Source organism: Mucilaginibacter aquaedulcis (assembly GCF_030409325.1).
GTDB lineage: Bacteria > Bacteroidota > Bacteroidia > Sphingobacteriales > Sphingobacteriaceae > Mucilaginibacter > Mucilaginibacter aquaedulcis.
This window is the reverse complement of the sequence record NZ_JAUFPR010000002.1, coordinates 1,499,463-1,557,133: the sequence shown is the minus strand read 5'-3', so window position 1 is coordinate 1,557,133 and position 57,671 is coordinate 1,499,463. Positions and strand designations below refer to the sequence as shown.

General features: G+C 42.8%; 43 protein-coding genes (1 of these 43 only partly in view). 30 read left to right on the top strand and 13 right to left on the bottom strand.

The annotated features are described in order from the left end of the window. Positions 1-235 precede the first annotated feature (235 nt). From QWZ01_RS10835 to QWZ01_RS10755, 17 genes are all read left to right on the top strand, one after another. Positions 236-1,366 carry an efflux RND transporter periplasmic adaptor subunit gene (locus QWZ01_RS10835; protein WP_290323338.1) on the top strand — a complete coding sequence of 377 codons (1,131 nt, stop codon included), beginning with the start codon at positions 236-238 and terminating at the stop codon, positions 1,364-1,366. Between the two features lie 11 nt (positions 1,367-1,377). Next, positions 1,378-4,575, top strand: a complete 3,198-nt coding sequence (locus QWZ01_RS10830) for an efflux RND transporter permease subunit (RefSeq protein WP_290323337.1) — start codon at positions 1,378-1,380, stop codon at positions 4,573-4,575. After that, complete coding sequence (locus QWZ01_RS10825) at positions 4,572-5,990, top strand: efflux transporter outer membrane subunit (protein ID WP_290323336.1); 1,419 nt, start codon at positions 4,572-4,574, stop codon at positions 5,988-5,990. Before QWZ01_RS10830 ends, QWZ01_RS10825 begins: the two co-directional genes overlap by 4 nt. Positions 5,991-6,263: 273 nt before the next feature. Then, complete coding sequence (locus tag QWZ01_RS10820; RefSeq protein WP_290323334.1) at positions 6,264-6,563, top strand: hypothetical protein; 300 nt, start codon at positions 6,264-6,266, stop codon at positions 6,561-6,563. Between the two features lie 49 nt (positions 6,564-6,612). Continuing rightward, a complete protein-coding gene (locus QWZ01_RS10815) occupies positions 6,613-7,209 on the top strand; it encodes a TetR/AcrR family transcriptional regulator (RefSeq protein ID WP_290323333.1) in 597 nt (198 codons plus the stop codon). Between the two features lie 253 nt (positions 7,210-7,462). Further along, positions 7,463-9,400 (top strand): sigma 54-interacting transcriptional regulator, encoded by a 1,938-nt coding sequence (locus tag QWZ01_RS10810; RefSeq protein WP_290323332.1) that lies wholly within the window; start codon positions 7,463-7,465, stop codon positions 9,398-9,400. 83 nt (positions 9,401-9,483) lie between these two features. Next, on the top strand, positions 9,484-11,796 hold the full coding sequence (locus QWZ01_RS10805) for a tetratricopeptide repeat-containing sensor histidine kinase (RefSeq protein WP_290323331.1): 2,313 nt from the start codon (positions 9,484-9,486) through the stop codon (positions 11,794-11,796). Between the two features lie 433 nt (positions 11,797-12,229). Then, the gene (locus tag QWZ01_RS10800) at positions 12,230-12,520 is read left to right on the top strand and encodes a hypothetical protein (protein WP_290323330.1); all 291 of its coding nucleotides are present in this window, start codon (positions 12,230-12,232) and stop codon (positions 12,518-12,520) included. Between the two features lie 55 nt (positions 12,521-12,575). Then, on the top strand, positions 12,576-13,181 hold the full coding sequence (locus tag QWZ01_RS10795; protein WP_290323329.1) for a TetR/AcrR family transcriptional regulator: 606 nt from the start codon (positions 12,576-12,578) through the stop codon (positions 13,179-13,181). Between the two features lie 74 nt (positions 13,182-13,255). Continuing rightward, positions 13,256-15,187, top strand: coding sequence for a sigma 54-interacting response regulator (locus QWZ01_RS10790; RefSeq protein WP_290323328.1), 1,932 nt, complete (start codon positions 13,256-13,258; stop codon positions 15,185-15,187). Between the two features lie 63 nt (positions 15,188-15,250). Beyond that, positions 15,251-17,719: a tetratricopeptide repeat-containing sensor histidine kinase gene (locus QWZ01_RS10785; RefSeq protein ID WP_290323327.1), complete on the top strand. Its 2,469-nt coding sequence runs from the start codon at positions 15,251-15,253 to the stop codon at positions 17,717-17,719. 262 nt (positions 17,720-17,981) lie between these two features. Further along, positions 17,982-18,500: a hypothetical protein gene (locus tag QWZ01_RS10780; protein WP_290323326.1), complete on the top strand. Its 519-nt coding sequence runs from the start codon at positions 17,982-17,984 to the stop codon at positions 18,498-18,500. A 165-nt stretch (positions 18,501-18,665) separates the two neighbouring features. Then, positions 18,666-19,406 carry an SDR family oxidoreductase gene (locus QWZ01_RS10775; RefSeq protein ID WP_290323325.1) on the top strand — a complete coding sequence of 247 codons (741 nt, stop codon included), beginning with the start codon at positions 18,666-18,668 and terminating at the stop codon, positions 19,404-19,406. 10 nt (positions 19,407-19,416) lie between these two features. Continuing rightward, positions 19,417-19,917, top strand: coding sequence for a DinB family protein (locus QWZ01_RS10770; protein WP_290323324.1), 501 nt, complete (start codon positions 19,417-19,419; stop codon positions 19,915-19,917). A 197-nt stretch (positions 19,918-20,114) separates the two neighbouring features. Beyond that, complete coding sequence (locus tag QWZ01_RS10765; RefSeq protein ID WP_290323323.1) at positions 20,115-20,915, top strand: alpha/beta fold hydrolase; 801 nt, start codon at positions 20,115-20,117, stop codon at positions 20,913-20,915. A 100-nt stretch (positions 20,916-21,015) separates the two neighbouring features. After that, positions 21,016-21,603: a Crp/Fnr family transcriptional regulator gene (locus tag QWZ01_RS10760; RefSeq protein ID WP_290323322.1), complete on the top strand. Its 588-nt coding sequence runs from the start codon at positions 21,016-21,018 to the stop codon at positions 21,601-21,603. A 680-nt stretch (positions 21,604-22,283) separates the two neighbouring features. Then, positions 22,284-22,703 (top strand): OsmC family protein, encoded by a 420-nt coding sequence (locus QWZ01_RS10755; RefSeq protein WP_290323321.1) that lies wholly within the window; start codon positions 22,284-22,286, stop codon positions 22,701-22,703. A gap of 127 nt (positions 22,704-22,830) precedes the next feature. Here QWZ01_RS10755 and QWZ01_RS10750 read toward each other — a convergent pair whose 3' ends face one another. The 6 genes from QWZ01_RS10750 to QWZ01_RS10725 form a co-directional block, all read right to left on the bottom strand. Beyond that, the gene (locus QWZ01_RS10750; RefSeq protein WP_290323320.1) at positions 22,831-23,220 is read right to left on the bottom strand and encodes a nuclear transport factor 2 family protein; all 390 of its coding nucleotides are present in this window, start codon (positions 23,218-23,220) and stop codon (positions 22,831-22,833) included. Positions 23,221-23,264: 44 nt separating this feature from the next. Beyond that, a complete protein-coding gene (locus QWZ01_RS10745; RefSeq protein WP_290323319.1) occupies positions 23,265-23,636 on the bottom strand; it encodes a hypothetical protein in 372 nt (123 codons plus the stop codon). A 218-nt stretch (positions 23,637-23,854) separates the two neighbouring features. Then, the gene (locus QWZ01_RS10740) at positions 23,855-24,733 is read right to left on the bottom strand and encodes an NmrA family NAD(P)-binding protein (RefSeq protein ID WP_290323318.1); all 879 of its coding nucleotides are present in this window, start codon (positions 24,731-24,733) and stop codon (positions 23,855-23,857) included. Between the two features lie 102 nt (positions 24,734-24,835). Beyond that, positions 24,836-25,702: an NmrA family NAD(P)-binding protein gene (locus tag QWZ01_RS10735; protein ID WP_290323317.1), complete on the bottom strand. Its 867-nt coding sequence runs from the start codon at positions 25,700-25,702 to the stop codon at positions 24,836-24,838. Between the two features lie 270 nt (positions 25,703-25,972). Next, on the bottom strand, positions 25,973-26,365 hold the full coding sequence (locus QWZ01_RS10730) for a hypothetical protein (protein WP_290323316.1): 393 nt from the start codon (positions 26,363-26,365) through the stop codon (positions 25,973-25,975). Between the two features lie 105 nt (positions 26,366-26,470). Next, the gene (locus QWZ01_RS10725; protein WP_290323315.1) at positions 26,471-26,857 is read right to left on the bottom strand and encodes a hypothetical protein; all 387 of its coding nucleotides are present in this window, start codon (positions 26,855-26,857) and stop codon (positions 26,471-26,473) included. A gap of 355 nt (positions 26,858-27,212) precedes the next feature. On the opposite strand from QWZ01_RS10725, the gene QWZ01_RS10720 reads away from it, so the two are divergent. Next, entirely contained in the window at positions 27,213-27,629 is a 417-nt protein-coding gene (locus tag QWZ01_RS10720; RefSeq protein WP_290323314.1) for a winged helix-turn-helix transcriptional regulator, read from the top strand. A gap of 42 nt (positions 27,630-27,671) precedes the next feature. Here the strand turns inward: QWZ01_RS10720 and QWZ01_RS10715 are convergent, their stop codons facing one another. Continuing rightward, positions 27,672-28,145 (bottom strand): DUF302 domain-containing protein, encoded by a 474-nt coding sequence (locus tag QWZ01_RS10715; RefSeq protein ID WP_290323313.1) that lies wholly within the window; start codon positions 28,143-28,145, stop codon positions 27,672-27,674. 205 nt (positions 28,146-28,350) lie between these two features. Beyond that, on the bottom strand, positions 28,351-28,887 hold the full coding sequence (locus QWZ01_RS10710) for a carboxymuconolactone decarboxylase family protein (protein WP_290323312.1): 537 nt from the start codon (positions 28,885-28,887) through the stop codon (positions 28,351-28,353). 453 nt (positions 28,888-29,340) lie between these two features. On the opposite strand from QWZ01_RS10710, the gene QWZ01_RS10705 reads away from it, so the two are divergent. From QWZ01_RS10705 to QWZ01_RS10650, 12 genes are all read left to right on the top strand, one after another. Beyond that, positions 29,341-29,928, top strand: coding sequence for an RNA polymerase sigma-70 factor (locus QWZ01_RS10705; RefSeq protein WP_290323311.1), 588 nt, complete (start codon positions 29,341-29,343; stop codon positions 29,926-29,928). A 157-nt stretch (positions 29,929-30,085) separates the two neighbouring features. Beyond that, positions 30,086-31,240 carry a FecR family protein gene (locus QWZ01_RS10700; protein ID WP_290323310.1) on the top strand — a complete coding sequence of 385 codons (1,155 nt, stop codon included), beginning with the start codon at positions 30,086-30,088 and terminating at the stop codon, positions 31,238-31,240. Between the two features lie 310 nt (positions 31,241-31,550). Further along, entirely contained in the window at positions 31,551-35,177 is a 3,627-nt protein-coding gene (locus QWZ01_RS10695; protein ID WP_290323309.1) for a SusC/RagA family TonB-linked outer membrane protein, read from the top strand. Positions 35,178-35,188: 11 nt separating this feature from the next. Beyond that, positions 35,189-36,700, top strand: coding sequence for a RagB/SusD family nutrient uptake outer membrane protein (locus tag QWZ01_RS10690; protein ID WP_290323308.1), 1,512 nt, complete (start codon positions 35,189-35,191; stop codon positions 36,698-36,700). Positions 36,701-36,721: 21 nt separating this feature from the next. Next, positions 36,722-37,609: a hypothetical protein gene (locus QWZ01_RS10685; RefSeq protein ID WP_290323307.1), complete on the top strand. Its 888-nt coding sequence runs from the start codon at positions 36,722-36,724 to the stop codon at positions 37,607-37,609. A 106-nt stretch (positions 37,610-37,715) separates the two neighbouring features. Next, positions 37,716-38,585, top strand: coding sequence for an ABC transporter ATP-binding protein (locus QWZ01_RS10680; RefSeq protein ID WP_353959394.1), 870 nt, complete (start codon positions 37,716-37,718; stop codon positions 38,583-38,585). Positions 38,586-38,590: 5 nt separating this feature from the next. Further along, complete coding sequence (locus QWZ01_RS10675) at positions 38,591-40,885, top strand: Gldg family protein (RefSeq protein ID WP_290323306.1); 2,295 nt, start codon at positions 38,591-38,593, stop codon at positions 40,883-40,885. A 2-nt stretch (positions 40,886-40,887) separates the two neighbouring features. Continuing rightward, positions 40,888-42,231, top strand: coding sequence for a MutS-related protein (locus tag QWZ01_RS10670; RefSeq protein WP_290323305.1), 1,344 nt, complete (start codon positions 40,888-40,890; stop codon positions 42,229-42,231). After that, entirely contained in the window at positions 42,228-43,577 is a 1,350-nt protein-coding gene (locus QWZ01_RS10665; protein WP_290323304.1) for a MutS-related protein, read from the top strand. The genes QWZ01_RS10670 and QWZ01_RS10665 overlap by 4 nt, the downstream gene beginning before the upstream one ends. 37 nt (positions 43,578-43,614) lie before the next feature. Next, entirely contained in the window at positions 43,615-44,745 is a 1,131-nt protein-coding gene (locus QWZ01_RS10660) for a TlpA disulfide reductase family protein (protein ID WP_290323303.1), read from the top strand. Positions 44,746-44,762: 17 nt separating this feature from the next. Beyond that, on the top strand, positions 44,763-47,552 hold the full coding sequence (locus tag QWZ01_RS10655) for a M16 family metallopeptidase (protein WP_290323302.1): 2,790 nt from the start codon (positions 44,763-44,765) through the stop codon (positions 47,550-47,552). A gap of 239 nt (positions 47,553-47,791) precedes the next feature. Further along, positions 47,792-48,937, top strand: a complete 1,146-nt coding sequence (locus QWZ01_RS10650) for a TlpA disulfide reductase family protein (protein WP_290323301.1) — start codon at positions 47,792-47,794, stop codon at positions 48,935-48,937. 576 nt (positions 48,938-49,513) lie between these two features. Here QWZ01_RS10650 and QWZ01_RS10645 read toward each other — a convergent pair. The 5 genes from QWZ01_RS10645 to QWZ01_RS10625 form a co-directional block, all read right to left on the bottom strand. Continuing rightward, the gene (locus tag QWZ01_RS10645) at positions 49,514-50,299 is read right to left on the bottom strand and encodes a DUF4397 domain-containing protein (RefSeq protein WP_290323300.1); all 786 of its coding nucleotides are present in this window, start codon (positions 50,297-50,299) and stop codon (positions 49,514-49,516) included. Next, positions 50,277-52,757 carry a zinc-dependent metalloprotease gene (locus tag QWZ01_RS10640; RefSeq protein ID WP_290323299.1) on the bottom strand — a complete coding sequence of 827 codons (2,481 nt, stop codon included), beginning with the start codon at positions 52,755-52,757 and terminating at the stop codon, positions 50,277-50,279. Before QWZ01_RS10640 ends, QWZ01_RS10645 begins: the two co-directional genes overlap by 23 nt. A gap of 24 nt (positions 52,758-52,781) precedes the next feature. Beyond that, positions 52,782-53,228, bottom strand: a complete 447-nt coding sequence (locus QWZ01_RS10635) for a hypothetical protein (protein WP_290323298.1) — start codon at positions 53,226-53,228, stop codon at positions 52,782-52,784. Between the two features lie 181 nt (positions 53,229-53,409). Then, on the bottom strand, positions 53,410-54,744 hold the full coding sequence (locus QWZ01_RS10630; protein WP_290323297.1) for a RagB/SusD family nutrient uptake outer membrane protein: 1,335 nt from the start codon (positions 54,742-54,744) through the stop codon (positions 53,410-53,412). A 206-nt stretch (positions 54,745-54,950) separates the two neighbouring features. Next, positions 54,951-57,671, bottom strand: partial view of a SusC/RagA family TonB-linked outer membrane protein gene (locus tag QWZ01_RS10625; RefSeq protein WP_290323296.1) — the 3' portion only. It continues 687 nt past the right edge of the window; the window shows 2,721 of its 3,408 coding nt (coding positions 688-3,408); its start codon lies off the right edge, out of view; its stop codon occupies positions 54,951-54,953.

Below are 57,671 nucleotides of genomic sequence, written 5' to 3'. Positions count from 1 at the left end.
CAACCATGTTATTGAGATCATCCGCAATGCTCGGCAGTCCTTGCTACGGTCGCGCTCCTTCAGATCCTCAACATGTAACATCAACAACGAAACAGGCATATGTATGAGTTCGATTGTGGTTGAAATGTAAAGTAAAACAAAACCAGTTGCATTTTGAAAGTTCTTTGTTTTATATTTGTTCTCATAATGCAATTGATCACACAAACAAAATTTAAAAAACTTAAAAATTAAGATCATGAAAATTCAATATCTCTTCCTTTTGGCATTTCTTGCCAGTTGCTCGGCGAAACCTGCACCGGTCGCCAACGCGCCACAGGAGTTACCTGTTATTCAAATCAGTTCGGGTGATGCTACAACTTATGAAGATTATCCGGCGGCCGTTGAAGGGACTGTTAATGTAGAGATCCGTCCGCAAATAACAGGCATATTAAATCATATATTCGTTGACGACGGCGCATATGTAACTAAAGGTCAGCCAATATTTAAAATCGACGAAGCACCTTTTGTAGAGAAGCTTAATAATGCTAAAGCAAGTTTACACACTGCAGAGGGTGCCCTGAGTAACGCGCAACTGGAGATCGAAAAGCTTACCCCGCTGGTGTCTGGCAAAGTAATTTCAGACTTCCAGCTAAAAACGGCACAGTCAGTTCGCGAGGTTGCTCTTGGAAATGTTGAACAGGCCAAAGCTGACATAGCAACGGCTAAAATCAATCTGGGGTATACCCTGATCAAGGCGCCAGTAAGCGGTTTTATAGGCCGTTTATTGCGTAAAGAAGGAAGCATCGTTGGTCCGGCTGATCCTTCGCCGCTCACCGAACTTTCTGACGTGCATAATGTTCACGTGTTTTTTGCTTTGGGTGAATATGATTTTATCCGTTTTAAATCCCAATACGCGGGAAATACGCTGGCCGAAAAAATTCAGAAACTTCCGCCTGTTGACCTGATTCTCGCTGACGACAGTGCCTTTACCAATAAAGGAAAAATCGACCTGATCAATGGTCAGTTTGATAACAATACCGGCGCTATAACGGTTCGTGCCACATTCAAAAACGAAAACGGACTTCTTCGTTCCGGTAATACCGGCAAGATCAGGCTAGGGTTAAAATTAACCAACCAGATGGTTGTACCGCAATCGGCCACTCAGGAAATGCAGGACAAAGTTTTTGTGTTTTTAGTGGATAACAATAATAAAGTCAGCAAAAAAGTAATTACCATATCTGGTAAAGCCGGCAATAACTACCTGGTTAAAGACGGTTTGAAAGCGGGTGATCGCATCGTTTATAAAGGTTATGATCACTTACATGAAGGTGATGTTATTGCGCCTCAAAAGGCTGATCTATCAACATCTTTAGTTGCAAACAATTAATCCTATCAGCCATGTTAAAGAAATTTATCGAAAGACCGGTACTGGCTACAGTTATCTCGTCTTTGCTAGTCATACTAGGTGTGATGGGTATGTTAAGCCTTCCATTAGAAAGGTTTCCGGACATTGCCCCGCCGGCAGTTCAGGTTACGGCTATCTATCCTGGTGCAAATGCGGAAACCATTTTGCGCTCGGTTGCCCCTTCACTCGAAGAAGCCATTAACGGTGTTGACAACATGACCTATATCAGTTCTGTTGCCAGTAACGACGGGTCACTTGTTATATCCGTATTTTTCACCAAGGGCACTGATCCTGATCAGGCTGCCGTAAACGTACAGAATCGCGTATCTCAGGCTACAAGCCAGCTTCCACCAGAAGTGGTACAACGGGGTATCATTACGGCCAAACAGGAAAACAGCCTGATGATGGTGCAATCCATTTATAGCGATGATCCCCAAAAATATGATCAGCGCTTCATTGTGAATTATGCCAACATTAACGTTATCCCCGACTTAAAACGTATACAAGGTGTTGGAACAGCATTTATATTGGGAGGCAACAGGGAGTATGCTATGCGAATCTGGTTGAAACCAAGTCAGCTTGCTGCTTACAAAATATCTTCTGCGGAAGTGTTGGCAGCGATTAACGACCAGAATCTGGAAGCTGCACCCGGCAAATTCGGAGAGGGTAGTAAGGAATCCTTTGAATATGTTGTGAAATATGATGGCAAGCTGAACAGGCCGGTGGATTACGAAGATATTATTATCCGTGCTAACCCTGACGGTTCGTTTTTAAAATTGAAAGATGTTGCACGGGTAGAGCTCGGTTCCTATACCTACAATAGCGATAATAAGGTCAATCTGAATAATAGTCTGGACGGGAAACCGGGTATTACTATTGTTATCTTCCAATTGCCCGGTTCCAATGCGGATGAGATCCAAACGAAAGCGAAAGCGCTTTTCGAAAAAGCAGGACAAAACTATCCGAAGGGAATTTATAATTCTACTTTTTACACCACCAAGGATGCGCTTGATACCTCCATCGAACAGGTGAAGCATACGCTGCTGGAAGCGTTCGTGCTGGTATTCATCGTCGTTTTCCTTTTCCTGCAGGATTTCAGGTCGACCCTTATTCCTGCCATTGCGGTTCCGGTAGCCATTATCGGTACGTTCTTCTTTATGAACATTTTTGGGTTCACCATCAATTTACTGACCTTGTTTGCACTGGTACTCGCTATCGGTATCGTGGTGGATGATGCTATCGTCGTCGTTGAAGCTGTGCATGCGAAAATGGAGCATAAGAAGCTCGCCCCGGCGCCCGCAACGCTGGAAGCCATGCACGAAATTACCGGTGCCATTATTTCCATAACACTGATCATGGCTGCGGTATTCCTGCCGATAGGCCTAATGAAAGGAGCCACCGGCTTATTCTACAGGCAGTTTGCCTTTACACTGGCTATCGCCATCGTAATTTCAGCGGTAAATGCTTTAACGCTGAGCCCCGCTTTATGTGCGCTCATATTGAGAGATATACACAGCGGTGAAGGAAAACCGGCGCCGAGAAATTTTAAAGAACGCTTTTTCCTGTTCTTCAATACAACGTTTACCATGCTGACCGCTCGGTATGTGATCAGCCTGAAATTTTTGATCCGTCAGAAATGGCTAACAATGTGTGCGCTGATTATCATCGCCGTAACCACAGTCTTTATGATCAAAAGAACCCAGACTGGTTTTATTCCTACTGAAGATATCGGTTTTATCGGGGTTGCCGTAAGCATGCAGCCTGGTGCGTCTCTCGAAAGGATGAGGGCCATCGATGACGAAATCGTAGCAAAACTTACGGTTATGCCGCAGGTTCAGAAAGTAAATAACCTGGTTGGGTTTGACTTTTTGACATTCACGAACAGTCCATCCGCTTCTCAGATTTTTGCCATTCTGAAACCGGTTGATCAGCGCGGACCGGTAAAGACAATCGCCGAGATTAAAGCGCTCATACAACAGAAAATGTCTACGATTAAAGGTATGGACGCCTTCGCATTCGAGCTTCCTTCCATTCCGGGATATAGTAATGTGGACGGCTTGGACGTGGTACTTCAGGATCGGACAGGTGACGCCAAATTGGATAAATTTAGTGGTGTTTCAGACAATTTTATTGCTGAATTGATGAAGCACAAAGAAATCGGGCTCGCATTTACCACCTTCAAATCAAACTATCCACAGTATAACCTGGAGATCAATAAGCCAAAAGCAAAACAGCTTGGCGTAAGTATACGGGATATTCTGCAGTCTATGCAAACCTACTTTGGTAGCATTCAGGCATCGGATTTCAACCGCTTCGGGAAATATTATCGCGTAGTTGCACAAGCTGATGTTTCAGAGCGGACTGATCCTTCAAAAATTGACGGAATTTATGTCAAAAATGACAAAGGTGAAATGGTGCCCATCAACACGCTTGTTCATTTGAAAAGGGTATATGGACCAGAGACAGCGAAGCGATATAACCTGTTTAATTCAATTTCGGTAACTGTTATGCCTAACAAGGGATTCAGCTCTGGCGATGCCATCAAAGTTGTTGAAGAGGTATCAAAGAAAAGCCTGCCTGACGGATATACCCAGGAGTTCTCGGGCCTGACCAAAGAGCAGATCACTTCAGGTGGGCTTGCAGTAATTGTATTCAGCTTATGTCTGGTGTTTGTTTATTTCCTCTTAGCCGCTCAATATGAAAGTTATATTCTGCCGCTGGCGGTAATCCTTTCTATACCTAACGGCATCTTTGGCGTATTTATAGCCATCGGTCTTACAGGAATCGAAAATAACATCTATGTACAGGTCGCCATGATCATGCTGATTGGCTTGCTCTCCAAAAACGCCATCCTGATCGTGGAATTCGCTGTACAACGGAGAAGGGCTGGTCACCCGCTTATTCAATCAGCACTGGAAGGGGCAAGCCTTCGTATCCGGCCGATTATCATGACCTCTTTCGCCTTCGTTGCCGGTATGATTCCAATGATGGGTGCTACAGGCCCTTCAGCGAATGGTAACCATTCGATCAGTATCGCGGCCGCAGGTGGTATGCTTTTCGGAGTTATGCTGGGTTTATCCTTTATACCAGTGCTGTTTGTCGTTTTCCAGGCATTGCAGGAAAGAGTAAGCCGTAAAAAGATAGTTGAAATCGAATCACACGAATTAGATATGTTAATTCACCAATCATGAAAACAATATATAAATACAGTGCAGCTATGATGATATTGATAGCTGCACAGATACTGGCGGGTTGTAAAGTGTCGAAGGACATTGCTTTACCGGATACATCCCTGCCCAAAACTTATCGAAATGCCCCTGTTGACAGCCTGTCAGTCGGAGCGTTACCCTGGAAATCATTCTTTGAAGACGAAGAGCTCAAAAGTTTAATTGCTGATGCACTTGAGCATAATTACGACTTACAGGTAGCTGTCAAAAATATTGAAGCAGCAGAACTGGCTTTTAAACAGTCAAAATTAGGGAACGTACCTACTGTTGGAATTCAGGCCACAGCAAGTACCAGCCGTCCGTCAGATAACAGTTTAAACGGCCTGTCGCTGAACCAGTATTTGGGTACAAAGCATATCGAGGACTATACCATTGCAGCATCACTATCCTGGGAGGCGGACATATGGGGAAAAATCCGCAGCCAGAAGGCGGCCGCGCTCGCGTCCTTCCTGTCAACACAGGAAGCGCGTAAGGCCGTTCAGACAAGGATTGTCAGCGACATCTCCAAAGGCTATTATAACCTGCTCATGCTGGATTCTCAGCTGGGCATAGCCAGGAGAAATGTGAAACTGAATGATAGCACACTAACTATTATCAAATTACAATATAGCGCCGGCCAGGTTACCACGCTGGCCGTTCAGCAAGCCGAGGCGCAAAAACTTACGGCTGAAGGGCTGGTTCCCCAGTTTGAGCAGCAGATCGCGGTTCAGGAGAATGCGATCAGTGTATTAAGTGGCAGACTGCCCAGTCCCGTTGGGCGCGACATCAGCCTGGAATCGCTGTCGTTGACGGAAAAACTCAGCACCGGAATGCCTTCGGAACTATTAAGCCGCCGTCCTGATGTAAAGCGTGCAGAATTGGAGCTTTCCAGGGCAAATGCGAACGTAGGATATTCCAAAGCAAATATGTATCCATCTCTAACGATCGGTGCGCAGGGAGGGCTGGATGCCATTAAAGCAAGTAACTGGTTCAATATACCGGCTTCCTTGTTTGGCGTAGTAACAGGTGGAATTGCGCAGCCATTATTTGACAAGAAAAGATTGAGTACCTTATACCAGGTGGCAAAAGTGAACCGGGAAGCCAGCGTGCTTCAATTTCGTCAATCGGTATTGGTAGCTTACCAGGAAGTATCTGATGCGCTGGTTAAACTGGATAAATTAAAACAACAGCAGGCCTTAGCCACAGAGCGGACAGCTACGCTTCAGCAGGCTACTCATAATTCCCAGCAGCTTTTCAAAAACGGACTGGCAACTTATTTAGAAGTTATCACCGCGCAAGGCAATGTTCTGCAAAGCGAACTGGAGCTTGCTTCCATCAAGAAAGCGAGATTGGATGCTACAGTCGATCTTTACAGATCATTGGGCGGGGGATGGAATTAATACCATAATTCACAAGGGAAGAAAAGATCTTAAAAGTATTTGTTTTATCTAAAAAGCTCATGATTTCAAGCTATTGAATATTGTGAGCTTTTTGGTTTAATACAACAGTTATTCAACAATCAAAACCGAACGGAGACCATATTTTGAAAAAAATACTGATAAAGAAGTGTGAAAATGATTTGTCATTATCATAACAAATTATTAAAACCAGTTGCAAAATGCAATTTGTATTTTTACTTTTGAATCATCATTACAGAATAAAAAATGTTGCAAATGAATAAGGAAGTTCAAGCTGTTGATCAGCCCGTTTTAAGTGGAAGTATACTGATCCGATATATAAATTGTATTACCAACTGCGCTTTGCAGGTGCCTGATAGCATCGTAGAGACAATTACCGGAAGAAATATAAACTCTTCCAGCCCTGGTAAGGCAGGGCTGGAAAAAAAAGCTTTTGAACGATTTGCTGTGAACGTGAAAGGATTTTTAAGAGATCCCGGTCACGACCATACTGTATCGGATGATTATGGGCAGCAATGGCTGTCCGAGGCTGCTCATATGGATATGAGTGCCTGAAAATCGAATGTGATAAATCTTTTATCATGACTATATAGCAAACCACTTCATGAAAACACAACAGCATCAGTTATCCATGGAAAGTGATATTAAGCTTAAGATCCTGCGTGCCGCTATGCAAATCGTTCGTGAAGCAGGATGGAATGCGCTGAGTATGCGTAAAATAGCAGTTATGATTAATTGCACACCTCCGGCCATTTATGGATATTTCAGTAGCAAAGAAGCGATCAGGCTGGGTTTAGCCAGGTGGGGGTTTCTCAGGTTAAATCAATCAATCGAAAGGGCGAGAGATACGAGTACCGTAGCGATCGACCAACTTGAAAGGATGTGGTCAGCCTATATCGTATTTGCACAGGAGGAAAGGATGCTTTACCAGATTATGTTCGGTCATGGGATGGTTGAATCACCGGAATCGGAAAAGTGCACTGAAGCGGATATGATCACGTTGACTATCTGTGAAGTTATTGGCAATGTGCCCAAGGGTTGGAACAATAATTCAGAAATTATCAGGAGAAAGTATTACCTGATGTGGGCCATGGCTCATGGCGCATCAATGATACGACAGCGCTGTAGCCCTATTATGGAAACTTCCCTGAGCGAGTGGGTTGCCGAATGGGTAAGATTGTCGATCTCCGATACTGATTAAATTCCATCGTTCCTGCTTTTGGTCGGGAAAAAAAACGATATTTAATACCGCATATGTTTATTGACGATATAAAGTGAATTATTGTAAATGAATTTGTTTTAATATTCTTATTATCAGTTAATTAATGTATGGTTGTTTATTTGTTCAATTATTCATCGAATTTATAGCGTGAATGTTGAACTGTATTTCAGCGCAATCCGCACATCAATTAGTGAAGTAAAAATGTTATATTTATAGATACTTCTTGCATCAAATGAGCGAAAAAATACTGATCGTGGAAGACGTGTTTCTCGAAGCAAATAATCTTCGGATTATATTGGAGAAATCGGGACACGTGGTTTGCGGGGTAGCCCGTTCTTTTGATCATGCTGTACAACTGGTCAGACAAGAACATCCGGATATTGTGCTGATAGATATTTTTTTAAAAGGAAAGCTCACCGGAATTGACCTGGCCCGATGGCTTTCCAGGTCAGGAATTGCATTTATATTCCTATCGGCTAATTCCAACGCTTCCACGCTGGAAGCGGCGAAAGCTACACAGCCATACGGCTTCCTGGTTAAGCCATTTCGCGAGCGGGATATTCTGGTTGCGCTCGAAATTGCTGTTTTTCGTCACCGGCATATGCACGAACTTCGCCTAAGACAGGAGCGATGGCTAACCGATATGCTGAATAATATCCTGGCGACTAAAATTAATAAACACCAACAATTGCTGTTGCTGGCAAAAGCGTTCCAGCCGTTTATTCAATTTGATTATATCCTGATAGAAACCGATATGGAAAGTGACAGAACGGATTCCGTCTATGGTTTTCAACGAACAAATTATGAAGAATACAGTACATTGGATACAACCGAGTTTTTTGAACATTTCGCTATATCCATATCGGATCTTTCAGCAATCCGGCAAATGTATATTGATGACAGCTCGATCAGGTATCAGAATGGAGAAGATTTTATAAGAGCTTGCAGTACAAATAAGATAAACGAGAATTTTAGCGAGTCCTTCGGCGTGAAGTCGGGGATGATGGTGCCTATTATACCGTTGCAGGGTATCAAAGGAGCTATTTCGTTTTTAAGTAAACAGCAAACGTGTTTTTCAGACGATCACTTAGAGCTGATCGCCCCGCTTACCCCTTTGCTGGTTTCCATTATCCAAAATATAAGCAAGAACCAGCGGGAAACCAGCACAGGGGAACTAAACAAAGCTCAGCGAGGATATCCGGCTAAACCTGACTTTACCGGGATCATTGGCAAAAGCTCCAAATTGCGTTTTGTTCTGGACCAGGTTACTCAAGTGGCACCTTACGATACTTCAGTTCTTATTTTCGGGGAAACCGGCGTAGGAAAAGAGGGGTTGGTAGAGGCCATACATCAATGCTCACCCAGAAAAACAAAACCGCTGATCAAAATTAATTGCGCGGCTATGGCGGCAGGGCTGGTTGAATCAGAATTATTCGGTCATGAACGCGGCGCGTATACCGACGCCCGCGAGCGGCGGATCGGAAAATTTGAGCAGGCTCAGGGCGGAACCATTTTTCTTGATGAAATCGGCGAAATTCCCTTAGATGTTCAAACCAAATTGCTTCGGGTCTTGCAGGAAAAGGAAATTGAGCGGGTTGGGGGAAGGGGGACTATCAAGGTGGATGTTCGGATCATCGCTGCGACAAACCGGGATCTCTATAAAGAAGTGGGCAGCGGGAATTTTCGTATGGACCTTTACTACAGAATCAACGTTTTTCCGATTGAGTTGCCCCCGCTTCGTGAGCGCACGGAAGATATCCCGCTGCTCGTTGATTATTTTCTAAACCGGCATGCCCGGATGAATGGAGAAGAGCAAAAAAGTGTAGCGCCTGACGTCATCAGTGGGATGCTTGAATACTCCTGGCCAGGCAATATCAGAGAACTACAGCACACACTGGAGCGGCATATTCTGACAACCAAAGGTCCGCTCATCACGTCGCTGATGCTTCCTGAACGCTCCGGTGTTGCTGTCACTGTTAAAGAACAGAAACGGTCCAGGCCGCAAACGATCGAAGAAGTTGAAAAAGCGCATATTTTAATGGTGATACAAGAATGCAATGGCCGTATTTCGGGTAAAGGCGGGGCTGCTGAGATACTTCAGTTACCGCCTTCAAGTTTGAGGCTAAAAATGAATAAGCTCGGTATTGCATGGCAGCACACTATCAAATGATTGCATTCCTAATGTTGTACTCCGGTGGTTAAATAGGAGCATAGAAGTAATCGATTTCTGAATTAAAAATAAATGATCAGTATATGGAGTCGAAAATGCAGGCAATTTTACCTATCAGCCCATGCACGGTGTGGACCCTCTTCGTCATGCTATTTTGTTTAGCTGCTGTAAGTTCCAATGCGCAGTACTCCTCAACCAAAACCCCCAGAGAACTCTTAACATTGGTTGAAAAATCCAAACCTGATACTAATAAGATTTTATTGTTACTTCAATTGGGCGACCATTTCGTATCCAAGCCGGGTAACCTAAAATCAGATTTGGACAGCGCATTTGTTTATTTTAAACAAGCCAAACGTCTAAGTGAAACTATCCGATCGGAAAAATGGCGCTTTGAAACACTCAAATCGGAAGGTAACTGCTATTTGGAAGGGCTTGATTTGGTTCGTGGAAAATCCTGTTTTATGCAGGTGATCAATTATTACAAACTAAACGGAGATAAAAAAAATGAGGCTAAAGTTTGGTTAAGATTGCAGCAATGTATTCCATACATGGGACCATATCTGGATGAAAAAGAAAAATGTTTTCGCCAAGCAATAGGTATCTACAAAGCCATAAATGACACACTAAACGAAGCGAATGTCTTGAAAGCGACCGCAGATCTACATTTAAACGAGGGAAAGCTTGATTTAGCCGAGAATGAATTATTAGAAGTTATCGCAAAATACAAAGCAGTTCATTATAAAAAATTACATCATACTTATTTTTTATTATCCGCAGTTAATCGACTCAAAGGCAATTTAGATAAGGAATTGTTTTACAATCTTGAAACTATCGCGGTTATGGAAGCAACTGCAGACACTGCCTTTCGCGCACTATTCCTTTATGAAACTGCACGAACTTACAGAGATTTGGGCCGGCGCGATCAAAGCTTGTATTACTATAATAAAGTTACCCAAATCTTGCTTCACAAGCATCCTATTACCGATGTGGATAAGATCAGGGTGTATGGAATGGCGACAGAAATTGTACAATTGTTATTGGCTGAAAAAAAACCATATGACGCATTGCTGGCAATGGAAAAAACAATCAGGGCCTTACCATCTGACAATCCGGACATTATGTTTCTAAAAAATATGGGTTTGGGTTTATGTTATGGTGCACTTAAAGACTACAAAAAAGCCGAGTTAAATTATATGGAGATGATTAAACTTGAACAGAAAAATGTTTTATATGGCTTTTACGATGAAAACAAAATCCTTCCCTATAAACTCATTAGTGATTTTTTCATAGAAATTAAACAATACGATAAAGCTATTCCATTTTTAAAACAACTGGAAAAGATGTCTCCGGGTAAAGTTCCTGTAGTGATGTTAAGTGAAATTCAACTTTCAGAATATAAAATCGATTCGGCAGCGGGTCAGATGCGCAAGGCAATCGAACATTATAAATTGTATAAAGCGTTGAATGATTCTGCATATAACGAGAAAAAAAGTAAGCAAATTGCTGAATTAGAGATCAAGTATGAAACGACAAAAAAAGAAAAGGACTTAAAGCTATTAAAGGCTACTGATAAATTGCGCCAACGTGCCCTTGAGCAAGCGGATCAAACTAGGAAATTCTATTTGGCCGGCATGATCATGTCATTGATCATAATAGGTGTGGGATATGGGCGTTTTCGTGCTAAGCAGAGAAGTAACTTATTACTTGAAACTAAGCAAAAGGAAATTACATCCAAAAATATTCGGCTTGAAAAGTTACTTCACGATAACGAATTATTAATACGGGAAGTTCATCACCGGGTGAAGAACAATCTGCAGGTGGTAATGAGTCTGCTATCATCTCAATCTGTTTACCTGCGGGATGAAGCAGCACTGGCGGCTGTGATGGAAAGCCAACACCGCGTTCAGGCTATGTCGCTAATTCACCAAAAACTGTACAAAACAGATAATCATTCAACGATTTACATGCCGGATTATATCAATGATCTTGTGGACTACCTAAAGGACAGTTATCAAACCCAGAATCATATTTACTTTGACCGCGATATCGAACCGATTTATCTGGATGTCTCACAGGCCGTGCCGCTCGGGTTGATATTAAATGAGACAATTACTAATGCTATCAAGCATGCCTTTCCGAACCAGATTGAAAAGGTGATCAGGATCAGGCTGATCACTGAAAACGAGGAGGGAGTTAAATTGATAGTGTCGGATAACGGATTTGGAATTCCCGACTCCTGGCTGACCCAATCACCAAACTCTTTTGGTATAACACTGATGCGGGGATTGGCTGAAGACCTGGACGGATCAATTGAAATTACGAATTCGAGAGGGACAACCTTGATCATAGTTTTCAAAATAGAAACGATGCATGGCAACGAGCAGTTCTCCATATAACATCATCGTTCGGGTTGTCAATAATATATTATTTAATTAAATGGTCATCCTGTATCCGTTTATTACCGGCAGGAAATTATCTCGTCCACCGTCGCGGAATCAAATTAAAGTAATTTTGAACTTTCTCAGGTTTATTTAATTACGGCTAAATCAAAAATACAAAGGCTCTTTAAAAGTCAGGGAAAACAATACCTCTGATGATTTTCCGTAACATCTTCTAAGGCTATGATAATTCGCTGAATAATTGTTGATTGGCGAAATATCATAGGGAAAAAGAATAAGAAATTTTATTAAGTATCTTATTTTTAACTGTTTATGTATTGGTTTGGTAATTGCAACTGTCCTATTGATGAAGTAGCGACGACTTAAAGTAATTGGAAAGAAGTGCCACTACAAGTGAATACTGGGTTTTACAGCTAATAACGAAAATCCTATGGGACAGTTCAAATACAAGAGACAAAATGCCTCACTTACCAAAATGATCATCAATCTGCATTCTATGGGGTTTACCGAGGAGTTTTATCTCCAGGACGCTAAAGTTTTTATTTTTTCAACGACAGCTGCTGAAGAATCGATCTCCAGTTTTGAGGTCTTGTTGATCAACCAGGTTTTCGATGAGTTTTGTGGCGGATACAAATATATACATGCTATTGAATCCGACTCTGGTATCAGGGGATTGTTATTGATGGAAGAATGTCTTTTCGCATCTGCCTGCGGGCGTTAACCATGCATCTTTCCAAATGCTTTAATTGATTTGTGAAAAATATAGGGACGGTAATATGAATGCATGGACAAAAAAGGTAAATGGGGATAAAATCAAAGCCGACATTCATGATGCAATAATAAAGCTTGTCGATAGGGATGGTTGGGATAACCTGAGCATTGCGAAAATTGCGGTGGAAAGTGGTTACAGTGGTTCTACTGTATACAGACACTATCAGAACAAAAATACATTGCTAAGTGAATTTACGCGGGAGGGTTATCTGCTCTTGTACCGGGAGGTAGTCAGGGCAGGAACCGTTAGTTTGCTTCCTGCTTTGCGATTAAATCACATGTGGCAGGCATACTGGAACTTTGCTTTTACGCAGCAAAAATATTATCGCCTGATGTTTGGCGTAGGTACTTCATCATGCAGGCTTTCCCCATGTTGCCCCGAACTGAAGTGTTTCGTCAAAGCTTTCATAACAGCCATGAGAGGCGCCGTTGTGAGTTACGGTAAGACTGAGGAACGGGTAGACGCTGAATTCTATACTTATTGGTCGGTAGTTCATGGACTGATCTGTCTGAACTTTCAGCAAAATGAATTTTCGCGCGGACTAAATAATATGGTTCTCATGGAATCGTTTCACGCAATCGCCAATACCTTTCAGGCAAGTGTTTTATAAATTAGGATTAATAACCGTTATACGGTCCATCATTTGCATTTTTTAGTCAAGGTTTTGCCTATATTTATATACAAATGGGTGATAATATCTTGATAGTTGAGGACGAGTTTATTGAAGCGAACGATTTGAGATCGGTGCTGGAACAGGCTGGCTATCGGGTATGCGGAATTGCCCGCTCTGTGTCGCAGGCCAATGAACTGATCATGGCATACCAGCCGGATATCGTTTTAGTGGATATATTTTTGAAAGGGAAGCAAACGGGGATCGACCTTGCCAAAAAACTTACGGCTAAAAATATGCCTTTCATCTATCTGTCGGCAAATTCTAACCCATCTACCCTTGCAGAAGCCAAAGCCACGCAGCCCTATGGTTTTTTAGTAAAGCCGTTTCGCGAGAAAGATATTTTAATTGCCTTGGAAATTGCGGCCTATCGTTTCAAACATGCACGTGAGGTCCTGACCAGACATGAGGAATGGTTGCAGGGACTGCTATCGAATATTCAGGCAAAGGAAAATAATGCTTTCGAAAAATTGCTTAGCCTTGCCTCCGCTTTTCAGCCATTTCTGCATTTTGACTTTGTACTCATCGATACAGATATCATGGGACATGATATACATACGCTAACTGGCTTTCAGCGTATCAATTATGACAGTTATAAGGCACTCGATATTTTTGCTTCCGGAGATATTTTCCTGCTCTTGAAAGATCTGGCTGAGGTAAGGAAGTCGATCCTGAATAATTCAGAAATTTGCTATCGCAACAAACAGGATTTTTTCGAAAGTATGGCATCTAATAAGGTGAACAGACAGGTATATGCGCTTTTGGAGATGGAATCAGAACTGGCGGTTCCCGTACTCAGCGGCGACGTGAGTGCCTCATTTTTCTTTTACAGCAGGCAACCGGAATGTTTTAATGATGAACAGGTGAAGTTGATGCGTGCCATGCTGCCTGCCTTGGCAGAAACTATCAGGAATATAAAAAACACCCAAAATCGGGTCGGGAGAAATGATTCGGAACAGGCTGTTTCGGTACGGGAAAAGACATCCTTTTTTCCTGGTATAATAGGTAACAGCCCCCAGTTATTAAGTGCCTTGGATCAGGTTACCCAGGTTGCGCCGTTTGAAACCTCGGTTTTGCTGCTGGGTGAAACTGGGACTGGAAAAGAAGGCCTGGTAAATTTGATTCACCAATTATCGCCGAGAAGCCGCAAACCACTGATCAAGATCAATTGCGCTTCAATTCCGGAAAGCCTGGTAGAATCTGAATTTTTCGGTCATGAAAAAGGCGCGTTCACAGGAGCCAATGAGCGCCGGATCGGCAAATTCGAGCAGGCTGCAGGAGGAACGGTTTTCCTGGATGAGATCGGCGAAATTTCGTTGGATATGCAATCAAAGTTATTAAGGGTACTTCAGGAGAAAGAAATTGAGCGCGTGGGCGGCAGACAAACTGTCAGCACAGATGTGCGCATCATAGCCGCAACAAATCGCAACCTGGAAGACGAAGTTGCCAAAGGGGCGTTTCGGATGGATCTCTATTATCGTATTAATGTATTTCCAATTATGCTCGCCCCGCTTCGTCAAAGGAAAGAGGATATTCCCTTGCTGGTCAACTATTTTCTTTCTGAACGCGCACGCATTTCGGGGCAGAAAACAAAAAATATCACCCAACGGGCACTTGAACAGCTGATGGACTATTCCTGGCCGGGAAACATCAGGCAGCTTCAGCATCTTATCGAACGAATGGTGATTATAACAGACGGCAGGGAAATCGATCGGATCGAATTGCCTTCATCCATTGCTGTCAACGAGGCTCCAGATACGGTCAAACGAAAAGTTCAAAGTATCGGAGAATTGGAAAGAAACCATATCATGGAGGTACTTCAGAATTGCATGGGTAAAATTTCAGGTAGCGGAGGAGCGGCGGAAATATTGCAGCTCCCCGTTGCGACGCTTCGTATGAAAATGAAAAAGCTCGGTATTCAGTGGCATCATACTTTTGGACAATGAAATAAATGGCGGTCTGATTTTATATCAGTTATGGGAGCTAAAACAGTATTAATCACTCAGCATATGAAGAGAAAACGCTGGCACTTTTGTATGGTCATGCTGCTATTGGGTTTGTTTTCCGAAACCAGCGAAGCACAGGTACGCATTTCTGACAAGCCTCACGATGTATTACTGCTACAGCTTAGTTCTGGTTTTCTGTACGTCGTAAAGCAGGCCAGGGTCGATCTTGACAGTACGCTAATGATTACCAGTCAGCGCCATGGCCTGAGTCGTATACCTATCATCACCGAAGGTTTTGATAAAAACTATCCTTTGGCTAATTGCAAGTGGATGGATGACAATGATACGCATCAGATAATTACCCGGCTTGATTTGGCAGAGGGTAAAGAACATGCGCGGCTCCTGTTATTGCTTGGTGCATATTATGCATTTTACCCCGGAACGTCTAATGTAAATATTGAACGAGCTGTGACCTACCTGAATGGGGCGAAAAAGGAGTGTAGTGCGCTGGGAATCAATGATTGGGCAACACAGTGCGACATATTGCTGGGAAAGTGCTATTTTAAGTCGGGAAAAGTCGATGCAGCGAAAGCGATAATTCAGCATGCCGTGGAATCTGCTAAACGGTATGGAAATCAGGATCTTATTGCAAAGGCCTATTATTACGTGGGTGCCTATTGTCCGTTTATCCCGGAATTATTGGACTACCGGATTGCCTGCCTGGAAAAAGCTGAGCGATTATATCGGATACTCCAGGATCACGTTAATCAGACCAACGTGCTTATGGATTTGTCCTACCAAAATTTCGCAAGGGGCAAAGTAAAAGAATCGGAGGCTGCAGCAGTAGCCTCCCTCAATTTGCAAAAATCGATTAACTTCCCCTATACACATTATACCAACGATATGCTGGCTTATTTGGCTCGTATAACGGCGAATTTTGCCAATGAGCTCCAGATTGGTTTGTACGAAGCGAAAACTGCCGAAGTAACAAGGGACAGCTTAGGTTTAGGATATTTTTATCTCCGGGTTGGGGAAGCTTATTACAATGCAGGAAATCATGTTGAAGAAAGTAATGCATGGTATAGGAAAGCGCTGACCGAATTTGTCAGGAACGGCGGAGATCCGGCTCTTTATGTCATTTTTAGCAGCGATATGTTCATTGAGTATGGCTTAAATGATCACCGGACAGTGCTGAAAACATTGCAAAAACTACTGAAAGACTTTCCTCCTACAAATACGATAGATCAGCAAAGCGCATATGTAGCAATTGCCGCCTGCTATGAAAAATTAAATCGATACAAGGATGCGGAAAAGTATCTCCTGATGGCCGAAAAACTGGAACAGGCCAACCGGAAAATTCGCGGAAACCTGAATGATAATTATATATACTTTCGGTTAGGCGGTCTTTATACCGAATTGAAAGATCAAAAAAAAAGCAAGTTTTATAACCAAAAGTTCATCAGTACGTCGAAAGATACAATACTGTTGTTGGGTGCTTACCGGAATCTGTACCAAGCCGATTCGGCCTCTGGCGGTTTTACTGCCATGAGAAATTTGTACCATTATGCAGTTTTGAAAGATAAGATCTATACAAAGGCGAAAAATAAATTAGTGGAAGAACTGAGTGTACGTTATCAGACTTCGCAAAAAGAGAAAGATATTGAAGTATACAAGGCAAGAAACTTATTGCAATCACAAACAGCCGCAACTACGCGCCGGATAACTATTGCAGGACTTATCGTGTTAATGCTGATCATTTTATTGATCTGGCTGCTATATGTCGGTAAACAAAGGAGTAACCGGCAGCTTCAGTCGCAAAAGGATGAGATTGCCAGGAAAAACCTGCAATTGGAACACGTTATCGATGAAAAGGATGAATTATTGGTTGCCAAAGAATGGCTGCTGAAAGAAGTGCACCATCGTGTAAAAAATAATCTTCAATTGGTGATGAGCTTACTGAATTCTCAAAGTACCTACCTGAAGGATGAAACGGCGCTTAATGCCGTGCTGGAAAGCCGCCATCGCGTGCAGGCTATGTCACTTATCCATCAAAAATTATATAAATCCGATAACGCATCCAGTATCAACATGCGGGATTACATTAAAGAATTGGTAGCTTATTTGAAAGAAAGTTTTAAAACGGGCCTGAGCATTTATTTTGAGCTGCGAATTGATGCGCTCGAACTGGATGTTAGTCAGGCTGTGCCTGTGGGGCTTATTCTGAACGAACTGATCACAAATGCTATTAAATATGCATTTCCTTATACGGGCGAAGACAGGATAGTCGTCGTTCTTTCCAAAACAAAAAGCAATGTTATTTCTTTGGTTTTTTCTGATAACGGGCGAGGACTTCCTGTAAATTTTGATGAGTCGGAAACGAAGTCTTTTGGAATCAAACTCATCAAAGGACTGGCAGAAGATCTGGGCGGGATACTCCGGGTTGAGTCGTTGAATGGCACAATGGTCACCATGCAGTTTAAGATAGCAGATTTTTACGAACAACCTGAATTGCTAAATAACGACCACAGCTAAAGCATGATGGTTATTTGCTAAATCTCAGAAAGCAGCAAGTCAAATGATTGGTCTTACAACGCTTTCGTTTCGTGTTTTGATGATTTACGATATATCGTATAGGATTCTTGGATTTAAATAATTGTAATGATTTAATAATCAGACAATTGTGATATTGGTATATGAATTGATTTATTGGTATAGCTGGAATAATTGACAGAGGCAAGCCCCGGTCATTATACCCAGCTTAGTTAACCACAGTCAAATTTAAAACTGAGAAATCATGCCAAATCACCTTTCAGTACCCGGTATTGTCCACACAGTAATCAGCGTTATCGCAGTCGTCGTCGCACTTTATTCTTTCGCTCGTTTCGGAAAACTTAACCCTGAAAATAAAACCGGGAAGTGGTATATCGGCCTCACCTTGTTAGCCTGTTTTTCGTCGTTCCTGGTGATGAAAACCGGCCATCTCAGTAGTGCTCACGGACTTTCCGTTTTGGTATTGACGATATTGCCTTTGGGCGTTTACACAAAAAAAATAAGAATTTTTGGTAATAAAGCTGAATACGTTCAGCTTATACTGATGTCGGCCACATTGTTTTTTTCTTTGATACCAGCTATTGTTGAAACCTTAACCCGGCTGCCAGTCAGCCAGCCAATCGCTTCAAGCGATCAGTCTCCTGAAATCAAAACCGGATTGTTGATCCTCGTGAGTCTGTACACGGTAGGGGTTAGCTACCAGATATGGAGGCTGCATTCCATTCGTCAAATGCGCAACATATATAACAAACTTCATATATAAAGAGACTATTCATTGATGAGTGTTTAGTGGACAGGGGAAAAGCGCTGCCTGCCTATCCGGCAGCGTTTTTATGCTCATTCCGGAACGGCTTATCCGGTGAAAGATTGGAAAGCTGATTGGACTTTTTTGAAAGCGTGTTGGTTCAATTTTTAAATTTATATAAACATGGACATAAAAGACAAAACTGTACTGATAACCGGCGGAGGCTCCGGAATCGGATTCGAGATTGCAAAGTTGTTGAGTGAGGCGGGGAACGCTGTAATCATTACTGGCCGAAACGAGCGAAAGCTTCGGGACGCGGCTGCAAAACTATCTGGAATCGATATTTTTCCGGCAGATCTAAAAAACGACACCGATGTTTCAGCGCTGGCCGCTTACATTAGTCAAAATCATCCCCGACTGGACATATTGATCAATAATGCGGGCGAGATGCTTACCTATGATCTGGCAACAGATCCGGGAATTTATCAAAATGCGAATTCAGAAATGCGAACGAATTTTATCGCTACACTGCATTTGACCGAAAGTCTGTTACCTCTTTTAAAAACCAGGCCCGAAGCAGCCATTGTTAATGTTACGTCTATTCTTGCCCTGGCACCCGTTAGTGCTGTATCAACCTATTCAGCAAGTAAGGCTGCATTACGCTCATTTACGCAATCATTAAGGCATTCGCTTTCCCAATCAACTGCTATAAAGGTATTTGAACTGTTGCCGCCATTGGTTAATACCGAATTGTCCAAAGATTTTGGCGGGCAAAATGGGATACACCCTCAGGAGGTCGCAACAGCGCTGCTGGATGGAATGACAGGGGATCGTTTTGAAATTCATGTAGGGGATACCCAGGGGTTTTACAATGGTTTCTTTCCGGCCGCAGATGCCGCATTTAAAATGTTAAACAATAATTAACCGGAGTGCTTTGAAAAGGGAACTGATCTCGCAATACCGTGCTGCTTTAAGTATGCTCAGGAATGTTGTGGTAAGCTGCCCTGAAATACTTTGGGATAACACTGACAATGATATAGCTTTTTGGCAATTAGTTTACCATACGCTTTATTTCACCGATCTGTATCTGGCCGATAATGCGCACCGTTTTGTCCGCTGGTCCAGGCACCGGCAGGATTATCAGAAACTGGGCAGATTGCCGGCGGACAGGACGAAATTGACCCAACCGATTTACACTAAAAACGATTTGCTGGGTTATATAAGCGAAATAGATCAGCTGTTAATACATCAGGTCAAAGAAGAAGGCTTTAAAGGGCCGTCGGGCTTTGAATGGCTGGTCATGAATAAACTGGAATCGCATTTGTACAATATCCGGCATTTGCAGCATCACACCGGCCAACTAATTGAGCGCCTTCATCAATTTGGTGTTCACGGAATTCCCTGGATAATCCAATTTACAGACGGTGAGGATTAAGGCAGTTTGAACCTTTTTCAATCGCAGGTGGCAAAAGTGTAATCGACTAGATTGTTTACTGTTTTTCTTTTGTTTAATTATTTGATTATTAATTTATTATAATTTGATATGCGATATTAACCTGGGTTAAGATTATCCAGACAAACCCATGGTAAGTTTGCACTGTCAAAATTCTTTGGCACTTAAATATAAAAAAAATGAAAACCATTATCTTAACATTGGCTATAGCTTTATTAGGCATTACCACCTTTGCGCAAACAAATAAACAATCGAAAAAAACGCATCAAACCATTGTGATCGTGCCCGGAGCATGGTCGGATCCTTCGGCGTGGGCCTTTGTAGAACCACTTTTGAAAGCAAAGGGATTCGACGTTATTACTGTTAATCTTCCGGGACATGGAAAGGACAGCACATCCTTTGCAAATATTAGTTTACAATCTTATGTCGACGCTGTGAAAACTGCTATCGGCGAGAAAGACAATATCATATTAGTGGGCCATAGCATGGCTGGTATCATCATTAGCCAGGTTGCTGAAGATATGCCGGGGCAAATAAAAAAGCTGGTATATGTGGCCGCTTTTCTTCCTAAAACCGGAGAAAGTCTGTTGACGCTGGCACAGACTGATGCTGACGCGCACGTAGGCAAGTATTTACAGATCAACAAAGAAACAGGTTCAGCCGACATCGCAAAAAATGGCATTATTGATGCCTTTGCAGCAGACGCTCCTCAACCTGTTCAGGAGATCGTTGTCGCCAGCGTTAAAGCCGAGCCTCTGGCACCTTTAGCAACTCCTGTTAATTTGACAGATGCGCGTTTCGGATCTGTTGTGAAAATTTATATACACACGCTGAATGACCACACCGTAAGTTACAAACTGCAGCAGAAAATGGTGGCTGCTACCAATGTGAAAAAGGAATATTCATTAAACAGCAGCCATACGCCGTTCCTTTCTATGCCTGATAAATTAGCTGAAATAATAAGTAAAGAAGCTAAATAACCTGTTGTTTTGTGTTTTTATATGTTGTTGCATAACTCACCGAATATTTTTCGGTGAGTTTTTGTTTTTAATCAGCTAATTTTACGATCCTTAACAGGATATGAAAGAATACGACTTACTTCAACAAGCTTTGTTTGAGCTTGCAGGAATTGATCACTTGGCTTTTGATCTATCCAAACCTTACTGGAAGTTTAAAACCTATAAAAAAGGAGAGTTTTACAACGAATATCAAAACGTTTGCAAACACCTGGGCTTTGTCATCGACGGCGTTTTCCGTATTTACAGGGCAGACGAAAAGACGGGGGAAGAAAAGAATATGCTTTTTTATTCTAACGGTCAGTTCGTCGCCTCCTATAAGAGCTTTTTAAACCAAACGGCCTGCGACTATTACACGTCGTCCATGAATAATTCTAAAATTCTGTACATTCACATAGATCACCTGCAGGCACTTTACCGGCAATCCCATAGCTGGGAGCGATTCGGAAGGATAATAGCAGAAATAGCATACCATCAGGTGATAAGCAATACGGAAGGGTTTCTGTTCAAGACCGCGGAAGAACGTTACATCGAATTGATGAAACAGCATCCTGATATCTTTAACTCGGTCCCGCTGTACCATATCGCGTCTTACCTGGGTATCCAGGCACCTTCTTTAAGCCGGATAAGAAAAAGAGTAGTAGGCAGGTGAAAGAGGGTATCTAAAATGGCATGACCAAGGATGAGTTGTCTTGTTATACCACAGGGAAATATATGCCCTGGCCGTACTAATTTGATCATTTTTAATCAGCTTGCATTTTTTTATATAATTGTTGAATTGTCATCAATATTTCAGATGAGGACAATTTATCTGCGATGCTGATCGGTAGGAGATAGCTTGCACTTCCCCGTTCGATAAAATTATATTCAGGCAGCTCAATCTATCTATTTTATGTTTGCAAGAGACCGCGTGGTAGCTGATTTAATGAGATCTAACCTACCTTTAGTTGTGGTTCATATTTTTCAAAAATTTATGTATAACTAAATGTAAAACTAAGGCAGCTGCTGCACCTGAAGAATTCGTTGATTCATGATATATCGCCAGATATATGAGGTGGTATCTGTCTAAATTGCTTAAAATCAATTAATTAATAATTGGTATCGTTATCGTGAGAATAAATCCAGGTGCTCATTAATTAACGCAATGTGAGCTCCTGCGATTCAGGCCTTTAATTGAAATGTCTGAAAGGTATATATATGAAAGGAGAATAATCCGATTCTTTGAGAAACCAGGCCTTATACAATCAAATGATTGTGGCGAGATATTCAAAACAACATTAATCAGAAAAAAACGAACATATACTATTAATAAAATAAAAATTGAAGAAAATTATGAAACGCACAGCGAACGCGCATTGGAACGGTACCTTACAGGAAGGTGTCGGTGAAATTTCTACCCAAAGTACGGTATTGAACAAAACACAATATTCTTTTAAAACCCGTTTTGCGGATGGCATAGGCACAAATCCGGAGGAGTTGGTAGCAGCGGCCCACGCAGGTTGTTTTACCATGGCGGTTAGCGCAGCATTGACCCAGGGAGGATATACGCCAGGTGATCTGACAACGGATGCAATACTTACGCTGGATATGCAATCGTTGACCATAACAGAAATTATCCTGGAATTGAAGGCTACAGCAATACAGGGGATAAACGAAGAACAATTTAAGGAAATTGCTGAGGATGCCAAAGCAAATTGCATTGTTTCCAAGGCGTTGAGTGTGCCGATTTTTTTAAATGTTATCTATGCCTGAGATACATTGACGAGTAAAGCCCGCAGCGTATGACTGCAGGCTTTACTCTATGTTTATTGATTAATGGTGTGGGGCAAGTATAAAATGGGCCGTTGTGACAAAGATCAGTATTTCCCATCATCCGCCTTTAAGCCGATGTACGCTTTTTGATCTCTTCTGTTACTTTGCCCAATAGCGTGGCGGCCATCCCGGCAGGTCTTAGAAAAATATCAACATGATCAACCAGGTCGTTTTCATCAACATGTACCTGGTCAATAAATTGCACAGGCGTGCCTTCAATGGATCCCTCCAGTAGAATCGCGTGCCAATTATCGGATCCCTGGTAACTGCGCACAAATTTAAAGCCATCTACAGCAGCTGCTACTGCGCTTAACATCATGGAGTTTTTTCCTTTGCCTTCGTTGGGCTGGTTGGCACCCGGAGGCAGTAATTTAATTTCCGGGCTTAATGTAGCCGCGATATTTTCGAAATCGCCGGCCGCGATGGCGGCGGCATAATTATTTACAATGTTTGACATGAGTTGGGAGATTAATGTTTTAAAATGACTGAAGAGCGTCGTGTTTATTTATCTTGTTGATTGAGCAATAGACGAAGCGGGCTTAACGGGCCGATAGGTATAAGCTGAAATTCCATCATGCCCACCTGCCCAAATGGCAAGGCTTCCAATATTTCGTGAGCTTCGGCTACGGTGGTCACATTCAAAATAAATACGGGTCCTGATGCATCAGGTTTAACAAACATGTTTTCAATGATGCCTTTTAAATATAAATTAAGCGTGGCGGGTACTTCTTTAAGTAACACCGGAAATCTGTCGGGTATCGGCATACCTTTAGCGGTTAGTGTTCCGATCGCCAGTACTTTTGTAGCCGCGATTGTTAAGTCTATTGGAGCAGGGACGGATCCGGTACCTGCGTTGTTTTCTTCTTGATTCATGGTTTTTAAATTTTAGATGGTTTTAGTGAATTAACCGGGGATAGCGTAATCCTTGGACTTTTCCATCCCCGGTATCAAATTATGATAAGCTGACCGTACTTACACAACTATAACGCCGTTTTGTAATTTATTGATAGTTAGTTTGTTGTGTTAGTTGTTTATTGATTTATTTACTTTATATCAGAAAACAACAGATTAACTACGATACCATGCTTGTTTTATTGAAACATTCCGATGTTATTTCTTACGAAATCCGCAATTGCCAATGGCTTCCTGCCAGATAGTTCCTCTACATTGTTATTCATTCCTTCAAATTCACCTGTGCGGAACATATGACCAATGGCCACAATATGTTGAATGGTATAGGGGGTATTGAATGGAGAATCACTGGCACCGATGATTTCACCAAGAGCTTCCGGTTCAACCGGGATAAATGCTATATCTTTTTGCAATACATCTGAAATTATGGTGGCAATCTGCTGGCCGGTTAATTCTTCGGGACCATATATCCTGTATGTTTTTCCTGCGTGGCCCTCAGGTTTAGCTAAAATAGCCGCGCCCACCCGGCCAATATCCTCACTATTGATCGCGCCGTAGCGAGCTTCGCCAAATGGAGATATGAACCGGTTGTTCTCTTTGATCTCCTGTGCGAAATAAGCCAGCCATTCCATAAATAATGTTGGTTGCAGATGGGTTACAGGAACGCCTGAGCGATCCAATAACCGTTCAGCGATCCAATGGTCCTGGGCTGACTTGCTGGGTACATTTCGGGTTGATGTTCTTTGTGAAATATTTACAACCAGCTCCAATTTTTCTTCAAGTGCCGCCTGAGCGAAATAGGAGGTAGCCTGTATCAAACCTGCCTGAACGGGATATACGAAAAATGCTCGGTTAACCCCCTTCATGGCGGCACTCACAGAATTAAAATCATTCATATCACCGATCACAACTTCTACCCCCTGGGCGCTTAAGGCTGCAGAACGGTCATCGAGCTTCCTCACCATTGCTCTTACGGGTATTTGAAGTTCCAAAAGACTTTTTATCGCGTTACTTCCGGAAGGACCTGTTCCTCCGGTTACCAAAACTTTAGTTTCCATAATTTTATTTTTTTTGTAGTATTAACTTTTATCTGAATAATAACTGCAGTAACCGCGGTATTTATTTCCGGGCGAGGCAGTCCTGATACATTGTTGGTTTGTTTAGAATAATGCTATGTTTTTGTTGATGAAATCAGCAACTGATAATGGTTTTGTTCCTGTAAGTTTTTCCACATTATCTGTCATTCCCCTGAATTCTCCCGATTGGAACATTTTTGCAGCAGCCACGATATGCCTGGTCTGATAATCCGGAGCGCCGAATGATTTTAGAATTTCTCCGAAGGCGTCTGGCTCAATAGGCGCATAGCTGATTTCTCTTTTTAAAATGGTCGATAAGGTTTCTACGATTTCTTGTCCGGTCACTTCACTAGGTCCATAAATATTATAAGTTTTCCCGGCATGCCCTTCCGGATTTGCCAGAATCGCTGCAGCGGATCTGCCGATGTCCTCGCTGTTGATCATTCCATACCGGGCCTCCCCGAATGGAGATATGAACCGGTTATTTTCTTTAATCTCCTGTGCAAAATAAATTAACCACTCCATGAATAAGGTTGGCTGTAAATGGGTAACCGGAATACCTGCGTGGTCCAGCAGGCGTTCGGCCAGCCAATGGTCCTGTGCCGAGTGGCTGATCGCATCCCTGACGGCAGTTCTTTGTGAAATATTTACAATGTGTTGGACATTTTCTTCCACGGCGGCCTGAATTAAATAGGCAGTGGCCTGTACCAGACCTTCTGCAACCGGATAAACGAATAAGACACTGCTTATACCTTTCATAGCCTGGCTTACCGAATTGAAATTGGTCATATCGCCTACCACAACTTCCGCACCCAAATTGCTCAGTTCGGCAGAACGATCATCTAATTTGCGCACCATTGCTCTTACAGGCACGTTAAGTTCCAGAAGCCGTTTGGTTGCATTGCTTCCTGATGGTCCTGCGGCTCCGGTTATTAATACTTTAGTTTCCATGATTTCTCTTTTTTAGTTTTTTGATATTTTGATTTTTAATTCTGCAACTGGTTGCGAATAATTACACTACAAAGGTAAATAGTTAATTGTAAAATGCAACTAGTTTTAAAATAAAACTTGATTGTTTTTTAAAAACAGACATTTAGATGACTTTTCCTAAGGCGGATCTGTATCAGGCATTTGATCTGCCTATGTAACAGCTTTAGTATTTAACTAATAAAAATTCGGCAATTTTTTATGGAGCCTGAAAATGCTTGATGGTCCTGAGCATTAGGTGCGTTTTTTTCTCCGTTCTGTTTCTGCAGTAACCTTTTCGAGTAAAATTGGTCCATATGAGGCAGGACGCATAAAAATATCAACCTGATCAATCAGGTAATTTTTGTCAATATGTATATGGTCAATGATCTGGATCGATATGTCGTCGATTGTTCCTTCGAATAAAATTGCCGACCATGCTGTATTCGTCATATACGTTCGCACAAACCTAAGGTCGTTTATCACGGTAGCCGCAGTACTCAGCATAGTTGATATTTGTTCTTTCCCTTCATGGGATGCGTTTGATCCCGGCGCTTTTACTTTAATGGAAGTACTGAAAGTGCCGGCGATAAGCCTGGCGTCACCGGCAACGATTGCGGAAGCGTATTTTTCAAGAATTTTAAACATGATTGATGAATTTATTTTTGAAAGAAATTATATGACGTTACCGGATATGCATGCCTCGTTATTTATACTAATGAATCTGAGTTTCTTTGAGGATTAATACTATAGCTAATTTTCGCTGACAGCAACAGCGTCTAAAAGCAGGCGAAGAGGACTTGGCGGGCCAAGCGCAATAAGCCCAAATTCCATCATGTCCAATGCAACAAAAGGAAGTCTTTCCAGGAGATTATTCGCATCCGGGATATTATCTACATTCATCAGAAAGACTACGCCTGGTTTGTCCGTAATAGCAAACCAGTTTTCGATCTTTCCCTCCAGATACAGCAACACAGTGGCCGGCACTTCTTTTAGCACCACCGTCCACCAATCTGCTGATGTTCTCCCTTTTTCTGTTAAATAGCCTATTGCAAGCACTTTGGTGGCAGTATTTGGAGCTTCTGCCAATCTGAAGATATTTTCATAGCCGGCTGATAAGCTGTACTTTTCATTGTTCATGATTTGTCCTTTTGCATATCGAATTATTCACGCTGTCAAATGATAAGGCGCAATGATGGAGCCATTTTGTATTTGTTTGATATATAGATATATATCTATATTTTGATTTGCATATCTTACTTTATTTCGGAAAAAAACTTTTTTTATACGGATGGTTGTTGAATGTGGACTGATGGATATTTTGCCTGGGATCGCAGCGGTTCATTGAGCTGGTTACTGTCAACAGCAAATACTCACTTAATAATTGTATTCCTTTTGTCGTTTTTTTTAACACAGGCAGGTATTTAAAATTTAATTTAGAAATTTGCAACCAGTTTTTATTTGAAATTAGATAAGAAGGGGAGGTAAATAAGAAATGATGAATTACAGATCCTTTAATCCCATCAACCTGGTGGTTGAAATCGTTGGGGATAAGTGGACGTTGTTGATACTCAGAGATATTATACTTGAAAATAAGCGTTACTTTGGTGAATTTCGCGAATCGGAGGAGAGGATATCTTCAAATATATTAGCTGATCGCCTGGTTACGCTCGAAAAACATGGCTTGATATCCAAAACTGTTGATTTGCTTACAAAGCAAAAGGTGCTTTATAGCCTTACCGAAAAGGGTATCGATTTATTGCCGCTGTTGATTGAGTTTATAACCTGGAGTTTAAAATATCAGCCGGTGGACTTAGTAAGATATAAACCCGCGGCTGACCTGATTGAGGCTGATATTCAAACTCGCGACAACATGCGGGAACTTTTAATCAAGCGGCATCTGACTGGATGATTTTATTTTTGTTGTGGCGCCTAGTGAAATCAATATGGAAGTTTAGTTAAGCGATAAGTCAGCGAAATCGATCAGGCTTTGAAACCTCCTGTCAAAGGTTCTTCCCGTTTCACCGGACTCGTCTACAAAGGTGTCAAAAAATACCGACGGTTGAATATATTCTAAAATAACTTCCTGCTGCTCACTTTCATAAATAAGAAAATCCATCGGGGCATACAGGGCAGCACCGGGATCCTTAAGCGATTTTAAGGCTGGTAACACCGGTCCATCGGTGGCATCCCGAATTTTGATCTGCATGCTGTAAAGTTTAAAGCGAAGTCCGGTTGAAGCATGCTGAACTAAAGTTAATTTGATGCGCCCGACTCTGTCCTCGCCATTTTCACGGGCCAATCGCTCCAATTCGGTTTCGGGTGACACGGACTCCAGAAAATGGTCAGCTGCCTTTTCAAAACGACTTGTGAAACTATCAAAGGTAGACTCAATCCTTCTTGTAACTCGGTTGATATTCACTTCCATAAGGTCTTTTGTTAACTATGTGATTGTAGTTGCTGCTTCATTAATTGCCGCTAATTCGGGCGCCTGTTTTACTTCATGTTTTCTTTCCATCGTTGAATTTGAATCACTTCATATTAGGTTCTGACACCGTTATTTCATCATTGGCCTGGTATCATATTGCAAGCATACTAAAGATAATAAATAGGAAGATGAATTTTCAGATGATTCAGATTTCTTTTGCCAGTGGGAAATCAATAGGTATGTCTGTCATTCTATAGGCATAATTGGTAAAGCTCATTACCATGACCAGCGCGAGCAGATCCATGATAGCTACTTCTGTATAGCCTAAATGATAAAACTCTTCCAATAACTCCTCTTTCACCTGACCTTTATGATCAAGGATACTTTTTATCACCCGATAAATGACTAGCCATTTATTTTCGGGATAGGTGCCTTTTCTCAACATTAACGTATCCTCTTCTGTCCATTTATTCCTGATGGCCGATTGCGTATGCGAGGCAAGGCAGTAATGGCAGCCATTCAGCTGCGACACGATCAGAAATATAGCTTCCCGGTCTTTTCCATGAAAAGTTCCTTTATTCTGTTCTGCCGTAAAGCGCGTATAAGAATTCAACGCGTTTGCCGAATAGCCGATCGTAGCATAAAGGTTTGGGACAAACCCCAGGATGACTCTAAAGGCTTCGTAGGTTTCATGTAAAGCGGCCGGTTCCTGTTCATACTTTGGTACTTCAAAATGTGCCATTTGAGTCTGTTTATAAAATAATTAAAAATTAGGTTATGGGTATTTAATCTATGTCTATTTTGATGCCGGTTTGTACTTGCTTTATAATCAATAGGATATTGTTTTTATGCGGCTTTTCTTTTACGGAATATCGTAAATTGTCAACATTGCTACGAAATGGTTCAGGCGTGATTGGTAATTATGGTTTTACTTACCAAAACAATATTGAAACTAATCTGCTCGGATAATTGACTCTTAAAGCGGATACAAAGTTCCCTTATTTTGCAAAATATATCAAATCAAATGTCTTTTTGTTATTGGTAACTTGCTTTGGAAAAAAAATATCATTTTGTTAATTTATTTTACAAAACAAGATGTACTTTGCAATAGAATATAAGCAACTGTTGCGAAAATCCTTTTAAACTGTCGAATAGTTTAAAATTATCGCTTTCTGGTTATTAAATTGCTGGCAAAGTGAAGCAAAAGGTATCTAAATATAATAAACTTTCAGATGTGGACCTGCTGCTTCTACTAAAAGATGGAGATAGATATGCTTTTACTGAAATTTATAATCGTTACAGTGGCTTACTGTACGTCTACGCCTTCAAACTAACATCAAGTGGAGATATCAGTAAGGATATGGTACAGGAATTGTTTATTTCGCTATGGGATAAACGTACATCCACAAATTTCAAAAGCTCACTTTCTGCATATCTGTATACAGCGATTCGGTACAAATTTTTAAAAGAGATTGCCAGGCAAAAGGTTAAAGAAGGATATGCCGAACAATTTCTCAACCATATGGTGGAAGGTACTGATTCAACAGAAGTGTATCTGGAAGAAAAGGAACTTTTCAGGACTGTTGAGCGTCTTGTTTCTTTTCTGCCACCAAAAATGGCCCGCGCATTCGTAATGCATAAGTTAGAATTCAGTTCCTATGAAGAAATAGCGGAGGAATTAAATATCTCTGTCAAAACAGTGCAAAATCTAATCAGCCAGGCGACAACTCTTCTTCGCCCTAAATTGGGTTTTTCAATGCTCTCCTTTCTTTTTTTATGTTAAAACAGTTGCCAGTGTTCGTTAACTTAACTGTCGTTTTTACAGGAATGAATTTCATTTTTATATTATTTAACTTGAATTTTAAATTATTTTAAAATAGTTCGGGAAAGAATGACCAGTTAAGGGACATGTATAAAAAAGGGATCAGACCCCGGAGAACATGACTCAAGAAGAAGCAGAAAAGTTAATCGTTAAATACATCGACGGAACGGCTACAGACGACGAACGCGGAGTTGTAGAACAACAATTCATGGACTACCTTAAGGGCGCTAAAGGTTTGCCATCTCATTCGCAAATAACTGATGATAACAAGGAGATATGGAAAAGCCTTTCTGTACATGTTGGTATTTCTCAGTCAGGAGCCCGGCAGTTTTCAATGTGGCCGCGCTTCGCGGCCGCGGCTGTTCTACTTATTGTTACAGGTCTCTGTTGGTTTTACTTCGAAGGTGAGCAAAAAATAAAGGGAGATAAGCGGGCATTTACTAATTCGATCCATCCCGGACACAATACCGCTGTTTTGCAACTTTCGAACGGTGCAACCATTGATTTAAGCAGCACAAAAACAGGGGTGGTGATCAATGCGGGAAAGCTAGTCTATAATGATGGATCTGCAATCGCTAACGCTTCTGATGTTAAAAAGAGTTCATTGTCCCTGAATACCGTTAGTACCCCGAGGGGCGGCACATACCAGGTGGTGCTGCCCGATAATTCAAAAGTTTGGCTAAATGCCGCAAGTACGCTGAAATTTCCTTCAACATTTGCAGGCTTACCAAACAGGGTAGTAGAGTTAAGCGGGGAGGGCTATTTCGAGGTCTCGAAGGATAAAAAGCACCCGTTCCAGGTAAAATCAGCTGATCAGGATATAGAGGTACTGGGCACGCATTTTGACGTCGAGAGTTATCCTGAAAATAATCTTACAAAAACAACGCTGCTGGAAGGTAGCGTTGCAGTTCACAGGGTAACGGGCCTATCGAAAAGACGCACAGGTGAACGGGTGATACTTTCACCTAACCAGCAATCAATTCTTGTCGAAAATGACAACATTAAGGTTACTGATGTTGAATCATCTGATGCCGTTGCCTGGAAGAATGGCTATTTTATGTTTAATAACGAAAACCTCGGGAACATTATGGTTACGCTTTCCAGATGGTACAATACAACCATAAAGTACGAGGATGAAAGCTTGAAAAGTGAAACTGTATACGCGAAGCTGGGGAGATACGAAAATATTACAAAAATCCTGAAAATACTGGAACGGACCGATAAAGTTAAATTCAAAATCGAGGGAAATATAATAACGATCAGCAGGAAATAAAAGTGAATCACTGATTAACCTTAATTAAAATAGCAACCCTAATAATAAACAGACTATTAATTAACCCCTAAATTATGATTAAACAAAGACATTAACCATTCCCACGCTACAAAACCAAAAATGGGCTCCGATTTGTCGTCGAAGCCCTATGTATCCGGTTTAAAAATTGAGTAATCAATCTTTCCATTAACTGGCGATGTGCACGGCCTTCGAAAACTAAGCACAGGGCCAAAACCCAGATTCGTAAATGTATAAAAATTCTACTATTAATTGGTGGGCGCTCCTCGCCTGTAACCATAAATTGCTATTAATGATGAAGCTAACAATCATCCTGTTGGTTGCCGGCCTGATGCAGGTTAGTGCGGCGACATTCGGACAGCGGTTGACATTAAAAGGGAGAAATGTATCGGTCGAGAAAGTTTTTAGAGCGATAAGTGATCAGACAGGATATGATGTGGTGGTCTTTACTTCCAAATTTAAAACAACTCAGGTCATTAACGTAGATTTTAAGGATACCCCGTTAGAAGAAGTTATTCAGAAACTGATTGCCGGTACAACAATGACGTTTTCAATAGAAGATAAAACGGTTGTGATCAGGGAAAAAAAGCCTTTATTAACGGATCAGACTGATTTACAAACTGCTCTGATTACCGTAAAGGGAAAGGTTCTTAATGAAGAAGGCCATCCGCTGCCCGGGGCCACGGTGATCATTAAAGGCAAAACAAGAGGGGTACTGACCAATGCAGATGGTGAGTTTTCCTTATCCGAGGTGGACAGTAAAGCAGTGCTGGTTATTTCATACACCGGCTATGAACCTATAGAAACTCAGGCATCAAAAGAAGTCAAGGTTTATAAGCTGAAGATAAAAGTGGCTAGCCTTGATGAAGTTGTTGTAACCAACGGCTATCAAAGAATTGAGCGACGCAAGCTTACCAGTGCCATCACATCAGTCAAAGCGGCGGATATCACTAATCCGGCATTTTTTACCATAGACCAGGCCCTGGAGGGCCGAATTCCCGGTTTATTCGTTTTGAATAATTCCGGAGATATTGGTGTCTCTCCCAAAATCCGTATTCGCGGAACTTCTACGATTCTTGGCAGCAGGGAGCCGATATGGGTGGTTGATGGTGTTGTGGTAAACGATCCAGTAGGAATAGATCCTGCTACTATAAATGATCTTGATTTTGTTAATAGACTTGGTAACGCCATTTCGGGGCTTAAACCCTTTGACATCGATCAGATCGATGTGCTCAAAGATGCCTCTGCTACTGCGCTGTACGGCGTCAGGGCAGCAAATGGTGTTATCGTAATTACCACTAAAAAAGGTAAAGCAGGAGACCCGGTTGTCAACTTTAACCAGTCAACCATACTCACCAAAAGGCCAAGGTACACGGATGGCAATATTCGTGTAATGAATTCACGCCAGCGTATAGATTATTCTCGGGATATCATTAACAGTGGACTGGAATATTCGGGAAATATCAATTACGTAGGATATGAAGGTACACTTAATAACCTCTACAACGGTAGAATTAACTACAGCCAGTTCCAATCGGCGGTGCAAAAAATGGAAACTATGAATACTGACTGGTTTGGTACAATTCTCAAAGATGCCATATCTACTCAAAATAATATCAGTGTTTCGGGTGGTGGTGCTAAAATGACCTATTATGCCAGTGTTGGAGCTGCAACCCAGCAAGGTACAGTACGGGGTGACAAAACGGATCAGTATACTGCCCTGGTAAAATTGACGGCTGCGCTCACCCCCCGCCTGAGCTGGGACATGACCCTGCGCGGAAATAACCAGAAAAGTGATTATGTAGCAGGCGCTGTAAATGCTTTATCATACGCTTATAACACCAGTCGGGCAGTTCCCGCTTTTAACGAGGACGGTACCTTAAGCTATTATCAAAAATATACGCCGGGCGATTCACGAACAGTGAATTATTTTGGCTTTAACATCTTGAATGAGATGCAGCATTCCAGGGACCTGATCAATACTTCAGGTGTTAACCTTCTGACGGATCTGAATGTAAAGGTAAATCCGTATCTGAACGGAACAGTATTGTTATCGTATAGTAATAACAATAGTAACGATCAGACGGTTTATCAGGAAAATACATTTTATGCTGCCAGTTTGAGACGAAGCGAATTTGGTAGCACCGCACCAACAACCAGTTTAATGCCTTTTGGAGGTGAAATGTTATCTAATCAGGTACGAAATGAATCATATCTGGTGCGTGGACAATTAAATTACGATCGCCCAGTGGGATCTGCTTCGCGTGATAATCTGAATATAACCATCGGAGGTGAGTTGTCTTCAAACAGGTATAAAGGGTATAATATCGATAGGAGGGGATATTTACCTGATCGCGGACAAACTTACGCACCGGTAGATCCACTTAAATATCCTGCCTACGCACAATGGGCTACCCTAAATGATATGGATATTGTACGGGATGCCTTAACAAACCTGGCTTCAGGCTATTTTTCAAGCAGCTACACTATAAATGACAAATACATACTGAATTTTAATACTCGAACAGACTTTTCCAATAAATTCGGTTCCCGTTCAAAGGAAAAATTCCTGCCAACATGGTCCGTATCCGGGCGATGGGATATAGACAAGGATTTATTCAAGAATAGCAAATCAGTAAACCTGCTTGCATTAAAAACATCTTACGGATTCCAGGGTAACATGCTTGAAAATCAAACCCCGAATTTGATTATTAAGCAGGGCTCTATAGACCCAATAACGCAATCTTATTATTCTAATATCGCCTATTATCCGAACCCTAACCTGAAATGGGAGAAAAACAAAGAGTTCAATGTCGGTTTGGACTTTGGCTTCTTCCATAATAAGATACAGGGAACCGTTAATTATTTCAACAAAACCACGAACAATGCCTTTCTAAGCAAAGAAGTTGCCGACATTAACGGAGTTACCTCTTATATAGTTAACTCAGGAACGATTAAAAACCAGGGTATCGAAGTTACACTGAGCTTTACGCCGATCAACAACCTTGGTCCGAACGGCAAAAAAGGTGGGTTTAGCTGGCGTATCGATCCACAGCTGGGCCAGGTGATCAATAAACTCCTCTCCAAAAGCATCAATAGCCTGAACGTAGGCGATCACAATCCAAATGTTTATAATAATTATTTAACCGGTAGTCAGATAGTTGACGACAAAGCCAGCAACACATTTTATTCCTATCATTTTACGGGGCTTGATCATTTGACAGGATTGCCAACATTTGCGAACAATGATCCTTCGATGGCAGACAAATACAAAGGTATGAGCCTCGACGATGTGATCAAACAAGTAATGGTACCGTCCGGTAACCGGATTCCCACACTACAGGGTGGATTACTCAACGTATTTAGCTACAGACAGTTTTCTCTGAGTTGCAATATGACTTATAGCGTTGGGAGCAAGGTTAGACTTCAAAAGCTCTACAGTAATACAGTAAACGGTATTGTCACTTCAACAGTTTCAGCACCCCTGCCGGAAAATAACGTGAACCTAGATTTCGTTAACCGCTGGCGGAAGCCAGGTGATGAGGCCTATACCAATATACCCTCGCTTGTAGGTGGAACGGCCTACGCCAATACGCTCAGCCACTGGTCTGCAAGTGGCTCAAATACCTCTTTCCAATACGCCGATAATATCTGGCAAATGTATGACAACTCTGACGCCAGAATAGCGAGTGGAAACTATTTAAAACTTCGCACGCTCAATTTTAGGTACAGCCTGAGTGATGCTTTGACTAAACGCTTGAAGATCAAGCAAACATCAGTCATGTTTTCAGCTACAAACGTTCATACCTGGGCGAGTAAAAAACTGGAGGGACAGGACCCTGAACAGCTCGGATTTGGAGACAATACGCAGCTATCACCGAGATCTACTTACTCAATTACACTGGATGTATCATTTTAATAGAATTGATCATGAAAAAAGCATTTAAATACATATGGTTTTTGTTAGCCGCTTTTTCGTTAACCGGCTGCAAAAAATTCCTCGAAGAACAATCACAGGACCTGGCATACGCAAACACCTGGCAAAAGATGGAAGAGGTGATGCAGGGTGATGTCTATATGAAGCATTTTACCAGCCCGCCAAGTAATTCATTTAAAGAGTCTGGTCAGGCGGTTTATTTTCCATGGCTAAACGCGATGGATGATGATGTCACCGAATTTGTGAGCTCTCCCTACTATATTGATAACCGGGATGATGTATTTGGATTTTACACCTGGCAGGCCAATCCTTGTGTTGACAAAACATTTTTACCATACATTGATGACACCTGGCCAAAGGTCTACAAATCCATCAACGCGGCAAACATTATGATTTATCAGGCGAGCCAATTACATGATAATCCTGATCAGCTTAAACGGATCAAAGGTGAGGCTTTGTTCTTACGGGCATACTATTATTTCTATCTGGTCAATACTTTCGCCCCGGCTTACAGCAAAGAAACCGCTAAAATTGACATGGGTGTACCACTCAAAATTACCGAGTTTGTTGAGGATAAACATTTCACACGATCAACGATTGACAGCGTGTACCAGCAGATGCTTACCGACCTTGATGCTTCCGAAAAATACCTGACGGGTATTTCGCCTTCTTCGATCTATCACGCAAATATAGACGCAGTGAACCTGCTGCAAAGCAGGATATATCTTTATATGCAGTTATGGGAGAACGCCATAACGGCTGCTGATAAAGTGATAACACGCAAACCTGTTTTGTTCAACCTAACCAATTATAAGCCGCTGACCAGTTTCTTCTCGAAAGATAATCCTGAGGCGATATTTAACGAAGGTGGAAATGCGACGATGTACTTGATGGGTGACGGCTTAACCAAATCATTTCAGGCGAGCCCGGGTTTAATGAAGCTTTATAATACCGGAGACCTTCGTCGTACAGCCTATTTCGAAACAGACAACGCTGGTAAGATCAGGTATACCAAAATGTACCGCTCCCGTACAAATAACATATTGCCAACCGAAATATTTTCAGACAATTACTTCCTGAGAAATGCGGAGGCTTATCTGAATAAGGCGGAGGCTGCTGCAATGCTGGGTCGTTCTGCTGACGCCAATGCCTCGCTTAATACCCTAAGACAGTCGCGGTTTGCCCCTGCTAACTTTGTGCCGGTTAATTATTCCGGTGCCGAGTTGGTAAACTTCGTCCGCGATGAGCGCCGGAGAGAGCTTTGCTTTGAAGGGCACCGCTGGTTCGATCTGAAACGATATGCATTGAATAAGGCTTATCCGTTCACCACTACTATTGTTCATAATTATTCAGATGTGAGTTACGGAGCAAGCCCCTTCCTTAAAGCGAGCCTTGTGCTTAAGCCAGGTGACCCGGATTATCTCGTTCCAATACCCCTGGACGCGATCATTTTCAACCAGGGCTCCCTCCAACAAAATCCAGAGCGTCAGAACAGAACTTTTTAATCGAATTAAACAGCATTTGACATGATTACAAAATATTTCCCCCCCTTTTTCGCTGCGTTAGTGTTGCTGGCATCCTGCAAAAAGGAAAGCAGCCCGAAGGCGACGCCTGCGACAGTTGATCCATTCGCACGCCTTGATAATTCTAAAAGTGCAGCTGATCACCAGATTTATCTTTATTATCAGCAAACAGGTTTTCCGGTACTTTATAATGACACGTTAACCAAAACACCATTGCAAAGGTTGAATTTGGGATATCACTTAACGACGATAGACTCTATGGTCACCGCTAAATACCTGCATAATGAAGCTGATATTCTTGCCGGGCTCGATTTCGTGAAAAATCAGATAATTCCCAATCTCAGCAGATCGCTGAGGCCCTATTCTATACTGTTAACCGATTCTGTCTATACCTTCACATCTGATCAATCTGGAAGTGGCGAATTGGTAAAGGTTCCCGTTAATGCATACCTGGGTTTTAATACGGTTGCAATCTCCTATGTTCCGGCTATTAAATACATGGATGCCGTTCAACTCAAGAAATACCGGAACGATGTGTTGAAAACAATCTTAACCGCTAAGATAAATGCCGACCCCAATCTGACAACTAAATTCTATTCTATCAGCAGTGCTTATTACGGGAAAACTGCTTTTGGCAGAATATTCACTACGTATGGGCTTATACCGTATGCACCCAAGGGTACATACGGCCTGCTGATTGACGGGACCGAACAAGCCACTTACTATGATGTTCATGGCCCGGTCGAAGATTTGTCAGCTTACCTGGATACGGTGTTGACGTTGTCAGCCTCTGACTTCCTGGGAACTTATCAAAACTACCCGCTCGTAATGCAGAAATACAACTATCTGCTGGACATTTTTAAGACCATCAACTTTACTGTACCTAAATAATCGCGTACCACACCAACTTATGATTACTAAACTGAAGGAACCTATTCTTAGGATCACGGGATTGTCGCATCGATATAGTTCCAACTGGGCTATTCGAGACATTGAAATGGAAATTTATCAGAATGGGATTACTGGATTATTAGGCTCCAACGGAGCGGGCAAGTCAACCACTATGAATATTCTTTGCGGCGTTTTAACACAAACCAGGGGAGATGTATTTATTAATGGTATTGATTTACGTAAACAACCGGAAAAGGCAAAGCAATTTATTGGGTTTCTGCCTCAAAGTCCTCCGTTATATGCAGATCTTACCGTTGACGAGTACCTGACGCATTGCGCCGTTATTCGATCGGTTGACAAAAGTTATTTGCCTGATGCCCTCGAAGATGCAAAGCAACGATGCGGCCTGTCACACATCAGCAAAAGGTTGATCCGAAACTTGTCAGGTGGATACAAACAACGGGTAGGGATTGCGCAGGCGATCATTCATCACCCCAGGTTAGTCGTTTTGGATGAACCAACGAACGGGCTTGATCCCAACCAGATTCTCGAAGTAAGGGCGCTGATTAAAGAGATAGCCGAAGACCATGCCGTAGTGCTTTCTACACATATGCTTTCTGAGGTCCAGTACCTATGCCAGGATATCAAAATGATTGAAAACGGGCGTATTGTTTTTTCCGATACGATGGAAGCCTTTGACAATTATGTGGCGCCTGATTGTCTTTTCGTGATTATGGAGGAACCACCCGCAGTTGATAGCCTGATGGAAATTCCGGGCGTAATTCGAGCAGAGTACCTCACTGATAAAAAAATCAGGATCTATTTTAACGGGGACAAAACCATTTCTGAAAGAATTGTGCTGGCGAGCGCACAACAAAGCTGGAGATTAAGCGAGATCAGAGCAGAAAAGAACTCTCTTAACGAAACCTTTGCTCAACTCTCCAAAGTATCCGGAAATCAAAAAAATAAAATATAGTCCCCATGAAAAAAACTTTGCAAATAGCCAGGCTGGAACTGAGCCTATTGTTCTATTCACCGATAGCATGGTTGCTGATGATTGTGCTGTTCTTTCAGGTAGCCTACGGGTTCATCGGGGCTATAGAAAGTATGCAGCGCTCACAGGAATGGTACAAAACCACCTTCTCTTTCCTTACCGCTAACGTATTCACGAAAACAGGGCAGGGCATATTCAGTAACCTGCTCAATACACTTTATTTATATATACCCTTATTAACCATGAGCCTTATTAGCAGGGAAACGAGCAGCGGAACGATTAAATTGCTGTATTCGTCTCCGCTAAAGATTTCGCAGATCGTTTTAGGCAAATTCATCGCAATGGTATATTATGATCTGGTACTCATTGGTCTGGTATCCTTGGTTGCCTTGGGCGGGGGCGTATCGATCAATCATTTTGGTTACATGCAGGTCCTCTCGGCCTTACTGGGAATTTATCTGCTGCTTTGCGCTTATTCAGCTATTGGGCTGTTCATGTCCAGCCTCACGACATACCAGGTTATAGCAGCCATCACCACTTTTATGGTATTTGCATTCCTGTCATATGTTGGGAGCTTTTGGCAGGACAAAGTTTTTTTGAGAGATCTGGCCTATAGCCTGTCCATGCCGGGAAGAACGATGAAGATGCTGGCAGGTTTTGTAACCACGAGGGATGTGATCTACTTTGTCGTAATTGTTTACATTTTTCTGGCGCTTACGATCTTTAAACTCCATATGTCAAGGGATGGAAGGGGACTGTCATTCCGGATATCAAGCTATGCTTTTATTATTCTCTCAGGAATTGCGGTGACCTACCTCAGCTCAAGACAGCAATTCATCGCATACTATGACGCAACAGCCACAAAACGCAACACCCTTCAACAAAAGACACAGGAAATCCTGAAACAAACCGGCAACGAACCCATCGAAGTTACCGAATACGTGAATTTTCTTGACGGTACATATGGCAGGGCATCGGCAGATCAGCGGATCAGGGAACAGGACCGTTGGGAGCCCTATCTCCGTTTCAAATCAAATATCATACTAAAGTGGGTTTACTACTATGACGGAATTCCTGACCCTTACTTTTATACCGGTATGAACTCCGGAAAATCGCTAAAAGAAATTTTTGATAAAAAAGCGAAGTTTCTGGAAACCGATGCGGACAGATTTAAAACCCCGATGGAAATTCATCGGCTCATCAGCCTTCATAACGAGAATAACAGGCTGGTGATGCAGGTAAAATACAACAGCCAGTCAACCTTCCTGCGGGTTTTTGATGACAATGATTTTTGGCCGGGGGAAACCGAGGTAGCTACCGCTTTGAAGCGCCTCATGACCAGGTCGCCAAAGATACTTTTTGCAAGTGATGGCTATGAAAGAAATATTGATAAGGCTGGAGGCCGGGATTATAAAGTTCTTACCAATGTTAAAACGAATAGATCAGCATTGATCAACCGTGGTTTTACCATCGATTCTATCTCATTGAAAGGTCAGGAAATTCCTGCTGATGCTTCTGTTTTAGTGATTGCAGACAGAAAGATAGATTCAGATAGTTTGATCATTCGGAAACTTCGGAATTACATTAACAGAGGTGGTAACCTTCTAATCGCGGCTGAAAGTGGTAAAGCAAACAGCAGCCTTTTAAACTTAATCGGCGTTGGGCTTATCCCCGGCTCTATCGTTCAGCCCAGCAAAGATTTCTCGCCGGACTTGGTTACACCCCGGATAACCAAAGAGGGGACATCGCTTTCGGTTGTGCTCAACGATGATTTCATAAATGGCGTTCCTGTTTCCATGCCTGGGGTTTCCGGACTCGCGTTTAAAGAAAATAATGGGTTTAGGATTAAGCCCTTATTGGTTTCTTCAGAAAAGGACAGTTGGAACAGAACCGGGAAAATAGTTCTTGATTCGGCCAAACTGGTTTTTAACTCGTCAGCGGGTGATCAACGCGGTGCTTATCCAACCGCGCTTTCGTTAACCAGAACGGTTGGCAAAAAGCAACAGCGCATTGTCGTGACCGGGGATGCCGATTTCATGAGTAATGGTGAATTAAACCAAGGTAATTTCAGGACCGCGAATTATGACTTCGCAAATGCCCTTTTCAGCTGGCTTTCAAATAATGAATTTCCTTTGTTTGTTACCCATTTACCGCCAAATGATAACCTGATTACCATTTCCTCAGTTCAGGTGAAGCTGATGAAAATTTGTTATCTCGGCGTAATTCCCGGCCTTTTGTTAATTACAGGCACAGTTTTATTAATCCGCAGAAAACGAAAATAGTGATGGGTTTCAATACAGACAAGCAAACTTTGAATGATTTGAATATTTTCAGCAAGCGGGGACGGGATTCCATATTCAGCATATTTAATCATACATCGACACGAGCCGGGTCGGAAATACTCGAGGCCATGTTTCTTAATCCGCTTTCGGATCCGGACACAATCATTTATCGGACAAATATTATTAACTTTTTCAAATCACGGGAAGTTGCGTTCCCGCTCGAGGGCAGTTTACTGGATACGGTAGAACAGTACATGGCTGATACCGACGAACGCTCAAAGCTATCGTACGAGGAAAATGTTTTTAAAAGAAAACTCTCCGCACTGATTGCCGGAGATACCGGCTATAAGAACATCAGGACCGGTGTGGCCGCAACGCTTGAATTACTCAAAGAACTTCAAAAAATGACCGATAACCCGGTCAATATCCCTGCTATATTAATAGATGAACTGCATGGCTCTCTAGATATTTTAGAGCATAGCGAATTGGCGCCCCTGCTTCGGAAAAATCGTAATACAAGACTCAATTTTAAGGAATTGTCGGCTTCCGACCAATTGATCAGGTTTAGTTACCATAAAGAAATTGAACAGATTTTGCAATGGGTATACCGGCTGGATGTTTTTGTATCAGTAGCCAAGGTGGCACGGCAGCTTAATCTGGTATTGCCTCTGGTATTGCCAATGGAACAAAATTATTTATCCGTCGAAGGATTATATCATCCGCACATTGCCATCCCCGTATCCAACTCCGTTAGCATTACTCGGGATTTTCCGGTGATCTTCCTGACTGGAGCAAACATGGCAGGCAAATCTACATTTATGAAATCACTTGGTGTAGCACTTTACTTGGCTCATATGGGTTTTCCTGTGCCTGCAACGAAAATGGAGTTTTCTGTACGGGACGGGATTTATACAACGATAAACCTTCCTGATGATCTTTCTTCAGGCAGCAGCCATTTCTACACGGAAGTGCTGCGCGTCAAAAAGATAGCAAAAGAACTCGCCGGTAGCAAGCGTCTATTCATCATTTTTGATGAGCTGTTCAGGGGCACTAACGTACAAGACGCCTGCGAAGGAACAATCGCATTGACCGAAGCCTTCTCAAAGCGGCAGAATTGCGTATTTGTTGTTTCAACCCATATTATAGAAGCCGGCGAAGCGCTTAAAGAATGTTGTAAAAATATCAACTTTGTTTACCTGCCAACCAGGATGGAGGGCAAGAAGCCCGTTTACACCTATAAACTTCAAAACGGAATCACCGCCGACCGGCACGGCATGGTGATTATTAATAATGAACGCATACTGGAAATCCTTCGTATAGCTAAAACAACAACCTTACAATCATGAGCCAATTTGCGGATAAACAGACCCTTGACGACCTGAACATACCGGGCAGGTATAAAAATAATTCGATTGCCAGGCTTTTTGACGGTACGGTAACCCCGGGCGGGACACGACTTATGGATACAATGTTTCGCCAGCCTCTCTTGGAGTCTGCAGACATCAATAAACGCAGCGCAATTTTTAGATATTTCACAGGGCAGGCATTCGTTTTTCCCTTTCACGCCGAGGAATTTGCGGTTATGGAGGATTATCTCCATGGAGGGGGGGGCGCGAGCCTCCTGCTCGCAGCCAAAGATATTGCGATTAAAAAAATACTTCAGATCGCTGCACAGGATGGTACCTTTGATAGCTTCAAAGACGCTGTTCTCCAAACGGTCTCCATGTTGAAAAGATGCAAAGACTTCATCCTTAGTATAGATCGGGAGAAAACTCCTTATTCAGATACCCTTGCCAGCTTCACCGCCATTTTGACGGATGACAAATTGCCAATTGACCTAGATGGAGAAACAAACGCTAGGGAAATATCTGTCCGTAAGCTTATCAGATATGATCATCTGCTAAGAGGAGTTTTACGGGACAAAATGGAGAAATTGATGGGCCTGCTTTATGAACTGGATGTTTATCTCGCAGTAGCCGTAGTTGCCAGGAGAAACGGCTTTTGCTACGCGAAGGCGCTTCCAAAGGAGGAAAATGCCATGTATATTAATGGCCTCTGTCATCCTTGTATTAAAAATGCGACAGGCAACTACGTGACATTTCATGCTGACTCGAACGTTACTTTTCTGACAGGGGCAAACATGGCAGGAAAATCAACATTGATGAAATCTGCCGGCATCGCCGTCTACCTCGCCCATATGGGATTCCCGGTTGCGGCTAAGAGCATGTCATTTTCGGTGAAGGACGGTTTATACTCATCGATCAATGTTCCCGACGACCTCGGTCTAGGATATAGTCATTTTTATGCTGAAGTATTAAGGGTCAAAAAAATCGCGGAAGATGTGGCAACCGGGAAAACTTTGTTCGTCATTTTCGATGAACTTTTTAAAGGTACCAATGTGAAAGACGCCTATGACGCGACTTTAGCTATCAGTGAGGCATTTTCCGGAAAAAGAGATAGTTTTTTTATCATTTCTACCCATATCACCGAGGTCGGTAAAATGCTCCGCGAACGTTGCGGTAATTTTCGCTTCACTTATCTGCCCACGATCATGAACGGTTCGAAGCCACAGTATAGTTATCAGCTGAATGAAGGTGTCTCTGAGGACCGGCATGGTATGACGATTATCGAAAATGAAGGCATACTTGAACTGATTAAGGAAATGCCAAAATCCGGTAACTGCCCACAATAATCAATCAAATTCATATTATTTAATAAAAAAACTCATTATGAAAAAAATAATGCTGCTGGCATTCTGTTTCTTACCTGCATCCCTGCTTGCTCAAAGCAATTTTATACTAAAGGCGAAAATAGGAAAAGGGGATGCCCCTGAAAAAGCCTATCTGGTATATAAATATGCGGGAAAGATTATCAAAGATTCTGTACAGGTTAATAGAGGAGCCTTTGAGTTTAAAGGCAACCTTAAAGATCCGCTTGTTGCCCAATTGATTCTAGATCATGAAGGCGTAGGTTTAAATAAGCTTAATCGCAGCGCGGATTTTACTTTATTATATCTTGATAAGGGCAACATGCTGCTGACATCACCGGATTCTGTCAAAAAAGCAACGATAAGCGGGTCAAAGATCAACGATGAAAATTTAAAATATAAAGCATTTATAGCTGCTCCAGAGCAGGCGATTGTTAAACTCAATTGGGAATACTCAATTGCTCCTGCTGATAAAAAACAGGATCAAAACTTTATTAATGATTTGCAATCGCGCGCTGATAAGCTGATTACTGCACGGAAATTGCTTCAGCGACAGTTCATCAAACAAAACCCGGATTCTTATATCAGCCTGCTGGCGTTGATGGAGATCAGCGGAGACCCAATGGACGCCCAGGTTACAGAGCCTCTATACCGCGGACTAACGGAAGCCATTCGTAACACCGAAGCCGGACAATCTTACGCGAAATCATTGGCATCTAAAAATGCTACGGACATTGGTGCGCAAGCGCCGGCTTTTACCCTGAATGATGTTAACGATAAACCTGTTTCTTTATCAGCGTTTAAGGGGAAATACGTATTGTTGGATTTTTGGGCATCGTGGTGCGTGCCATGTCGCAATGAGAACCCGAATGTGGTGAAAGTGTATAAACAATATAAAGAAAAAAACTTTACGGTACTGGGTGTTTCACTTGACCGGCCAGGAAAGAAAAATGATTGGCTGGCAGCGATCAAAGCTGATGGGTTGGAATGGACACAGGTCTCTGACCTTAAATTTTGGAACAGCGAAGTAGCGAAGCTCTATGGAGTCACGGCAATTCCGCAAAATTATCTGATCGATCCGAACGGAAAAATAATAGGAAAAAACCTGCGCGGCGAAGAACTTAACCAAAAACTTGCCGAATTACTAAACTAAAAGCAGCGACAAAAAATATGAATTTTAAATTATTAACAGCCATTTGCGCAATAACGGTTACGACACTGACAGCAAAAGGGCAGGACTTGCCGCTTGATCCAGCCGTGCGTACGGGAAAGCTGCCCAATGGCTTTACTTATTACATCAGGCATAACGAGAACCCGGGAAAGCGGGTAATATTCTACCTGGCCAATAAATTCGGCTCTGTTGTGGAAAAAGATGATCAACGCGGCCTTGCCCACTTTATGGAACACATGAGTTTTAACGGAACTACACACTTTCCAAAGAACGAACTGATCAACTATCTTCAAAAATGCGGTGTAAGATTTGGGGCAGACCTGAATGCTTACACCAGCTTCGACGAAACAGTTTACCAGCTGCCGATGCCCGCCGACGATCCTAAAATCGTTGCTCAAGGCATCATGATCATGCGCGATTGGGCACAGGAAGCTATGCTTGATCCGGCTGAGATAGATAAGGAACGGGGAGTAATTTTGGAGGAGAAAAGATTGAAAAAAGGGGCAGATGAACGAATACGGCAATTATACTTTCCCCATCTGCTTAATAACTCTATTTATGCCAGGCGATTGCCAATCGGGTCCGACGATATACTTAAGAATTTTAAACCTGAAACACTAAAAAGTTTTTATCATGACTGGTATAGACCGAACCTGCAGGCTATCATCGTAGTTGGTGATATTGATGTTAATGCGATGGAAAATGCTATAAAGGTAAGATTCGGGGACCTCAAAAACCCTGTACACGAAAAAACGAGAACACCCTACCAGGTGTCTCTTACAGGCAAAAGCCAATTCCTTGCTTATACCGATCCGGAAAAGACCAGTACGGATATAGAGGTGATCTTTAAGCAGCCCGAGCTTCCCATGCATACTGCCTCCCAATACAGGGAAAGCCTCGTGCGTGAGTTGTTTAACAACATGTTCTCTGAGCGTTTAACAGAATTGCAGCGCCGGGGAGATGTGGCATTTGTAAAGTCCAGTGCGGGTATCGGCCATTTTATTGGAGGAATCGATAGTTACACGATCACAGTTTCGCCCAAGCCAGGAGACCTGCAAACCGGCTTTAAAGCGATATGGAGGGAACATGAACGATTAAAGCGTTTCGGGTTTACCGAACGGGAACTTGAACGTGCGAAACGGAGCTTTATGAACCAGATGGAATCGGCTTTAAAGGAGAAAAATAAAACTTCATCAGAGAGTTATGTCAAGGAATATCTGCAATATTTCCTAAATGGAACCTCATCTCCCGGCATAGATGCAGAGCATGAACTTGCCCGGAAGTATCTGCCTGAAGTTAGTTCTGGAGACTTGAACAAGTTAATAAGGGCTCAGGCAAAAATCGCAGACCGGGACATTCTGATTACGGCTCCTGAAAATGAAAAAAGTCGGCTTCCTAAAAAAGAAACCGTAGATGCCTGGATCCACCAGGTAGAAAAAGATCAGATCTCCCCGTATGAAGAATCCGATAACACACGTCCTATATTAAGCCGGGAACCGGTACCGGGAAAGATCGTTAGCGAGCAACTTAACCCCACGCTCCATATTGTCACACTTACATTGAGCAACGGAATCCGCGTTCTTTTGAAACCGACTGATTTTAAAAATAACCAGATCTTATTTACAGGTTTTTCAGCAGGGGGGACATCATTATACAGTGATGCCGATTTTCAGTCAGCTAACGCCGCTAATATGATCCCGTCATTCGGTGCCGGAAATTATAATGCTACCGAACTGTCTGAAAACCTTTCAGCCCGGCAAATCAGTGTGCGCCCTTTTATCAATGAACGTGTTCAGGGAATCAGCGGAAGCAGTAGCATAAATGATCTTCAGGCGGCCCTGGAATTAAGTTATGCTTATTTGACAGAACCGCGTAAAGATTTATTACAGTTCAATGGTATCATTTCCCGCTCAAAGGCCTCGCTTGTTAACCGTGATCAGGATCCCGCCAAGGTATATGCCGATACGGTCAACGCCGTACTTGGCGATTACAATGTCCGGCGAACAGGTCCTAATATTTCAAAACTGGACCAGATTTCATTGGATAGGGCGTTTTATATTTACCAGGAAAGATTTGCCGATATGGGGTCAATGACCTTTGTATTCACAGGAAGCATTGACACTACTACCATTAAACCATTGCTTGAAAAATATCTTGGCAGCCTCCCTGACTTGAAAAAACATGAACAAGCTCAGAATCTTCATTTAACTACACCAGCCGGTACTATACAAAAAACGGTGTTTAAGGGCACTGAACCCAGGGCGACAGTGAATCTTGTTTTTTCGGGTCCTTTTGATTTTAACATAGCAAACGATCTTAAAATGGATGCCCTTCAGGAAGTGATAGCCATTAGACTGAATGAACGTTTACGCGAAGAGGAAAGCGGTGTTTACTCACCCGGTGTGAAGGTTGGCACCGTTAAATATCCGCAGGCACGTTTTAATTTAAATATCTCGTTTGGCTGCGCACCGGAAAACGTCGAAAAATTGATCGCCTCCGTTTTAGATGAATTAGATAAGGTCAGGGTCAATGGTCCTTTACCCTTAAATTTGGAAAAGTTCAAAGCTGAAAATCGCCGAATAATGGAAACCCAGTTGCAAAGTAATGGTTTCTGGCTGGGGTATCTGAGTGGACAATTGCAAAACGATGAGCCTTTGGAGCAGCTCAGTAATTATAATGATCTGATCAGCAAAATCGCTGTAGCAGACATCAAAAAACTGGCCAGTAAATATCTGAATTGCAAAAACTATATCAGGTTGGTATTGATGCCTGAAAGAAGTAAATTATGATATAGTGATTAACAGAACTAATTATAAGAACTGTTGAAATTGTTATGAACAGTGATTATAATGGTTATGTTCTGTGCGGACCTTGCCGTTAAGCAATTTATTGTTTAATAATTAAATTATCACGCATGATTAAATAATAAAATACTGATTGGTATTTTATTATTTTTGTTGTTAAGTTAAAGCCTCGTCGGTTTATGCTCAACGCTACTTAATGACTTATTATCATACTCTATTAAAAAATGAAAAGCTATTACAAACACCTGATTACTGTTTTTATCTTAATTATTATCCAAACCACATTGCACGCCCAGGAAATAAAGTACATGATTGATGCAAAGATTGGTGACTACAACGCACCTGCAAAGGCATATCTGTTATATTCTGATGGGAAACAACAGCTTGTCGACTCTACAATTATAAAACACGGGTCATTTACATTTTCAGGATTGATTGATTACCCGAGACCGGCACTTCTGGTGATCAACACACAAGGAAACGGCTTTAGATTTTATGATGCCGGACTACTTAACATTTTTCTTGAATCCGGTTACACATCAATTATTAGTGGCGATCTACTGGCAAATAGTAAAGTTTCAGGAGGTGAGCTGAACGCACTTTATATAGGATTTTCAAAGGAAATCGATGAGATCGACGAAAAAATTGATAAGATAAATGCAGTATTTGGTAGTGCAACGCCCGAAAAGCAAAAATCAACAGCTTTTAGGGATAGCATCATTAACGAATCTTTGAAAGCAGAAGATGAGAAAAAACCTATTGCATTTGCATTCCTCAGGAAACATCCAAACTCTTTAGTTAGTTTGACCGCTTTGCGGACATATGCAGGACTCTATCCCGATGGAAAATTAGTTGGAGCCGCTTTTGATTTACTTTCAAGCGAGGTTCGTTCCAGTAATGCGGGTAAAATTTATGCGGGTGAAATCGCAAATATGCGGAAAGTATCTATTGGTACTACTGCCCCGGATTTTACGCTGACCAACGGTTCAGGTAAAAAGGTCTCGCTACATGATTACAAAGGAAAATATGTATTGATTGATTTTTGGGCAAGCTGGTGCGGCCCTTGCCGGGCTGAGAATCCTAACCTGATCAATGCCTACAATCTATTTAAGCAGAAAAACTTCACCATTATTAGCGTTTCTGCTGATAAATTATCAGCTAAAAAAGATTGGTTAAAAGCTATCCATGATGATCATTTGCCTTGGGCTCAAGTAGCGGATTTGACCAGAGGTTTCAAAAATGACGCGATGGTCTTATACGATATTCAAAATATTCCACAAAATGTTTTAATATCACCTCAGGGAATGATTATCAAAAAGAATCTTCGTGGTGCAAATTTAATTAATGAACTTAAAAGATTGTTGAATTAGATTTTTACGAACAAGCGGTCGTAATTCGGTTAAGAATTCATCAAAAGATTCAATTTTTTAGGCTGGATTTGAGTAAAAAGTTCTGAAAGGTGAAGCGAGATTCACTGATACAGACAATAAGCGTATTATTGGGCTGATCAAGCCGGCTATCAAAAGTACGCGAGGCAAAAGTTGCAGATTCGGGAGCCATTATACCTCCCATCTATCTTTATACCTTGATAAAGCGTTGGACCTGTCGTATAAGGTTCTTAATACCCTGATGATTTGGCAAGTCATATGCTGAGATTATGATTTAAGGAAGGCGCGAAAGGTATTTTGCGCTTTTTTATAAAAATTAACCTGGAGTAATGTTGTTTGATTGGTTGGGATAAGCAAAATAGATGTTCTTCAAAACTCTCCGCTTACATCATGTATGTCTAACTTCGGATTTGTTTTTATGAAAGATTTGAAGCAAGGCTCTGATTGCCCTCATAGTTTTTCTCTTGATTTTTTGTTATCAAAATAAAAAGCGCTCCCGGATTGACCCGGGTAGCGCTTTCAGGTTTACTTAACTGATCGGTTTAGGTGCTGATATCGTTAGTAATTATTCACCAGGATCGCGCCCTGTGTGCTGGTGCTGCTTCCTCCGGGCACACCTTTAAAAACCACCGTTACGTTTTTAAATAGCTTTCCGGCCGTTGTTCCCGGCATCAGGCCGGTCAAGGTATAAGTGGTCAGTAATTTCGCGCTGGCTGCATCCCTGATCTCGAAACTATAGCTGTCGCTGGCCGGGGTTGACCTCTTTACTGTAAAGAGCTGGAAAGGCGATACAGCCTTGTAAGCAAGGCTGCTGACAACAGGTGCGTTTTGGCTGCCGGTGATATTGATGCTTACCGGAGCGCTATCGTTCGATAGGTTGATAAACCGTACACTCACCGCACTATCCGTCACCGGTTTGATGTCGTCAGTGATCAGCACCGGAACAGCATTGGTCGTGGTACCGGTCAGGAAAAGAGTGGAAATGCCGCCCTTACTCAGATGAATGGTCTGGTTGTAGATTGTATGCGTAGTGTCGCTCAGCAGGGAGACTGCAAGGGGTATATCGCCCTTAAAACCAGAAAATTCAATAAAGCTGTTCGCAGCTATTTGCTGCGCGGTCTTGTAATAAATTAACGGTGTACCGCTGTTAAAATTGGGCACAAGTGCTGAACCGCCTGCAATGGCGTTCACGATCGTCAGGGATGAAGACGCGATCGGCGTGTCTGTATTCTTTTTGCAGGAGACCAAAATTATGGCCAGCAGTACCGATGTAATACCTGAATAAATAACTCGTTTCATTTGCTTATGGCTATGGGTTAAATTATTTTCTGTTGACCGTGACATCTTTTATTCTGTTTTGTAGGTCTTTTAAATGGTACAAGGTTAACTGATCATGTGTCCTCGGGATCGCGCTGTTGATCTTAGCCTTAAGTCCATCGAAATTCGCCCTGATCAGGGATGATGCATCCGTTTCGGTACTTGGTTCATCTTTAGCGGACAGGATGACCAACAGGTTTTGAAAATATGATTTTTGTAGATTCCGGCGGTAGGAACTGATCAGGACAGGTCCTTTGCCGTCCAGTTCCCGCCATATAGACCTGTAAATAAACTGAAGGTATTCCGGTCCTGAAAAGACCTGCTTACCATAAAGTTTACTTTCTCCCAGTATCTCATTGATAAGCTGTATGTCCATCAGGCTGTTCAATACTTTCACCTGGGTGTCTTCAATGATATCTGGCGATCTTTGTGAATTTACCTTTTCAAGGACGCCTTTATTGATCAGCCAGTAGGGGGTAGTAAAGAGTTCTTTATCAAAAAATGCCAGGGCAGCCTGTTGTTTTGCCTTGGGCACCGGGGTGATACTGGGTCCGGCCTGATCCTCACTTTTGATCGTATACTCAACGTTACCGATATATTTTAATACATGGCCCATATATCTGTAATATTGGCTCAGGAGTTCATCATAGGCGGCTTTAAGGTTTTCGTAAGTACCACCCTCTGTGTAATTCCATGCCGGAAGGTTTGGAAGTATACGTTGTAAGTTCTTAATGCCGTATATGCTGGCCTTAGCCGCATCGTCGCCCAGATCCTCTCGTTGTGAGCGCGGGTCTGATCCCTTGGTCTCTCCATCTCCCCACCAAAGTTTATGGTCTTTTGATACACGCACATCGACCCATTTGCCAACGATCTTTTTATCAGCTTCTGCGTTTTCGGCGAAGGTTAGTTTATAACCCCATTCTATCGCCCATTTATCATAAGCGCCGATATGGGGCATGAGGCCGGCAGGGGAAATATGGTCTTCCGGCTGGGCCACATAATTGAACCTGGCGTAATCCATGATACTTGCCGTGTGCCCGTATTTGGTCAGGTAGCCGGCGCTCCTCATGCTGTCGACAGGTGTCTGGCTGCTGCTCCCGAAATTGTGTCTTAAGCCCAGTGTATGCCCGACCTCATGACTGGAAACCATGCGGATCAACTGTCCCATCAGTTCATCATCGAAGATCGCCTTGTGAGCCTTTGGGTCGGTCGCGCCGGCCTGAATCATATACCAGTCATGAATCAGGGACATTACATTATTATACCAGCCGATATGGGTTTGGATGATCTCACCGCTGCGGGGGTCATGTATATTTGGTCCGTAGGCATTGGCAACATTAGAAGGGAAATAGTTGATCATGGAATATCGCGAATCGTCCAGGTGCATGGTCGTGTCATTTTCCGGCCATTCTTTGCCTTGTATGGCATTCTTGAAACCCGCTTGTTCGAAAGCTTTTTGCCAGTCATTGATCCCCTGGATCAGGTATGGTCGCCATTGTTTCGGTGTTGCCGGATCTATATAAATAACGATCGGTTTTTTCGGCTCAACGAGTTCCCCGGCCCGGTATTTGGCCAGGTCTGCATCTTTCGGCTCCAGTCGCCAGTGAAGGATAAATTTCTGAGATTCCACTCTTTGTTGTCTGTCGGAAAAGGCGTCATAATAATCGGCGAAATAACCAACACGCGGATCAAAGAAACGTCTTTGTAAAGGCACTTTGGGTAGTAAAACGAATGAACACGTTGTTTGCAGGGTTATGGGTTCTGCCGGTACGGTATTGTGTTTCGAATCGAAGTTTTTAGTGATGCTGATCTCCAGGTTCAAAGGGTAATTATGGATGTATTCGATATAATAATCCTTCATGGAGGGCAGGTTGATGAAGTTTGCGATTTTGCTTTCCGCCGAGATGCTGTTCACAAAACTTTTATCGCGCAGGAACTTGGAAACATCGATCACAAAACTTTTGTGATTTTTTCCATAAGCCAGGATCGGGAACGACGCAGCAATGGGATTAAGACTCGATTTAACCACGGCCTTATAGATCTGGTCCGTACTGTCGGCCTGGCTGATGATCAGGTCATATCGTACCTTTAGGGCAGAGTCCGGGCCCAATTCAAATTGAATGGTCTTTTCATCCAGTTCCTCGCCTGGATACATGTTAGTATTCCCTGCAGCTTTGGTAAGGCGGTTGACAACCATGATATCCCGTTTAAAAAGCGAGTCCGGCACCTCAAAATAGATCAGGTCCTTTTCTTTGTTCCGGTGTATGTTGAATAACCCTTTTTGCGTAGTGAAATCTTTGGTAACGACCTTGTCGTAAGGCTTAATCTTTGTCCTGAGCATTGCATTAACCAGGGAGTCCCTTTTGGCCGCCTCGGCAGGCTTAAGGACGATCTGTGGTATTTTCATCTGTGCGAATATTTTTTGCGCCTGGCAACTGAAGATGATCAGCAAGGCAAGGCCGATCAGATGTTTTGTGATTTTCATTCGTTTTTTATAAGTAATGCGTATTTATTTTTCTGTTAAGCTTTCACAGGAAATGCAGTTCAGTTTGACCGACGGAACATCCTGGATAATATTTTTTAGTTCATTTAACCGGTAAGCGGAATGTCCGTCCCAGGTTACCGCAATCGGTATGATTGACCCACGCTGGTATTCCAGTTCATAATCGGTTCTATGGGTGGTGCTCTGATGGTCGCTCAGGTCGATGTGTATGCCCTCGCGTTGCTGGGCCCAGGACGACAGCATAGGTAAGGCCAGGGGTTTTACCGTATTCATCAGGCTGATCATCGCCGAATCCTTAGAAGCGTCAGGAAGGGAAACGGAGATAAAGCTGCGTGTCCGGCCATTAAATTGCAGGTCTTCCTCTACGGGGCTGAAGGCAGACGGCTCCCGGCCGCCTCGGCCGCCGAACGGACTGGCATCTTCAAAACTTTCAAGACTAGTGTATGCGGGCATTTTCTTGCGCTTAGGCAACGTATTGCCGGGGCCGCAACCATAAAGGAGGAATAAGGGCACAAGAATAGCCCCTCCGAATGTGATCAGTTTTTTTTTGTTCATAAATATTTAATTTGTTCTGGTGAACAATGGCTGCCGGTGGCGAGAAGTCCCGTCCATGGCAGTATTGTAATTATTTTACTTAATATCCTGGGTTCTGTGCCAGGTTAGGGTTGTTTTGTAAGTCTAAGATCGGTATAGGGTAGGTCAATTGGTTGGAATTAAAGGGTTGCTTACTGGTTATTGCACCTAAAACACCTGCTGCTTTTCCAGTGCGCTTCAGGTCAAGGAACCGGTGTCCCCATTCCGCAAATAATTCCACCCGACGTTCCTGGGCGACGGCAGCAAGCAGGTCGGCCTGACTGGCCGCCATCGTATTGGGCAGACCTGCCCTGTTGCGGATCACATTGAGGTCTGATGCAGCTCCGGCAAGGTCATTCTGCTGCGCACGTGCTTCAGCCCTGATCAGGTATTGTTCGGCCAATCGTAGCACCATATAATAACAAGCAGGAACGTTATTAATAACCGTGCTGTTCGGTCCATATTTTATAAATTGATTGACCACTGATCCGTTGAAGGGTGCCAGACTTGCTGGCGTGGTCACCGCGCTGGTCCATGTTTTTTTCCGGAGATCATTGGGCTCAAAGGCACCGGATAATTGCGGGGACAAATAATAAGTTGGAAGATAGATCGTCGAAAATATGGAGGGCAGCGTTAATGTTGCTGCCTGCACTGCCGGTGTCAGATTGGCCCAGATAGCCTTAGCGGTCAGGTAAATGGGGGCATATTGACTGTATGGAGGAATGGAAGTGTTCGGTTGTAATTGCCATATAGCCTCTGAACTGTTCTTCAAAAATGTACCGGCAGGCGCGGTCAAACTATATTGCGTGTTCGCAATGACCAATGATGCCTGGGATTCGGCATCTTTCCACCTTTGCTGATATAGATACACGCGCGATAATAAGGCAGTTGCAGCCCATTTATTAGGACGGATACGTTCTTTGTTGACAACGGCCGAGTAATCGCCTGGTAATAATGATTGTGCATCCTGAAGGTCTGCGACGATCTGCGTGTAAACGTTCGCTTGCGCAGCACGGGGTAGTTGGGCGGTTTGATTGAAATCTGCCGACAGGGCCAACGGTACATCACCGAAAAAATTGGTCAGGTAGAAATAATGAAAAGCCCGAACGAATTTGCATTCTCCGTTAAGTTCCCGCCGCGCACTATCGGTCAATTGTGGTGAGGTTGAACCGGCCACACCCTCCAAAATGTTGTTTACGGAATTCAACGTATGATAAGCCGGTTTCCAAAATATAATATAAGGATTCGGGTTATCGAATTGAATGGTATTGGTCTCGAATTGATAATTGTAAGGTTTTGATAGCTTATCTACACTGGACAATTCATCGGCCGATAGTCCTGCGTACAGATCGGTGCCGCCGTTACTGAAGGTAAATGCCCCGCTGTTGGTCATCATTTGGGAATATACGCCCGCAAGGGATGAGTTCGCCTGTGCATCTGTCGTAAAAAGCTGGATCGACGTCACCGTATTCGTAGGCTGATCGATCTCCACGATCTTTTTACAGCCGGTGATGTTAACCAGGAGACAACATAAGCAAAAAAGAAAACCGGCCTTTTCGCTGTTTTTTATGATGTATGTTTTCATTTTGTGTTGATTTTAAATTAAAAGGATGCAGTCAAGCCGCAAACCACTGATTTTACCGGCGGTTGCGAACTGTAATTCTGGGTTTCCGGATCCAGACCCTGGTAGCCGGTAAGCACAAAAAGATTTTGGGCATTGAGATTTACCGCTAATCTCCTGATGCCGATCTGATCCAGCATTTTGGAGGGCAGCGCGTAGGATAAGGAGACGCTTTGAAGTCGGATATAACTTGCGTCTTTCCAGACACCGGTCGATGTCCCGTAAATATTATCTGAAGCGACCGCCGTGTTGGTCAATCTGGCAAATAAAGCATCGTTCTGCCCCGGATATTGCCAGCGGTGATCGTATTGATAGGTCGATATATTTGCGGCGCCGCCAAACAGGGAGCCGGCATTACCGGTAAATGCAGTTTGACCCATTTGCTTTTTAAATGAGAAATAGGTGCTTAAGCTAAAATTCTTATAGGTAAATTGATGCGAAAAACCTCCGCTGTATTTGGGCGCGATATTGATGATCACATATCGGTCATCATTCTGAGTACCAGGAAGGACAGTAAGTACTGTGGTGATCTTTCCATCACCGTTATGATCAGTATAGGTGTTCTGACCTGTTAGAGGGTCGATGCCGGTAAAGTTGTAAGCATAAACGATGTCAAGGGACTGCCCGACCTGGTATTTACTGGCATAAGGCGATTCATCCAGATGTGGATAGGCCAATAGTTTATTACGGTTGAAACCAATGTCGAATGAGGCTACCCAGCTAAAAGCCTTGTTTTTGATAAGCGTAGCGTTAGCGCTGAATTCCCAGCCTGAGTTTTGTACACTTGCGGGCGAGTTCGCAATAACCGATGTAAACCCCGTAAGCGAAGGGATCGGATAGTCCACCAACTGGTTGTCGCAGCGGTTCCGGTAAAAAGCGGCTTCAATATTGATACGGTCATTGATCAGGCTGATATCCAGAGCGCTTTCAAACTTTTTATTAACCTGCCAGTGGAAATCGACATTGGGTTCAAGCTGTGGTGTAAGTGGGGTAATGCCGTTATAGGGCGTAAGAATAGGTGACAGGTTGCCATATTGTGAAAGGAATTTATAGTCGCCGACATTATCGCTGCCGGTAATGCCGTAACTCCCTCTTAACTTGATAAAACTGATGGCTTCGGGCAGGGCGTTCCTCAGCCATTTTTCCCCGCTGGCGATCCAGGCCGCGCCCACAGATCCGAAATTACCAAATTGGTTTCCCGGGCCGAACCGGCTGCTGCCATCCCGACGGCCATTGATATTTAAGATGTATCTATCCTTCCAGTTATAATTGATTCTGGCAAAAACGCCGGTGTATTTATACTGCGCTGAATTATCTGTTGCCGCTAATAGTCCCGCTGGCGCAAGCGCAAGTGATCTGATAAAAATATCACTGGTATAACCATTGGCTGTGATCAGTTGTCCATTGGTCGAATTATTTTGGTAGGTAGCGCCAGCCAAAAATTTAAGTGTGCCCTGACCGATATTATAGGTGTAATCTAACTGCGGTTCAATGATCACGTTGTTGATCTTCGTATTCCCGAAATTAGCATTTGCGATAGGTGAACTTGTTTGATACGGGTCTTCCGAAGCGATCGGCTGCGCGGAATATTGCGTATTTTGGATGGAATTATATCCGAGACTTGTTCGGAATATCAATCCTTTAGCGATATTATAGGTCAATGAAAGATCCGCTGTCAGGCTGTTCTGCTTACTGTTATAAGGTTTCAATAGTCCCGCGAAGGGGAATTGGAAACTTCCGGAACTGTATGCGGAGAAATTTAACACTCCCTGGCTGTTATATGGTCCCGGAGCATTTGGCGGGAGCGTAAGATATCTTCCACTTGAAGATTGATTAACATCGGTATAACCATAATTTGCCGATAAAGAAACAACAAATCGTTTACTGGGGCTGTGGCTTGTCAGGTTGAATGCGACCGTAGCGCGTTGATCGGCGCCACTAAGAGTATTAATATCCGTTGATCTATTATAGCCGGTCGCGATCCGAAAGACGGTCTGGTCGTTGCCGCCGGAGACAGCGGCCTGAATGGTCGTCTTTTTCGCAACCTGGCCGAAGGAGTATTTTTGCCAGTCTGTATAGCTGTTTCTGTCCCATAAGAGCAGATCCGGGGCGGTTTGGGCGATCGGGGTGATGCCGTCGTTCCTGTAGGCTTCATTGCGCATGGACAGGTATTGCTGCGTATTCAGCAGGTTCCATTTGGTCGTTACCATATTGATCCCCTGTGAACCGTTCAGGTCGAATTGCGTAGCGCCTGCTCTGCCTTTTTTAGTGGTGATCAGAATCACGCCGTTCGCCCCGCGGCTACCATATATCGCCGTAGCATCGGCATCTTTAAGCACTTCGATTGATTGGATATCTGCAGGATTGATACTGTACAATGGGCTCTGTCCCTGAGATAACGACAGTCCGGTCTGGTCGGTCCCCCTGGAAATATTGTTGCTGCTGGTCACAATACTGTTCGTGGTGCCTTTAGTGTCTGGTATGGTCATCGGTACACCGTCAATAATATACAAAGGGTCAGATGTGAAGTTAGGATCTATGGAACCTCTCCCACGGATCTCTATTTTGATCGAGCCTTCCTCATAACCACCTGGTGTGACCACTACACCGGGAATGCGGCCCTCTATCGCCAGCAGGGGGTTCATGATCGTTTGTTTTTCGATATCGGCAGCTGTTACCCGGCCGATACTGCTGGTCGTCAG

What these genes read in the sequence shown, in the direction of transcription:
- QWZ01_RS10665 (WP_290323304.1), top strand. Translation starts at nt 42,228, where the DNA reads ATGAGCCAATTTGCGGATAAACAGACCCTTGACGACCTGAACATACCG.
- QWZ01_RS10670 (WP_290323305.1), top strand. Translation starts at nt 40,888, where the DNA reads ATGGGTTTCAATACAGACAAGCAAACTTTGAATGATTTGAATATTTTC.
- QWZ01_RS10660 (WP_290323303.1), top strand. Translation starts at nt 43,615, where the DNA reads ATGAAAAAAATAATGCTGCTGGCATTCTGTTTCTTACCTGCATCCCTG.
- QWZ01_RS10825 (WP_290323336.1), top strand. Translation starts at nt 4,572, where the DNA reads ATGAAAACAATATATAAATACAGTGCAGCTATGATGATATTGATAGCT.
- QWZ01_RS10725 (WP_290323315.1), bottom strand. Translation starts at nt 26,857, where the DNA reads ATGAACAATGAAAAGTACAGCTTATCAGCCGGCTATGAAAATATCTTC.
- QWZ01_RS10740 (WP_290323318.1), bottom strand. Translation starts at nt 24,733, where the DNA reads ATGGAAACTAAAGTTTTGGTAACCGGAGGAACAGGTCCTTCCGGAAGT.
- QWZ01_RS10640 (WP_290323299.1), bottom strand. Translation starts at nt 52,757, where the DNA reads ATGAAAATCACAAAACATCTGATCGGCCTTGCCTTGCTGATCATCTTC.
- QWZ01_RS10635 (WP_290323298.1), bottom strand. Translation starts at nt 53,228, where the DNA reads ATGCCCGCATACACTAGTCTTGAAAGTTTTGAAGATGCCAGTCCGTTC.
- QWZ01_RS10655 (WP_290323302.1), top strand. Translation starts at nt 44,763, where the DNA reads ATGAATTTTAAATTATTAACAGCCATTTGCGCAATAACGGTTACGACA.
- QWZ01_RS10700 (WP_290323310.1), top strand. Translation starts at nt 30,086, where the DNA reads ATGACTCAAGAAGAAGCAGAAAAGTTAATCGTTAAATACATCGACGGA.
- QWZ01_RS10650 (WP_290323301.1), top strand. Translation starts at nt 47,792, where the DNA reads ATGAAAAGCTATTACAAACACCTGATTACTGTTTTTATCTTAATTATT.
- QWZ01_RS10710 (WP_290323312.1), bottom strand. Translation starts at nt 28,887, where the DNA reads ATGGCACATTTTGAAGTACCAAAGTATGAACAGGAACCGGCCGCTTTA.
- QWZ01_RS10745 (WP_290323319.1), bottom strand. Translation starts at nt 23,636, where the DNA reads ATGAATCAAGAAGAAAACAACGCAGGTACCGGATCCGTCCCTGCTCCA.
- QWZ01_RS10720 (WP_290323314.1), top strand. Translation starts at nt 27,213, where the DNA reads ATGATGAATTACAGATCCTTTAATCCCATCAACCTGGTGGTTGAAATC.
- QWZ01_RS10730 (WP_290323316.1), bottom strand. Translation starts at nt 26,365, where the DNA reads ATGTTTAAAATTCTTGAAAAATACGCTTCCGCAATCGTTGCCGGTGAC.
- QWZ01_RS10645 (WP_290323300.1), bottom strand. Translation starts at nt 50,299, where the DNA reads ATGTCACGGTCAACAGAAAATAATTTAACCCATAGCCATAAGCAAATG.
- QWZ01_RS10695 (WP_290323309.1), top strand. Translation starts at nt 31,551, where the DNA reads ATGATGAAGCTAACAATCATCCTGTTGGTTGCCGGCCTGATGCAGGTT.
- QWZ01_RS10675 (WP_290323306.1), top strand. Translation starts at nt 38,591, where the DNA reads ATGAAAAAAACTTTGCAAATAGCCAGGCTGGAACTGAGCCTATTGTTC.
- QWZ01_RS10810 (WP_290323332.1), top strand. Translation starts at nt 7,463, where the DNA reads ATGAGCGAAAAAATACTGATCGTGGAAGACGTGTTTCTCGAAGCAAAT.
- QWZ01_RS10785 (WP_290323327.1), top strand. Translation starts at nt 15,251, where the DNA reads ATGAAGAGAAAACGCTGGCACTTTTGTATGGTCATGCTGCTATTGGGT.
- QWZ01_RS10775 (WP_290323325.1), top strand. Translation starts at nt 18,666, where the DNA reads ATGGACATAAAAGACAAAACTGTACTGATAACCGGCGGAGGCTCCGGA.
- QWZ01_RS10680 (WP_353959394.1), top strand. Translation starts at nt 37,716, where the DNA reads ATGGAAATTTATCAGAATGGGATTACTGGATTATTAGGCTCCAACGGA.
- QWZ01_RS10765 (WP_290323323.1), top strand. Translation starts at nt 20,115, where the DNA reads ATGAAAACCATTATCTTAACATTGGCTATAGCTTTATTAGGCATTACC.
- QWZ01_RS10780 (WP_290323326.1), top strand. Translation starts at nt 17,982, where the DNA reads ATGCCAAATCACCTTTCAGTACCCGGTATTGTCCACACAGTAATCAGC.
- QWZ01_RS10685 (WP_290323307.1), top strand. Translation starts at nt 36,722, where the DNA reads ATGATTACAAAATATTTCCCCCCCTTTTTCGCTGCGTTAGTGTTGCTG.
- QWZ01_RS10795 (WP_290323329.1), top strand. Translation starts at nt 12,576, where the DNA reads ATGAATGCATGGACAAAAAAGGTAAATGGGGATAAAATCAAAGCCGAC.
- QWZ01_RS10630 (WP_290323297.1), bottom strand. Translation starts at nt 54,744, where the DNA reads ATGATGACCAACAGCGGGGCATTTACCTTCAGTAACGGCGGCACCGAT.
- QWZ01_RS10715 (WP_290323313.1), bottom strand. Translation starts at nt 28,145, where the DNA reads ATGGAAGTGAATATCAACCGAGTTACAAGAAGGATTGAGTCTACCTTT.
- QWZ01_RS10790 (WP_290323328.1), top strand. Translation starts at nt 13,256, where the DNA reads ATGGGTGATAATATCTTGATAGTTGAGGACGAGTTTATTGAAGCGAAC.
- QWZ01_RS10835 (WP_290323338.1), top strand. Translation starts at nt 236, where the DNA reads ATGAAAATTCAATATCTCTTCCTTTTGGCATTTCTTGCCAGTTGCTCG.
- QWZ01_RS10805 (WP_290323331.1), top strand. Translation starts at nt 9,484, where the DNA reads ATGGAGTCGAAAATGCAGGCAATTTTACCTATCAGCCCATGCACGGTG.
- QWZ01_RS10750 (WP_290323320.1), bottom strand. Translation starts at nt 23,220, where the DNA reads ATGTCAAACATTGTAAATAATTATGCCGCCGCCATCGCGGCCGGCGAT.
- QWZ01_RS10830 (WP_290323337.1), top strand. Translation starts at nt 1,378, where the DNA reads ATGTTAAAGAAATTTATCGAAAGACCGGTACTGGCTACAGTTATCTCG.
- QWZ01_RS10760 (WP_290323322.1), top strand. Translation starts at nt 21,016, where the DNA reads ATGAAAGAATACGACTTACTTCAACAAGCTTTGTTTGAGCTTGCAGGA.
- QWZ01_RS10815 (WP_290323333.1), top strand. Translation starts at nt 6,613, where the DNA reads ATGAAAACACAACAGCATCAGTTATCCATGGAAAGTGATATTAAGCTT.
- QWZ01_RS10755 (WP_290323321.1), top strand. Translation starts at nt 22,284, where the DNA reads ATGAAACGCACAGCGAACGCGCATTGGAACGGTACCTTACAGGAAGGT.
- QWZ01_RS10800 (WP_290323330.1), top strand. Translation starts at nt 12,230, where the DNA reads ATGGGACAGTTCAAATACAAGAGACAAAATGCCTCACTTACCAAAATG.
- QWZ01_RS10820 (WP_290323334.1), top strand. Translation starts at nt 6,264, where the DNA reads ATGAATAAGGAAGTTCAAGCTGTTGATCAGCCCGTTTTAAGTGGAAGT.
- QWZ01_RS10690 (WP_290323308.1), top strand. Translation starts at nt 35,189, where the DNA reads ATGAAAAAAGCATTTAAATACATATGGTTTTTGTTAGCCGCTTTTTCG.
- QWZ01_RS10735 (WP_290323317.1), bottom strand. Translation starts at nt 25,702, where the DNA reads ATGGAAACTAAAGTATTAATAACCGGAGCCGCAGGACCATCAGGAAGC.